Origin of the sequence: Nostoc sp., from assembly GCF_036917435.1 — a bacterium.
GTDB lineage: Bacteria > Cyanobacteriota > Cyanobacteriia > Cyanobacteriales > Nostocaceae > Nostoc.
This window is the reverse complement of sequence record NZ_JBALDM010000054.1, coordinates 1-57,671: the sequence shown is the minus strand read 5'-3', so window position 1 is coordinate 57,671 and position 57,671 is coordinate 1. Positions and strand designations below refer to the sequence as shown.

The following is a 57,671-nucleotide window of genomic DNA, read 5'->3' as shown; positions in this document are numbered from 1 at the left end:
CGGCAAGAGTGAGGTTGTAACTAGCAAAGTAAGGGCGATCGTCAAGTAAATCTTCAAAAAACTTCAGGACTTTGGGAATTTTTTGCTGTGCCTTCTTGATTTTTTCTGGATCTCCTCCAGGCAAGCCGAGTAACTGAGGTAAAAACGTGGTGGTTGCTGGCAAAAGCTCATTTACAGTTACCAGTTGTACCATGCGGGCGATCGCTAAATCCTTGGCATCTTTAGGCAACATTGCAGGTATGGGATATTTTGCCTCTAGATAGTCCAGAATTGCTAAAGATTCTACTACATTAAAACCGTCATCCACCAAAGCTGGAATGTGGTGGAAGGGGTTAATTGCCAAAAAATCTGGTTTAAATTGTTCCCCATCCAGTTTTATCTCTACCAATTCAAACTCAAGTCCTTTTTCCAGTAGAGTAATCCAGATGCGGCGTGAGTTGGGAGAAATCGGCATGTGGTAAAGTGTCAGCAAGAGAAAACCTCACAGCTTGATAATTAGGGTAAACATTGCCAATTTTAAACTTTATACTAAATTAAATTGTTCTAACAAAGTCTCGATACTAGCATTATGATCCAAAAAAGAAAATAAATGCCAGTAGCTAAGTTTCCCTTCTTTATCTAATACAAACTGGGCTGGTAAAGGCGCTCCTAGTGCTTGTCCTACTTGATAGGTACGAAACAATCGACAACTAGGATCGCTCAGTAACGGTATTTTTAAGCCTAAATCTCTCACGACAATTTGGCTCTGCCTTTCATCGGTACTAGTAATCATTAAAACTTCTATACCAAGATTTTTAAATTGTTCATAGTTCTCATTCAAAGCTTTGATATGAGGAAAACAAAATGGACAATATTGTTTTTCAGTAAAGATCCGAGTAAAGGCGAGTAATACTGGTTGCTTGCCTTTATAATAAGACAATTTTACTAAAGTTCCATTGGTAATATCTGGAAGTTGAAAATCAGGCGTTCCTACTCCCAACCTGAGTTTATTTATAGCTGGAACTGGTAAAAAATTGCGGAAGAAACGTTTATTTAATAAGCCACTAAAATCAGTTGAAGTCAACATATTTATTAACCCTGATGATTTAAATACTATTTTATGAAAAAACCACAGATAGATACAGAGGTTGACACGGTTTCATGTATATCTCTATTTATCTGTGGTTTTCATTGATTTTGCTCTCAACTCCAATAACTTGGATTAGAGTTTTGTGACGAAATTTAGACAGCAGAGAAGTAAACTTTAGACTTCACTGGATCAGGATTCATTGTCTTGTCACCAGGTTTCCAACCAGCTGGGCAAACTTCATCAGGGTGAGACTGAACATACTGAATTGCTTGTAATGTCCGCAGGGTTTCATCAACGCTGCGACCAAAAGCTAGATTGTTGATGGTAGCGTGCTGTATGATACCATCTTTATCGATGATGAACAGACCACGCAAGGCAATGCCAGCTGCTGGATCGAGAACGTTGTAAGCGGCGCTAATCTCTTTCTTGATGTCTGAGACTAGAGGATAATTCAAGTCGCCGACACCACCAGACTTCCGATCTGTTTGAATCCAAGCGAGGTGGGAGAATTCACTGTCAACGGAAGCCCCAAGGACTTCAGTGTTGATTTTCTTGAATTCTTCATGGCGATCGCTAAATGCTGTGATTTCAGTAGGACAAACAAAGGTAAAGTCTAGTGGGTAGAAAAATAGGACGACATACTTACCGCGATAATCGGAAAGTTTGATTGTCTTAAATTCCTGATCTACCACAGCAGTTGCTGAGAAATCGGGAGCTTGTTGGCCAACGCGGAGGCTTCCTTCGGTTCCGTAAGTAAGGGACATTAACCTAATTCTCCTTTATTGGTTTATTAGCGTTGGAATTCGGGTCAAGTCAAACTCGCCCATCCACGCTCTCACAGTTTAATTACGATCTGTTACGACTATATCATACTCATAACGATTTTGAGTAACCAATGCCTGATTTAGATACAAGAGAATGGTTGCTTACCAATGGCTTAGGAAGTTTTGCCAGTGGAACGATTTCTGATGTCCGCACACGCACTTATCACGGTTGGCTATTTACTGCTACAAACCCACCTTCTGGACGGACTCTGCTGTTTTCACACCTAGACGCTAGCTTAGAAGTATCGGGGGGCGTTGTAGCACTAGGGACAAATGTTTGGGGTAACGGTCAGATTGAACTGACAGGCTACCAACTGTTGCGCTGCTTTGATATTAACCCAGTTCCGAAGTGGATTTGGGGTCGGGATAACTGGCAATTAACCAGACAATTGGTGATGCCTTATGGGTTATTGGGGACTGGGGATTGGGGACTGGGGACTAAGAACGAGGAAATGGAAATAGGAAAGAATACTTCTCAATGCCCAATGCCCAATGCCCAATGCCCAATGCCCAATGCCCAATTGTCCAATCGAATTTTAATCCAATATCGCTATGACGGAAGTGAGACAGCAATTTTGCGGTTGCGACTGTTGATAGCAGAACGTGATTTTCACCACCAGCAAAGTGCTAGCTCAGGATTACAGTTCTCAGAATTGCTTGGGCAACAGCAAGTCTGTCTACAAGCAAAAAAATTGGGTAATATCGGTATACCTTGGCACTTGCGCTGGACACAAGGAAAATATCAATCAGATGCAGTTTGGTATTGGAATTATGGATTGTCTGAGGAGACAAAACGTGGATTAGGTGACAAGGAAGACCTCTATAGCCCTGGTTACTTGATAGTTACAATGCAACCAGGAGATACGGTCACTCTAGAAGCACAAGTAGGTTTTCCAGACTCGATGGCAGATGTTCTCACCTCCGACAGCTTTGCAGAAGCCGTGGAAGCAGAGCAAGATCGACTCTCCCAGATTTTTGGATGGAGTGAGGGGAGCAGAGGAGTAGGGGAGCAGGGAGCAGGGGGAGCAGGGGAGGCAGGGGAGACAAGGGGACAAGGGGACAAGGGAACAAGAAGTGAGAACTTGAAACAAGTCTTTCCCCTTGTCCCCAATTCTCCTTGTCCCCTTGTCCTCTTACCCATGCCCAATGCCCCATGCCCCATGCCCTATGCCCAATCTACAATCTGGCAAGAACTACTCAAAGCAAGCGATCGGTTTATCGTCCATCGAGCCTCAATTACAGGCCCCACAATCATTGCTGGTTATCACTGGTTTAATGAACGAGGACGCGACATATTAATTGCCTTACCTGGGTTAGCACTAGTTCCACAGCGCTTTGACCTGGCAAAAGCAGTATTACGAACTTTTGGGCATTACTGTCGCCACGGTTTGATGCCTAATGCCTTTCCTGATGTCGATGGCGAACCACTTTATAACAGCATTGATGTGGCGCTATGGTGGATTGAAACTTTAGGACTTTATTTAGAAGCTACCGAAGACTGGGAGTTTTTGGCAGAGCAATTCCCCATAGTCCAACAAATCCACAAAGCCTTTGTTGGTGGTACACGCTACAATATCCAGGTTGATGCTATTGATGGGCTAATTAGTTGGGATGCTCATGGTGTAGCTCTTACCTGGATGGATGTGGTCATTGGGGTACATCCTGTTACTCCCCGTTACGGTAAGCCAGTGGAAACCAATGCGCTATGGTATTCAGCCTTATGTTGGCTAAATCGGTGGGCAGAACGCTTAAGCCAGCTTAAATTTGGCGATCCAGTGCGTCTTACTAAACAAGCACAACGTTATGCTTTACAAGCACAAAAGGTTAAAATCTCCCTACAAAAGTTCTGGAATCCTCAACTGGGTTATTTGTACGATACTATCGAGCCAGACGATCGCCGGAATTTTCAAATTCGTCCCAATGCGGTTTTGGCGCTGTCACTCTACCACTGTGGATTTTCTGCACAGCAAGGTTGTCAGATACTAGATTTGACAACTGTCAGCTTGCTTACTCCTTATGGTCTTCGCAGCCTCGATCCAGGAGATCCCGAATACAAAGGCAGATATGAGGGAAACCAAGAGCAACGCGATCGCGCTTATCACCAAGGCACTATTTGGGGTTGGCTAATTGGGCCATATATTCGGGCTTGGCAACGTTTTTATCCACAACAATCGCTGCCTTTTGATTGGCAACCCCTGCTAGATCACTTTTTATCTGGCGCTTGTCTTGGCTCTATTTCGGAAATTTTTGATGGCGATGCACCTCATACACCCAGAGGAGCGATCGCTCAAGCTTGGTCTGTTGCCGAAGTAATCCGCCACCTACAAAAATAATCACCTAACTCATAACTTCCAGTCACCGAAACAGCACAAAAGGTCTGAGAGCAATTGTTTAAAAGTCATGGAAAAAAATATTTATTTCGTTAGGAACGTGGATTAAATAAAATCCAAAACTTCATCCTGTCTCACGATCCCTCTCCTTTATAAGGAGAGGGGTTGAGGGTGAGGTAAGCTAGGGACATAAACTGTATGTTATTTAATTCTTGTTCCTTAGCGTAGCGGCACAAAGTGCGATGGGTAGCGTATATTTAATACGTCCAAGATCAATCCCCTGTCTTGAAAAGTTTTGCTGCCTGTTACCCGGACGCGCAAACTTTTCGCTAGATTTATCTATGGGGTTACTCAGCACTTCTGAAGAGTGTGAGGCTTGCAGAAATCAAAAGACAGTTTTAAAACAAGCTCTTAACTACGAATTACGAATTATTTAAAGTGGCTCAGGTCGGAATTGAACCAACGACCTCAGGCTTATGAGTCCCGCGCTCTAACCAACTGAGCTACTGAGCCATATTTTATCAAATCACTTATTAGTATAGCATACAAATCTGCTTCATACTAGCCCATTTTGCAATTTTTTTACAGCTTTCATCCCTGTTGAATTAATAAAAAGCAAAGAGGGAGGTAAACTCCCTCAACAAAACAAGGTAACGATTTAGTTACACACAGTCAAAGAATTACACGCGATTTGGTGGTAAAAAGGCTATTGGGTTAACAGCACCCTTACCTGCTGGATGAATTTCAAAATGGCTGTGTGGGCCAGTGCTGTGACCAGTGCTGCCCATACAAGCAATTGTTTGTCCTTGACGCACCTGCTGACCAGGTTGCACCAGAATTTTACTGTTATGAGCATAGCGAGTCGTGCTGCCATCAGGATGGCGGATTTCAACGAGGTTGCCGTAACCACCGTTGTTCCAGCCAGCTTTTTCTATCGTCCCATCAGCTGAAGCAACTACTGGCGTACCAGTAGAGTTAGCAACATCAATTCCCTTGTGCGGTCTTCCCCAGCGCATACCAAAGCCAGAAGTTAGGGTGCCTTTTGCTGGCCAAATGTAAGCTAAGGTTGAAGTAGATGGAGGTGGTGTCAGTTCGTCAATAGGTCTTGGCAAATATTGATCCACTGCTGCCAAAGGTGGTATTACCTGTGGAGAAACTGTCCTTCCCCGCATCATTCCTAATGATTCAGAGGCATTTACTTTTCCAAGAGGGATTGTAACTCTTGTGGCAGATTGAGTACCAGAGGGAGTCCACTTGCTAGCAGAACCGAGATTAGGCAAGAACTCTGAGTTTACTGGTTCAGTAGGGCGTACAGCAGCATTAAATTGGGGCTTAACTGGTTGAGCGCTATAGTTAGCTCTACTAATAGGTGTAGGAACTGGAATTGGTATCGCTACACTATTTTGTCGAGCAGCAAAGTTAGGTACAATGAAATTATTGGGGGTAGAAATAGGAGTGAGCATTGCAGCATTATTACTTTCCCTAGCTGCTGGCACAACTAAGCTACCAGACTGTTGAGCGCGATATTTCTGCTGTAATCTCTGAATTTCCCCTTGCAAGCCGCGCAAACGGTCATTATTATTTACCCGTGCTACTCTATCTGTTGGTGTTTTAGGCTGCTGCATTTCGGCAAAAGCTGTTGGCACTGGCTCTTCACCACCGACACCATAAGACCTAACAGTGGTAGGGGCTACTTCTAAGTTGGTTGCACTATTCGCCTGAATCTCATTGTTCGCAATTACCCGTGTAGGGACGGCAACGCTACTGTTGTCGGCAATAGATGATGATTGGGGAGTAGGTAGATATGAGTTGGCACTACCAATGTTCATAGGGGAGGTAGCTACTTTTGGAGTTTTGCTGGACTCTACAAAAATAGGTTTACTCGCTACAGTGGGTTTACTCACTATAGTGGGTTGACTCGCTACAGTTACCTCGACTTGAGCAGCAGGAATAATTAGTTGTTGACTAATTTTCAGTTCATTGGGATTGTTGAGTCTATTTGCTTTAACTAGTTCTGAGACTGAAGTGTTGTATCTGCTGGCGATCGCTGCTAGTGTATCTCCAGGCTTAACTTCGTAGGTGGTTCGGGCCGAAGACGCAATAACTGTTGGTGTCGCTGGTACTGGTACAATTGCAGTCGTTTGATTCTTCTGTTTTAACTTCGATATCAAGTTTGCTTTGCTTGCATCGTCAGAAGTAAGCGGCTGGGCTAATGCAGTTTTCTCAACTCCAGTCGTCGGCTGCGCTAAACCAATATCAGCTTGTGATAAGTTTTCAGTCTCCCCAGACTGCAACTGTGCCAGACTTTTTCTTAACCGATTAGATTTTTCTTGTAAGCGATTCAGTGCAAACTCTTGTTGCGCCTTAAGCTGTGCATTTATTTCACTGTTGACTGCACCAGATGTTGCCACTGTTTGTGGCTGGGCATTCAATAATACATTTGTACTGCCAGCACCATTAGCACTATAGTCAGACAAATTCTTGACTGTTGGGAAACTAGTCTCAGCTAATGTGTTGCTCAATCCCTGTGCCAGTTGTGGCTTCGGGTTGGTGGAATTTTTATAACTCGCTGTTGCTGGGGAAAATGTTTGTGATGTCGGAAGTTGCAAAGACATTCCATTTGCCGCGACTTGCCATTTAGCTTCAAGCCCAGGCACTTGTGAGACTGCCGTTGGTTCCACGATGACAGGATTTTCCGGCACGCTCGCTGATGAGACTGCTTTGGACTCCAGCTTTGTGGAGGCGAATTTCACCTCAGTGTCAGGGACAGCAGGAATTGTAGAGGTTGCCTTTTGGCTGCCTACTGGCACCGCTGCTTGGGCTTGATCGCTTTGTCGAGTCACCAAAAGGCTGGTTGCTCCCATAGAGATTGCCAAGCCAATCATGGCGGCTTTTGTCCGCACCCGGCGGTTAACTTTTGGATTCATCACATTTAGCAGTTCTACCGGGGCATCATCGCTGTTAGGGTTATTGTTCAACACAGCTTTTACTCTCTTTTTTAATGCTCGTTTCAAAGACGACCTCCTATGATCACTAGCGCTTAACTGACCTCGATTTTTCTGTTGGATACTAGTCAATGACTTAGATCGCAACGAACGATAGATCGAGATCACATTCACCAGAGATGCTTACGCAAGATTAACCCGCTTCTCTGATTTAGACAAGTTTACATGGATTAGCAAAACTTAAAGTTTGCTGTGTCTACTTGTCTGAACCACTCCTAACACCACTTAGGACGTTTTACTCTTTACCATTATCCGCGCTTGTCTTGCGTCAATTGCGGGGACTAGACAAATTATTTGCCAAGTCCATAGTCGCTGCCGAGAATTCAATTGCTGCGACTTCTGGAAAAGTGATGCCCCCTACTGTAGATATCTTCAAGATATTTCTACTTCATCAGTCTTCTCAACACGAGACTTTACGTTGATTATTCCCTAAAAAACAACCGTATTAACTATTGGCTACTTTTTAGCTGCTTTCTAGCCTTCATTGAGCTATTTTAGCTCAAATACAAGATATGAAGGGATTCTAGCGTTTTTGTTCCTCATTTAAGATGCTTTGAATTCATCAAAATCTATCATTCAAATTTGGCATTATCTCAAGTTTTATATATAAATTTCTTATAATAACCTTCGTCTCTTTGTAAGTATCTTCCACTACAATTAGCGAATAAAACAAATTTTTGGTATATTATTTTACACTTTTTGCCGTAACCAAAAAAAATTGCTGCCACTATTCTCCAGTTTAGATAGATATTTTTGGATATTACAAGTAAATATACTTAGCTAGTCAAGGTAAACAACTATTGTAGATAGCCTAACTGACGACGGGTTTCAAATAAGCCAATTGCCACACTTACTGACAAGTTCAAGCTGCGAACCCCTGGTTGGCTCATGGGAATATACAAAGTAGCATCGCAATCTGACAAAATTGTTGGTGGTAAGCCCGTAGTTTCACTACCAAACAGTAGCCAATCATCAGCTTGAAATTGAAAGCTGACATAATTAAAATTTCCACGAACGGTATAACCTAAGCATCTGCCTCCCCGCTCTTGATGTACGATTTTAAAGGCTTCTAGGGATTCGTGATAGTGCAGTTTGACATAAGGCCAGTAATCCAAGCCGGCTCTTTTGAGGTACCGATCGCTAATGTCAAACCCCAAAGGCCCTACCAAATGCAACTCCGTACCTGTTGCTGCACAAGTACGAGCAATATTACCTGTATTAGGAGGAATTTGTGGGTTAACTAAAACTACCTGGGGCATTGTCCGTATAATCTACGTATTGTATAAAAGAATTTATTCTCAATGTTAAATCTACCAAAGGGTAGAGGCTATTCATAGGTTTTGTTAATAATAATCAAGCATCGTCTATAGATTAGATTTTTAAAACAATAACACAAACCCTCACAGAGCAACGCCTGAGAGGATATCTAGCTAAAATCGCTAAATATTAAGTTTTGTGTAGAAAAATTAATTGATTGTATTTTTTAGGGATCGTGTCTCCCAGAAAATCACCATTTGTTTAGAGACATGAGATGCTGACAGGAGTAGGAAAGAGGCAGAGGGCATGGGAAATTAAAGTTTCCCGCATTGATAGCAGTTTCCACAAGGTCAGCCGTAAGGATGTATCAGGTAGTATTATTAAGTAACTTATAAATTGACTAGAAGGCTCTTAGCCTCTATCAACAGACGGGTTGCCGGCGATTAAATACAAAGCAGCAGATTTATCACTACTGCTACACTAGGGAATGACCCCAAGAACCACTGAATTATGCTAAAGCGTTCTAAGTTCGAGACAACTCAGTCTCAGATTATGCAGCGTGCTGAGGAACTGATTGGTGCAGCCTCAAATCGTTATCGCATTACGGTTCAGGTGGCAAATCGTGCTAAACGTCGGCGTTATGAAGACTTTGAAAATAACGAAGATGCAATGATGAAGCCAGTGCTAAGGGCAATTATTGAAATGTCCGATGAATTGACTCAGCCAGAGATCATTGGCGAACTATAAAAACGCTACTGAGTTGAGAGTGCGACGGCTGAGTAAAAATGCAGTTTGATAGCACTCTCATTTCAAAATATCGTTCTATGAGCAAGAAAAAAATTCTACCTAGATCAATCCTCTCAAAACTCGTAACTCAGCACGGGGTAAACCATAGCTATCCGCTAAGAGTACTACTACTTGCCTTAATGGTAATGAGTGTAACTGTTTTGGGTTCAGGGGTGGATAAATCACTACATCGAAATTTATTTAGTATCCAACCTGCTTATGCTCAGAGAATCACCCCTGGCGATGTTTGGCAGCTAGTTTATCAGCAATTGCCAGATTTGCCACGGGAAAACAAGTATATCAGTAAAGAAAATGGGAAAGTTGATGAAAACAACACCCTAGCAAATCGCCTAATTAGATATCACGTTTATACCAAAGGGCGTGCCCCAATTTATCGTTTGGATTGGAAGCTGACTTTAGCTGATTACCTGGGCGCGAATGAAATTATGTATGATACTACCTATCCGGGGAATGATTCACTACGTCAAAATCCTATTGATGGCGATAAGGCTGCGATCGCACGACTAACTCGCAGTCAGAGAGATGCCTTAGTGCAAGTCTTAGTCAATATATTTAATCCTACTTCCCAAAATACCCAATCCCCCAACCCTAACACTACCCCCATTCCTAGTACATCAGCAACCCCACAATTACCCCAACGAGGAGGTGCTGAACTACTGAGATAGTGGGAAAGTTAGAAATTATGATTTGTAAAGTCATAACTCCTGTACAGACAAAGATTTTTCGCGTCTCTAATTATGGAACGTGTCATAAAAACCGGATCTGGTTGGCGTATTGGCTGGAATCCTGATGCAACTGAATTTCAAGGTTTAGTCGGTACAGATAATTGGGCAATTGAGTTAACAGAAGCCGAGTTGAATGATTTTTGTCGTCTCTTAGCACAGTTAGCAGACACCATGAAGCAACTCGCAACTGAATTAATGGAAGAGGAAAAAATTACTTGTGAAGCCGAAAGCAATTTATTATGGATGGAGGTAGAAGGTTATCCTCATGATTACACTCTCCGCTTCATCTTGAATACAGGGCGATGTGTAGAGGGTAAATGGGATGCTTCTGCTGTTCCAGGTTTATTGCAAGCTGCTGGAATGGTTAAGGTTTTTTAAAGTTGCCTCTTGATTATATTAGAGTTTTGCTATATAATAGTAATTCTGACCGGGGCGTAGCGCAGCTTGGTAGCGCGCCACTTTGGGGTAGTGGAGGTCGTGGGTTCGAATCCCGCCGCTCCGATTGATGATAAGCCATGCCTGCTACTCTTTTCAAAAGATTAGCAGGTTTTTCAATAGCTTTTCATCCCGTCTCTAGCTTCCCTCTCCTTAGAAAGGAGAGGGATTGAGGGTGAGGTAAGCGAGAGACATAAACTGTATGTTATTTAATTGCCATTCTTAAGTACCACAGTTAGTTAGTACTATTAAAATTTTTACTGCTTGTAGCCCTAAACATTTATTGCTTAATTTTGGGGGTTGTCTTTTGTCTTCTTTATATTCCCTGAACGCTTACCAAAATTACAAGAATAATTCATCCTTACTTTTTGTCAGCATCTCCTGCAATCTGAACAAGTTGATTGAGATTATCACCACTGATGTGATATGCTCCCCCAAAACCAACTACAAAACGACCTTCACTAGGAGTTAGCTGGAAAATGCGAAAGTCAGACAAGCCGCGTAAAACTTCAATAATTTGACCAAACCGCCCTTGAAATTGCTCAACAATTTGATTCCACTTGTCGGTTTCACGCTCGATCAAAGTTCCAACACAATCAAAACTCAAACGACGACGGGCAAAAATTAGATTACTCTTGGCTTCATCCTCAATAAACAAGACACTTACATGAGGATTGGCATAGAGATTTTTGGTATGAGTTGAAAGACCACTGACGTAAATGTAGATATTCTTAGAATCATCCATTACAAAGGGAGCATAACTAGCATTAGGTATTGCCTGTCCGCTCACGGTGCTAATGATTACACTCTCAAATTCTTTGGGAAATTTTTCATACTCAGCTTGAATGTCTTCAAGTTGACTCATAAGTAAATTACCGCTTAATTAGTAACAATTAGTTCTTTATTGTAACGTGCTTGAGCGATATCTACGATGGGCTGTTCACCGTCGCATGAAATGCCAAATATTTGGCTTAATGATAGCTAGTCCTAAACTTTTGATTAACGCAGGACTTACGCATTGACAAAATAGGCGGAGAATGCATGAAATAAATCAGGAAGAAAGAGGCGATCGCTAGCCATCAAAGGCATTGAAAGATAATACTGAGATTGTCTGCATTAAGGCTTACTTGCCAAACCATATTACGAATTACTTGTTATACCAAGCTTTTCGCCACTGTTGCATTTCTTTAATCTCTATCTCTTGGGCTTTAACAATTTCTTGGGCTAATTTCTTGATTGCAGGGTGCTTAAACTTACTTAAGGCATCTTGCCCCATTGTTACAGCCCCTTCGTGGTGAGGAATCATCGCATTGATAAAGCGCAAATCAAATTCAGCATCATCTGCACCTAAATCTTGACTCATCATCATAGTTTTCATTTGATCAGACGACATTTCCATCGTATGGCCCATTTGGCTGTTGTAAGCCATTGGTTTATCTCCCGCCTTGGGATACCAAGCTTGTCGCCACTGCTTCATCTGAGTGATTTCTTGGTTTTGCGATTTGATTATATTGTCTGCTAGCTTTTTGATTTCAGGACGTTTTGATTTCACCTGTGCAACATTCGCCATTTCCACAGCCCCTTGATGGTGCGGTATCATCGCGTCAATAAATCGTAAATCAAAATTAGCATCGGCTGGGCCTAAATCCATTCCCATACTGTGATTCATCATGCCACCACCGTGATTCATCATCTGCTTGTCGTTAGCATTAGTGGTGGTGGTTGCCTTTGGCACTTGGCTTTGGTTCTGGGAAGCATTACTAGCACACCCTGTCATTAACCCACCAGATGAGGCGATCGCACTAAAGGTTAACACTAAAAACCCATTCCTCAAAGATAGCAGTTGCATAAGTCTCACCTCATAGTTTCCTAATTCTATATTTACTTACTAGCTTGGCAGCCAGAAATGAAATTAGGATGAAATCTAAAGGGATCTGGTTCTTTATTTATCACTCAAAATTGTGTAAGCATCATTAACTAAGTGCATTTTTTCTTGTGCTTGTTTTAGCAGTTGCGGCTGATTTACAAACAAATCTGGATGCCATTTTTTAACTAAAGTTCGATAAGCCTGTTTTATCTCAGCCTGAGAAGCATAAGTTTGCAATCCTAAAATGCCGTAGGCGCGAGTAATCTTATCTTTTTCCGTCTGGCTTTTGGGTTGACTGGGTGCTTTGTTACTTTGAGTTGTATTTTGCTGTTTGCCAGTTTGAGAACCAGGCGATTGCATCTCTGCTTTCATCCGCGCTATTTCCTCATTGAGTTCCCAATCACGAAATTTCGCCTCAACCTCTTCTTTTCTCGGAGACGGAGAAGCTTTTGGCGGTGGAGAAACAGATTCTACCCTTGTGCCACTATTCTTTACAGTATTTTCCGGTTGTTGCTTAACAACAGGATCTTTTTCAGGGGAAATTTTAACTCTCTCTGGCTGTGGCGAATATTTTCTATTAGTATTCGTGTATTTCGGTATTTCTTTATAAGGTTGATGATTTGAGAGTATTTTGACTTTTTCTAATTCTTGTAGCAACAGATTGAAACCATTTTGTAATTGTTGTAAACTTTCGCGTTTTTTATTAATTTCTAGTGGTTCTTGGTTGAATTCAACAAAGCAAATTACTTTTTCAGATCGCCGTTCATATTCAGCCAAAATTGATAAACCTTGACTGCTAAAACTAGAAAAATAATCTTCACTTGCAGTTATACAAAGTTTAGCAACTTCCTGATGATAAGATTCCTTTGCTAATTGTTCGTCTTGTTTTTGGATATTCTTGTTTAACAAATAAGAAATGCTCCCGACGACAGCAGCACCTACTGGGCCGCCTAATAACCAACCAATGCCACCACCAACAGCTATAGAACCAGGTTCACTCAAATCATCAGTATTGTTTGGCTTTGGGGGTAGTATTACTTGTGGTTCGCTAGGAAAGGGAATTAATAAATCTTGCGGTCGTTCTTCTTGGAAAAACTCGTAAGCTTGATAGAGCCATTTTACCGCAGTTAATTGTAATTTATTCACGTCTTTTTTTAGAGTATTTGTTTGCCAATCTTTAAATTTATTTTCTGCCAATGCAACTGCCGCATCAGCTTGATATTTTGTGAGTAGCTTAGATAACGCTAGCCAATCGCGTAATTCTTCTATACTAGTAGTGAAACCTTTATAAATTAAATTAGCTGCTTTTTGTTTAATTTCAATTTTACTATTTTGTTTATCGTCAAAAGATTTTATTTCAAGAGCAATTGGGTCAATTTTAGCTTTTAATGAGAGTTGGATTTGAGAAGCGATCGCTTGCACTCTAGGCAAACGCACACTACCACGATCTGGTTGCAAAATCCCTACAATATTTTGCAAAGCTGTTTCAAAAGCTGCTAACCCGCTACTATTTGCAGCAGCAACATCACCTTTTAATCTGGCTCTTAAGGCAGGTAAAGCATCAACGCGATATAAATTACTAAAACCTGGAGGTAATTCGGCTCGAAAGCTTTCTGCAACAAACAGCAGGCGATTTTGGACTTGTTTTTGCTCGTCGGGTTCTAGCAAGTTAAGAAAATTGGCAACAAATATAACTGTTTTAATACCGCGATCTAATAGCCAATCTCGTAAGTTTTCCCGCTCACCTAAAGTCATTAACTTCCGTGCATCTAGTAATTGAATAACTAAGTCTGCACTTAAAAGTTGTTCTCTGACTAAATTATCTTGTTCATCTCTATCATTAGTTCCCGGTAAATCGAGAAATTCTACGCCTGTTTCTAGGAATGGATGCGGGCAAAAAACTTCTACAGATGCTACATCTTTTCGCATCTGTCTATTGCCATCAAGAATTGCAAATTGTTGTAAAATCTCTGTGCCACTGCGATAGACTTCTGTACCATCTACCAACATGATTCGAGTTCGCACATCAGATCCATACTTAACGGTAATCGATGCGCCGGTAGTGGGGATTAAATCAATTGGTAAGGTGCGATTTCCTAGCATGGCATTCAGTAAAGTAGACTTGCCATGATTAAAAGGGCCAAATACCGCAATGCGAAAGCTAGGATTAACTAGATGATTACAAATGGTAATTATATCTTGATGTAATTGTGATTTACGTTCTAAATTCAGTAAACCAGATGCAGATTTGAGAGAATCTGCTAAATTCTTATAACCTTCATGCTGTTGTTGCATAGTTTCTCGTTCTCAGCTTGTAGCTGGTAATGCAGATTTTTGGGGCTACTGCCTCACTCTATTATGTTTATATTGGTATAATTAAACATACAATAAAATTCTAGTTTTTAGTGAGCGATTTATCGCTCATAGCAAAGTTTATTATGACTAAAGTCCTTACTACAAACTATGATTTATTTGCATTGAGCTACTTATATTTATGGGAGGCAAAGCCTCCCTATAGGCATTTAGAAATTTTAGCTGTAGTAAGCTAATAAGTTGCTATACGCCGCCTCTATTTTTTGCAAATGAGCTATTACATCTTCCTGTAAGTTTTTTAAACGATTGAACTCACCCTCACGATTTATTTCGCGGGTTTGTTTCTGCTTGACTAAATTATCTAATTCAGATTTACGAGAGATAATATCATCGTTAATCCGCTTACTCACTTCTCTTTCATAAGAATCAAAGCACTCTTTCACGGCCTTGTCTACAACCTGAGATTGCTCGTATGCGACTTGTGGTAGATGTTTTACTAACTCTTTTTTCGCCGTTTTAACTAACTCTCTACGCGCTTGATCTGCTTGTAAAAATCCTACCCCTAAGCCTAGCAGTGCAAACCCGATTGGGCCAAGCAAAACACCTGTCACTGCTGTAATTATCCCGCCAATTCCAATTACAGTGAAGTAGTTTAACAAGATATTTTTCCAATCAAATCCAGCGCCAGCTAGTGCAAAACCAGCAAGATTTCCTTTAGACAACGATAATAATCCCATTGCCCATTTTGCCCAGCCGGGAGAATTATCTTCTTCAGCAGTATTAGTGGTATGTACTTTTACGTCTTGTCCGGTGAGCTTTTCTGTAATTTGGTCTGTGATTTGATTGTAAGATGCACCATATTGTGATGCACTACGAGAAAGTTCTTTAAAAGCTGCATTGATATCTTTTTCAGCAGTTAATGTCCAAGTAGCAGATTTATCAGTGATGTATTGCTCAAAGGCTTTTTGTAATGCGGTGTTAAATGCTTCTCGTTTCCCACTACTGAGAAAATCAAACAAATTTAATTCTGGCTGATAGCGTAAGAAGTTGTTTTCAAAGGTATTACCTAAGTTTAAAACGTAGCTGCGAAAAGATTCGGAAATTGTTCTTGCTTGAGTATCTCTGGTATTGATAATTTCTTTTTGGAATTCATCTCGAATACCTGTGAGTTTGTTAAACTCTGGTTCCACTGAATCAATCCGTTTTTTTAATTCATCTACATCTTGATCGAGTAATGGTAAGCGTCTTGCAACTGCTTCACGGGTATGATTGCAGGCAAGTCTTGCTAAGGTTCTGACTTGACGGAGTTCTGCGATCGCACGTTCTCTGGTAAGAAATGTATTAAGGGCTTCCATAAACTTCGGGAAGCCTGTCCCATCTAAATCAGCTTGGGGGTTCTTCAACCGTCGTCTGAGGGCTTGTATTGACGAAAGCTCAAATACGCGCTCGTCATAAATATTCTGACCTTCTACAGTACAATATTCTCCTAAATTCGCCTTAAATACTTGCCGTAATCTATTCTCAGATGCTTGTAATTCTTCGACATCATCAGGATCAATCAGTGATTCCCGCACCTGATCCCAAGCGTTAACTAAGAAGAAAACTGTCAATCCTCGACCTTTGATATAATTTTCTAGGTAGCGACGCTCACCCAACGTACAAGGTTGAGAAGCTCTCATCACAAACAGAATTGCGTGGCAATTATTTACATAACCTAAAGATAATTCGTTTCGTGCTTCTGTATCATTCAATCCTGGGCTATCGACAATTTCAATTCCCTTTTCTAGTATCGTTAAGGGATACTCAACTACTGCATAATCAACATCGGGAAAGGCTTGTTTTTTCTCCTGCTCTAGTTTTTTTGCTTCAGCCGGATCGATAGTATATTTATATTTAAAGTTCTGAAAATCTAGCTCTTGTGGACTTTTACCATCATTAAAATGAATAGTAACTTTCTTTTCTGGCCCATAGCGTAAAACTGTTAAAAGTGCGGTACAAGGGTTAACATCACTCGGTAATAAATTCTCACCAATTAAGGCATTAAGAAACGTACTTTTTCCCCGTTTCATATCGCCCAATACCAAAAGACGAAATACACCTTGGCGAAGGTTTTTACTAGCTACTGTAATATCTTCAATATCTCGTTCTAAACTGAGTTTTCCTGATGAAGAATCGCCAGCTAGCTCCGCTTGATTAATTGTTTCAGCCAGTTTGGTCAAACACACAGATATCTCCGATCGCACTTGAGCAACCCGCTCTAAATCTTGGATAAATCTGTCAGTTACTACCTGATTTGTCATAAATTTTATACCTTAATTAAAGATTGTTTTTTTTAGATTCCAAAAATAGTTTGTAAGACACCCATCCCAGCACACCAACAATAATAAACCCAGCCAGTACTGAGGCTATTTTCACTGCAATTAGCGCTACCACACCAAGAGCAAAAAGCTTTCCACCCAGAATTAGTTTTTTCATCCAAGGTTTCTGGGAATTTTCTGGCTGATGCTTCACAGTTTGATGAAAAGCTGCATCAGTCGCATGGATGTTAGTTTCCATTTCCCGGAGTCGCAATTCAACTTCTCGTTCGCGTAATGTACGTTCCCGGTGTTCAAGTTCTTTTTGGCGATCCCTTTCAGATGTCATCAGTGTCCATCCCGTCTAAGACAATGAAAAAATGTCAGCATTTACTTATCATTTATGCTGTATACTAACTTACGTAAATATTTAGCAACCCCAGTAAATTTACTATTTTGATTTTCATAGCCTGGTAAACTGAAGCTGGAGTTAAATACCAAAAAATGCGCTTGCTTATCGGAAATTTGTGGCGAAAACGAATGTTAGGGACTGACAAATAAAAAAACATCCCAAATTTTCTTGTGGGATGGGTGTCCTCACCCGTCCTATATTCAGGGCGGGCAGGATGCCCAACCCACAAGAGGGATAATTAATTTATTTTTTGGAAATCTCTTACTATCTCACTAAAAGAATGGGTGAGAATAAGAAATACAAGCCAGTTGCGTAGACAGCAAAACCTAGAGGAAATCATCATGTTTACATCCCCTTTAGGGAAATTAGATGTAAATCATGCGATCGCTATAAGCCAAAATTTTTATAGATAGTCACACAGGTATAGTCAAAATGGATATTAAAAATGGCTTCGTTGGCGCTATTGGCAACACACCCCTAATTCGCTTAAATAGCTTCAGTGAACAAACAGGATGTGAAATCCTCGCTAAAGCTGAATTTCTCAATCCTGGCGGTTCCGTCAAAGATCGTGCTGCACTTTACATCATCGAAGATGCCGAAAAGAAAGGTTTACTCAAACCCGGTGGTACTGTTGTAGAAGGAACTGCTGGTAATACTGGCATTGGACTGGCGCATATTTGCAACGCCAAAGGCTACAAATGCCTAATTATTATTCCCGATACCCAATCACAAGAAAAAATAGATGCACTGATAGCATTAGGCGCAGAAGTCCGTCGCGTTCCTGCTGTACCCTACAAAAACCCAAACAACTACGTCAAACTATCTGGCAGAGTCGCTGCTGAGTTAGAAAATGCTATTTGGGCGAATCAGTTTGATAACTTAGCCAACCGCCATGCCCACTACGAAACCACAGGGCCGGAAATTTGGAAACAGACAGATGGTAAAATAGATGCATGGACAGTTGCAACAGGTACTGCTGGTACTTATGCTGGTGTGGCGTTGTACTTAAAAGAACAAAATCCAGCGATTAAATGCGTTGTTGCCGATCCTCTGGGTAGCGCACTTTATAGCTATGTCAAAACTGGCGAAATCAATATAGAAGGAAATTCCATCACCGAAGGCATCGGTAATGGTCGTGTCACAGGCAATATGGAAGGCGCACCTGCTGATGATGCCATTCAAATCGATGACCAAGAAGCTTTGCGGGTAGTTTACCAATTACTGAGGAAAGATGGGCTGTTAATGGGCGGTTCAACAGGTATTAATGTTGGCGCAGCTGTCGCCCTAGCGAAGCAGTTGGGGCCAGGACATACCATTGTCACCATCTTATGTGATAGTGGTTCCCGGTATCAGTCGCGGATATTTAACCCTGAATGGCTAGCCTCAAAAGGATTTTCAGTAGATTAGTTATTGGGCATGGGGCATGGGGCATTGGGCATGGATTGCATTTCCCTCTCCTCTCCTCTGTGTCCTCTGCGTCTCTGTGGTTTGTTAAAAAATGTCAAACATAACTCAACCATCAAACTTCTCCACAATAGACCAACCTTCTTTTTCTAAATGTGTACGGGTTTGTCAAAATCGCACCTGCAAAAAGCAAGGTGCAATCAAGGTTTTAGCAGCTTTTGCGGCTTTCCCAATGCCTGATGTAACAGTAACGGCTAGCAGCTGTTTGGGACAATGTGGCAATGGGCCGATGGTGCTGATATTACCCGATATGACCTGGTATAGCAGCGTTCAACCCGATGAAGTATCTCTACTGATAGAAAATCATTTACTAGGTGGTCAAAGAGTCGAACAGATGCTCTATTATCGGTTTCATCCCCAGAAAGAAAGCTAATTAACAATATCAGGGTCTGTAATCTTGTTGACTGAAGTGAGGCATCCAATGAATATTCAACAGCTGCGTCAATCGTTAAAACAAAAGTGGCTTATTTACTACCAGCAAAATATTACCTGGCTGGTCAAAATGCGGATTTGGGGGACTTATGATGGTCTGCGCCGTCCTTTGTCGGGCTTTATTTTGGCAACACTGTCTGTTTTAGAACCCCAGTTTGATGAAATACTTGCTTTTATGCTGGATCTGAATAACGATCCAGATAAAATAGTCACCGCTTTAGGTCTTAATTTCAATCCAGATCAAGAGTTACGTTTAACAAAATCAGAGGATTCTATTGCTATCAACCAAGTTGAAAGCGAGTCGCCAGATGAGAAGCATTTTGAGGATAAACATCTATCATCGGCTGTAACTGCTAGTAAAATTGCGCTTCATTCTCTTGCCAAAACTTTAGACTCTAACTTGTTACGCGGCGATGAACTTGCGCCATCATTTACAGCTACAACTGAGGTAGTTCGCACCCGCAAACCTGAGTTGGTAGTTGCATTTGCTACTAAAATTGCTCCAGATACTCCGGTAAAAACGCCCGCTTCCGGTTTTATAAGGGAATATCAACCAATAGGATCGCACTCTGCACTGAGAATGAGCAGTGAAATGAACAGCAAGGTCAAAACTATGCCATCTGTGGCGTTAGCTATGGAGGTTAAAAGCAACGCGCCATCTGTCCGAATGCCAGTAGGCGCATTGCTTGCAATTACTACTGAGATTAACACTGACGGTAAACCAGTGCGATCGCTAGCAATTACTACTGAGTTTAAAAGCAACATCAAAAAAACGATTATTCAACCACAAGATGTTAAAAGCAAAGTCATACCAACCACTAATGCCCGTAGTCTAGCTTCTTGGGTAGATGAATTTTGTTATGGCACTAGGAATAAAGAAGAAGATATTTTGACTTGAATTACTCAGGGGTACTCATGAGAAACAAAGGGTATTTCTATGACTTCACCTTCAGTTTCTCCTACTTTAACTTTTAAGCCTATGCCACCAGCTTTGGTGCGAATGTAACCTAGTCCAAAATAACCATCAGCCGTTTCTGTATAACTGGTAAGTTTGCCGACCTTTTCATCTCCAACTGCGATCGCACTTCCAACTTCTACAGGGGCACTGAGGCGGATACCTAAAAGGTGTTGTTTTACACCTTTGTATGTATTTAACCGAGCGATGGTTTCTTGCCCAATATAGCAACCTTTAGTAAAAGAAATTGTCTGCCACAAACCAACTTCCAGAGGATTGTAATCATCTGTGAGTTCGGAATCTGGGGCTGGACGACCTTGTAGTATTCGCAAAGCATCCCAAGCGCGATCGCTCATCTCTACTGCCCCAGCTTCTAACAATTTATTCCACACCGTCGCTTTGTCAGTATAAGGGAAAGTGAAAGTGTATCCCGGTGCAGCTAATCCACTACCCACAGCAATCCGCACTCCCTCGGCGGGAGCAATGGTGTATACTTTGTGACTAGCATAAGGTTGCCCGATGAGTTCGCCAATACCCAATTTTTCTAAAACAGCGTCGCTTCCAGGGCCAATGAGGCTGAAGGTGTTGGTATATTTTGTGATATCAGATAATTCCACCTTGTCGGCAGAGAAAATATATTTATCTAGCCATTCCATGAGATATTGGCGGCGGTTGGGTGAAACTAGTAAGATTACTGCATCTTCTCTAACGTAGGCGGTTACTAAATCAATTGTTCTGGCTGTGGAGGTGACGAAAACGGTATCACAACCTTGTCCAGGCTTGAGTATTTCAAAATTATTAGTACTTTGGTTGTGTAAAAAATTGAGGCGATCGTCGCCAGCTACTTTGATGCGTCCCCAGGCGGTGCGATCGCATATTGCAACCCCAAATTTGGCGGCTTCGATAGCTGCTGCGTCTTTATCGTCGATTGTAGATGTTGGCATGGTGGTGAGAAGTTGCTCTGTTTCAATGTTGTCGCACTGGAAATCTTAGCAAATAACCGTTTCCGGCTTCAATGTAACTCCGGTTTTCTTCTAACTGAAGCGCATTGGGCAAGTCCCTGCATTCTGTTAGAAGTTAGATACTTTAAGATTAAAACAACATACTTTCAGGAGATTGGCTCAATGACATATATCTCCCAAAAAACCCTCACTACAGAAGATTTTCTGTCCCAATACCGAGAGAATACCCACTATGAATTAGCAGACGGAGAACTAATTAATATGGAACCCACTGGCCCCCACGAAACGGTGAGTGGCAAAGTTGCAACCCAAATTGGTATACAAATTGTTACACAACAACTCCCCTGGTTTATTCCTCGCACTTGTTTAATTTACCCTTTCGCGGATGCGGCCACAGTTCGTCGTCCTGATGTTGTGGTTCTTGATGAAACTATTCTTGACCGCGAACTACTTTGGGAGCGAAAACCCGTAATTACGCTGGGACGCTCAATTAAGCTGGTGGTTGAAGTTGTTAGTACTAACTGGGAAACTGACTATGCTCGTAAAGTTGAGGAGTATGCACTTTTAGGCATTGCTGAATATTGGATTGTAGATTATCGAGGGTTGGGTGGAGTCGCATTTATTGGTAAACCGAAACAACCTACTTTCACTGTCTGTCAACTAGTTGAAGACAGTTATATTTTACAACAATATCGATTAAATCAATTAATAAAATCACCACTTCTGCCCTATCTTCAACTTCGCCTAGATGATATTCTTCCTCGTTGAGTGTGCTAGTACATCGCTCACATTAACCCCATCACCATAAGGGCGATCGCAGTCTGTCAATTAGGAATTTAGCTTTGGCGAAAAATTATAGTGCGATCGCTGACATCAACCCCGTCATCAGAATCGGCATAAGTTTCAATCCCTAATAGGGATTTTAGATAATTGCAATCTCTACAGTAGCTTTAGCAGTGTCAATACCAGTCTGGTTTCAATCCCTAATAGGGATTTTAGATAATTGCAATTGAATCTGGTGCATACATTCCTGCTCGTGGTAGTACTGTTTCAATCCCTAATAGGGATTTTAGATAATTGCAATTTCATGATGATATTGCATCTAAAAAAGATAGCATTCGTTTCAATCCCTAATAGGGATTTTAGATAATTGCAATCCCGGATTTTTTAAAAGGTATTAAGCCTCCAGAAACGTTTCAATCCCTAATAGGGATTTTAGATAATTGCAATCGCATAAGATGCATCTTCATTTTTCATATGAAGATTAATGTTTCAATCCCTAATAGGGATTTTAGATAATTGCAATTGTAGCAGTACCCGTGTTCATGTTACAAATACAAGGTTTCAATCCCTAATAGGGATTTTAGATAATTGCAATAAGATGAGAAAACCGTTACACGGGCAGAGGAAACGAGTTTCAATCCCTAATAGGGATTTTAGATAATTGCAATGAAGTGTGGGTAGTCGTTAAAAATTTCGTAGGTACGTTTCAATCCCTAATAGGGATTTTAGATAATTGCAATCGTAAACCGCAAGCAAAGCGCTTCAAAAAGTGGCTGTTTCAATCCCTAATAGGGATTTTAGATAATTGCAATACTTCACTTGAATACCAAACTTTTCACCTTCTTTGTTTCAATCCCTAATAGGGATTTTAGATAATTGCAATTTGTGGCATTGCGAGGTGTTATATGTACTGAGTAAAATGTTTCAATCCCTAATAGGGATTTTAGATAATTGCAATGTCATAGCTGATAAATCAAAGTTGGTTGGAGACAAGTTTCAATCCCTAATAGGGATTTTAGATAATTGCAATTAGCAAGCATAAATTATTTCCTTCTAAACTAATCCAATTATGTTTCAATCCCTAATAGGGATTTTAGATAATTGCAATTATAATCCGATCGCTTCTAAGTTACAAAATTAACTGTTTCAATCCCTAATAGGGATTTTAGATAATTGCAATTTCCCGCTATAGCCTGGGTAGCAGGAAAATTGCTGTTTCAATCCCTAATAGGGATTTTAGATAATTGCAATATATCGCTGGCATCAAATACGGAGCCAGGGAAAGATGTTTCAATCCCTAATAGGGATTTTAGATAATTGCAATTGTAACCTTAGATTTATTAAATATTACCGAAACTTTGTTTCAATCCCTAATAGGGATTTTAGATAATTGCAATGAAGGCTGATAGCACAAATATCATTGAAGCAACAATAGTTTCAATCCCTAATAGGGATTTTAGATAATTGCAATCCGCCAATAAGATGGCAGGGCTTTTGATAGATGAGTTTCAATCCCTAATAGGGATTTTAGATAATTGCAATTTTTCTGCGGCTAACAAACTCCCAGAAGCTGCTGTTTCAATCCCTAATAGGGATTTTAGATAATTGCAATGTTTTGTTACAAAACCATGCTTAAGCTACGGTAAATCGTTTCAATCCCTAATAGGGATTTTAGATAATTGCAATGTCAAAGTATCCGCGAAAGCTCTGATTACCTTCGTTTCAATCCCTAATAGGGATTTTAGATAATTGCAATCATATTGCCAGCTTAAATGGCTATGTGAATATTTAGATAAGTTTCAATCCCTAATAGGGATTTTAGATAATTGCAATGGGCATACCGGAACCTTTGCACTTGATGCAAGCGTTTCAATCCCTAATAGGGATTTTAGATAATTGCAATGCAGCAATGGAATACTCAAAAGATACTAATCCGTTTCAATCCCTAATAGGGATTTTAGATAATTGCAATGGTTAGTCCACCAGCGTTTAGATTCCCTGGGTTGAGTTTCAATCCCTAATAGGGATTTTAGATAATTGCAATGATTTAAAGCAACTAGTAAACTCAGCATATTAACGTTTCAATCCCTAATAGGGATTTTAGATAATTGCAATAAGTAGGATGTGCTAGCCAGTGCAAAATCACCTTGTTTCAATCCCTAATAGGGATTTTAGATAATTGCAATCCTTACTTTGTATGGCAAGATTCAAAAACACTTAGTTTCAATCCCTAATAGGGATTTTAGATAATTGCAATCGCTGGCTTCTGAAAGTATTGCCTTATTTGGTTTTCAAGGTTCGGTTGCGCGAATAGACAAAGCATAACATGAGGAGTTGTAATTTGGCTAGAGGCAAATGGCTGAAAGCTAGTCTCCATAAGGTGCGCGGATGGTTTAGAAATGCGATCGCTCTCAAGCTCTTGCACATAGGACAATTCAGCCATTTTTCTAGTCCCCCCTTATCCAACACCTACCTATCCGCGCAATTAGCGAAAAAACTAATGAGATCGGAAAGCTGTTTACTTTATAGATATCCTACTGGATTGAGTTACCTAACTTTAAGGCGATGCTTCGGTTGGGCTACGCCTACCCAATACCAACACCTCATGACTAATTTTATTTGGTAACGTCTTCAAAGTCTGTTATTGCACAAGCAAATTCCCTAAAAGCTGTTTTAATCAAAACCTCTTTCGTTCCCCTTTCTAGGGAAGAATTGCGTATGAGGTCTGTTAATTCTATGAATAACAGAGAAAACATAAAACGATCTTGACGGTCAACTTGCTTTAAGCAAGAGGATATAAACTGATAAAGCTCTGTTTTTCTAGGTTTGGTTTGTTCTTCCCATATTTGTAACCCAAGCCGGAAGGTTCTTAAGCGGATTTCGTTGCTATTGAAAGACGCATCTTTGTAGCGGACTGATACGCGCTGGGGTATTTCCATGAGTTTTAGCTATATATATTCAATGTAAAGTAATTATTCACTTATATTTTGCCTCAACCGGAAAAATCTGATATTTTGCACCATTTCCAATAACCACCGTAGGTTAGAAACGAATGACTGGCGTGGAATATATACAGAATGCTTTGAGATATTATCTCGTCAAGAGTATCTGATTTGGTGTAGTTATCCAGAATTTTCCATCTATAAACTCTTTTAGATATTAGACCGAAAATACCCGTATAAATACCGAATTTTGGTTTTAAACACCTGACTTTAAGTATATTCCTTGGTGATATTCAAGATTTTTCCATGTAATATCCGAATCAGGACATTATACGTAAATTTTCTAGATATTACTCTATGGAAAAATATTCAAATAACCTACTAGAAAGGGTACAGAAGAAAATTCGGCTTCAGCATCATTGTTACCAAACAGAAAAAAGCTACATTGACTTGATTAGGCGTTACATCTGTTTTCACAATCAGCGCTATGCCAAAGATATGGTGAGTGTGCAAATAAGAGCCTTATTAAGACATTTAGCTGTAAAAAAAACGTCGCTGCATCAATTCAAAGTCAAGTATTAAAGAGCCTCGCATTATTATGAGATACAAACCCCATCAACACAAGCCGTTGAGATGGATTGCATTATTTCTAGTTGGAACATTTCTGCAATTATTGTTTTACATCCCGACACCAGTCTTATCCCAAAATTCTAATAGCTGTAGCAATATTACAGCCCCGCTTACCCCTGAAGAACAAACTTACGCTCGTGGTGCTTGGCAGTATTTTGTCAAAAATTATCAGCCAGCAACAGGATTTACCAATTCTACTGGGGGTTATCCTTCTGGTACACTCTGGGATATGGGTAATTATTTAATGGCGTTGAATGCTGCACGCTGGTTGAATATTACTGACCAAGCAGACTTTGATACCCGCATCAACAAGTTTTTGACGACTCTCAACAGCCTGAAGTTATTTGAGGATACTTTGCCCAATAAAGTCTATAACGCAGCCAATGCACAAATGGTTGATTATGGCAACAATCCCGTTGAACGGGGTCTTGGTTGGTCTGCTTTGGATGTTGGGCGAATCCTGGCGGCATTTGATGTTATCCGCACCTGTCATCCACAATATAATGATTGGCTCAAAGGAATTGTAGCAAAGTGGCAAGTGGCGCGATCGCTAAAAGATGGAGAACTTTTTGGCGCTACTGTTCTCCCAGACAACAAAACGTTACTGGTACAAGAAGGACGACTCGGCTATGAAGAATATGGCGCTAGAGGTTATGGACTCTGGGGTTTCTCTGCACCCAAGGCTATTTCTTTAGAACCGTTTAAGTTAGTCGAAATTAATGGTGTCCAAATTCCCGTTGATACCCGTGACTTTCAAAGCACTAACGCTAATAATTATGTTGTTAGTGAGTCTTATATCCTTGATGGGATTGAATTTGGTTTACAAGGTGAGTTAGCTGATTTTGCTGCCAGGGTTTTAGATGTCCAAAAACGGCGTTACGATAGCACAGGCCAGTTAACTGCTGTCACAGAAGATAATATAGATCAAGCGCCTTATTTTCTCTACAACACCGTCTACGCCAACGGTGCAAACTGGGCAACTATCACGGATGCTAATCAACCTTATCCCCAGTTTCGCAGCATCAGCACCAAAGCGGCTTTTGGCTGGCGTTATCTTTTTCCAGATAATGCTTATGCTCAAAAAGTTTTTGATGCAGTCAACGATCTCCGCAGTCCTGATGATAGTGGTTACTATGCTGGGATATATGAAGAATCAAAACAGCCTAATAAAACTTTGACAGGTAATACTAATGGGCTGATTTTGGAGATTTTATACTACAAAGCTAAGGGAAATCACCCTTTAATTTCTTCTGGTTCTGCAAGTGTGTCTACTGGCAAACCCAGTGAAAATGCTTCTCCTGCAACACCCTCAACTCAACCGAATTCTCCTGTTAAGACACCGATCGCAACCCCTGCGGATACTTCTAAACCTATAGAAGTGGCTGTTGCACCTATTCCACCAGTGAATAGTCCCGAATCATCATCTAACCTCAAACTAGATCGACCCTTGACGGTGATTGAACGGCGTTATGCAGAGGCGGCTTGGCGATACTTTCAAGCGAATTATCACTCTAAAAATGGGCTAATTGACGATCGCAGTGATTTCAAAGGTGCAACCCTCTGGGGACTAGGAGATTATCTTGCAGGACTCCATGCAGCGCGATCGCTCGATATAATTACCCCCAAGGAATTTGATCAGCGCACCCGACATCTTTTAGGAGCATTGATAAAGTTACCATTATTTGCTAGAGAATTGCCGAGTCGGGGTTATGATACGCGATCGCTGCAATCAATAGATTATGGTGGAAATGCAATTGCAGAAGGGAACGGCTGGTCAGCTTTAGATTTAGGTAGAATGCTGGCAGCGCTTTATAACTTAAAAACCTCTCATCCAGAATACACGGCTGCGGTAGATAAAATTGTGCTGGATTGGTCATACTTGCGTGTGGTGCGCGAGGGTATTCTTTCTAGTGCTACCGTTACCAAAGAGCAAGATGGGCGATCGCTTACCCGCGTCAACCCCGAAACCCGCTTGGGATATGAAGAATATGCAGCCCGTGCTTTTCAATTATGGGGCTTTAATGTTGAAAATTCTGCGGTTGGTGGTGAATATCAAACTGCCTTAGTAGAGGGAGTGAAAGTGCCAATTCAACGCCACCGCACAGATACCAACTCAAAAGTTAACCAATACACAGTTAGCAATCCTTTCCTACTCTATGCGCTGGAGTTTGGATTAGATCCACAAATGCGATCGCTCTTTGAGCCAATTTTCCAGGCGCAAGCTGAACGTTACCGTCGCACCGGCACGCTCACAGCCTCAGCTACCACCTCGATCGATCGCAAGCCTTACACTGTCCACAGCACAATTACAGGCAAAGGTGAGCCTTGGGTAGCTTTAGCAGATAATGGGCAAACTGTACCAAAGGGTCGATTGGTAAGTACAGCAGTCGCTTTTGCCTATCATGCCCTACTTCCAGAAAATAAGTATAGTCAAGAGTTACTGCAAGGAACGACTGATTTATATAATCCATCAGCCGGATTTTATGAGGGCTTCTATGAAACCACGGGTAAAACCGCAGTTGGTTTCACCAGTAGCACCAACAGTATAATTTTGCAATCCTTGCTGTACAAGGTGATGAATCAACAACCTTTAATTCGTCCGACTAATAACATGAAATCTCCCTGGTGGCAAGAAGTTAGTAAAGGAAATTCTGGGCGAGGTTTACCCAACATTGCCAAACAACAAACCAAGTTAATTTCTGATAGTTCTGGAAGTTACTGGATTTCAGATAGCCAAAAAACTCCGCTAGTAACTGGTACAACAGTCACAAAATAAGTTGAAACGCAATTTACTTTAAGCCCAACCCTTTAAGAGTTGGGCTTTCACGCCGACTTTCTGTAATTACCAAGTCGTGTTTGTTATTAATCAGTTGTATTTGGGAATACTTGTACATGATGCAGTAGCTTTCACCAGCAACAGACATCTAGATTAAAAATCTCTGTTTATTCGTTCAAATCTATGGACAAGGTACGGCTGGCGCTGATGATGCTAATTTTACTAGGAAGCGTCTTTGCGAATAAAAATCTGGCAGTTGCTGATGCCTCAAAACAACTCGAAAACCTGAAATTAAAGCAAGTTCGCAACCAAATAGCTTCCAAGACTCCTGTACTACTGGGACTATATGCCCCAGATTATCTAGGAAATCAAAGTACAATTGACAGCCAATTACGTCAAGTCGATCAATGGGTTGGTAAGCGCCATTCTATTGCTGGATTGTTCTTGGATATCGAGGACTCAAATCCTGCCTACAACGTTCCAATTTCCCTAGAACAACTGAAAAACAACGGATACACAGCTTTTATTAATCTCAAATCCACTCGTTCAGCAGCAGAGATTGCTAGGGGAGATGTAGATAGTTCTCTACAAAAAGTAGCGAAAGCCTACGCTGATTGGGTAAATAAAGGAGAGGGTCGGATAGCGTTTATCGCGCCGTTGCAAGAGATGAACATTCCTGGAGAAGCATACAGCCAAGACCCGCAGAACTTCAAGTTAGCTTATCAACGCATCCAAAAGATATTTAAAGAGGCTGGTGTATCTTCACAAGCAATACGTTGGGTATTTGCACCTAATGGTTGGAGTCAAAACAATGAACATCGTTTTGAAAACTACTATCCTGGGGACAAGTCGGTAGATGTTGTTGCCTTTAGTTCGTACAACTGGGGGTATTGTAGTAATTCTTCTTGGAAACACTGGAATACTCCGAAAGAAGTTTTTGAACCATATATCAAGCGGATGAAGGTTATGGCTGGCAGTAAACCGATTTTCATCGCTCAAACAGCTAGTACAAGTAATACGCAAAATGGTTTACAAAACAGTGCCAAAGACCAATGGTTACGAGACTCTTATACTCAGCTAGCTGGGATGGGTGTAAGAGCCATCCTTTATTTCAATATTAATAAAGAATGTGATTGGGCAATTAACAGTAATAGCGGTAAATCTGCTGGTTATAAAGAAGCGGTAAGTAATCCGGCTTTCGGCTATTTATCGCCTACTGAGTTGGCAAAAAAAATTTAAATGGCAACAAGCGGCATCAAAAGCATGATTTTGCAATCAGTTTTGTACGCAACGACAAATCAACAACCCCTGCTTTGTCCAATTACGGCGACGTGGCAATGCTCTCCTACGCCATCTACGATTATTGCTGCCCCTGATAACTTTAACTCAGATGTTCAAACACCATCGTCACAAACCGTTCCAGAACCGAATGTTCCCACAGTTACGCCACTACCGCTAAAACCAAAACCGACACCAACAGCTACACCAGAAAAACCTGTTATTCCTTCGCCAACAACTTCTTTACCACGATTGACTGAAGAAGCGGATCAAATTGCTGCTAAACGGGCTTGGAAATATTTTGAGCGTAACTGGAATCCCCAAACAGGTTTAGTAAATTCGGTAGACAACTTACCGTGGACAACTTGGTGGGATCAGGGTAGCGCCTTATTGGGAATTCATGCGGCTTATCAGTTAGGGTTATTGCCGAAAGATGTTTTTCAAAAGCGGATGAACACATTGCTAGAGACGTTGGAAAAACTACCGCTACCAGCAACAGGTTTACCCAACAAAGCTTATAGCACCCGGACTGTCCAAATGCGCCAACTCAATGACACCCCAGATCCCAAAGGTAGAAGTGGTTGGTCAGTTTTAGATATGGCGCGATTTTTATTAGGATTGCATGTTATGCGATCGCATTATCCAGAATATAGCGATTCGCCTAAGGGCGACAGCTTTGCTTCACGCATTAATCACATCGTTGCTCGCTGGAATCTATCGAAACTTGTCAAAGATGGTTGGTTAAATGGTGCTATCCCCAGAGCAGGTAAACTTCTCGAAGTGCAGGAAGGGCGATTAGGCTACGAGCAATATGCTGCCGAGAGTTTAAAGCTTTGGGGTATTCAAGCTACTAATGCTCTCTCTAATCCACCAGTCAAGACGGTTCAAGTGGATGGCATTACTCTCCAAGTCGATCAACGGAATCTCAAAAGCTCTGGGGCTACTAACTACCTAACGAACGATCCTTATTTACTCTGGGGTTTAGAAATGGGTTGGAATGATGCTGTCAAATCTCAAGTGCAAAATCTTTTCAAAGTACAGTTACAACGATTTAAGCGCACTGGAATTTTAACTGCTGTAAATGAAGATTCCTTAGATCGTCCCCCTTACTTTCTGTATTACAGCGTCTACTCCAATGGTCAATCTTGGCAAGCCGTTAACACTAGCGGAAAAGCCTATCCCCAATTGCGGTTTGTTAGTACGAAAGCAGCATTTTCTTGGTTTGCGCTCATGCCAGATGACCCTTACACGAAAAGGCTACGAGACTTTGCTCAAAATTTATCCGATAAAAATCGCGGCTATTTTTCAGGACGATATGAAAATTCCCGACTAGGTGTTAATGCTTCAGTTGACATTAATACAAATGCGATCGTTTTAGAAAGTTTGCTTTACCAAGCCAGAGGCAGACATCCACTTGTACTTGAAGCCAAGAGCCAGGGGGAGGCAGCAGAAATAAAGAAAATTATTAACAACTTCTAACTCCCAATTCAGAATTTTTTACCAATTACTAGTACTAAAATGACTTCAGTTTCTATTAGCGATAATTCCTCAAATTTTTCTGGTAACAGTCGCTCATCACTCAAAAAAAGAACGCTGTTATTTCGTTATCTAGCAGAAATAAATTTAATTTTTGGCATCTGGTATTTACAATGGCGGATCACCAATTCCGTCAATTTTGATGCGCTGTGGATCTCTATTCCTTTGCTGATGGCAGAAATTTATAGCTATTTCGGCGGTGTGATGTTTGTGATTGGGTTATGGCGACCTTTAGAGCGACAAGTTAAGTCTCTCGACCAGATGAACCCACCTCTACCGAGATCCGACTGGCCAACAGTGGATGTCTTTGTGACTTGCTACAACGAGCCGCCGGAAATTGTCGAAGAAACTGTCAAAGCTGCTCTTGCAATGGATTATCCGCCAATAAAGTTACGTGTTTATGTGCTGGATGATGGTAACTCGGCTGATATGCGAGCGATGACAGAAAGATTGTGTATTGAGGATTTGCAGTCACCACAATTACAGCTAGAAGCGGAACGGATTGATGCAGAACATTCTTGTTTGTTGGAGCGCTTAAAGCAACTAGAAAATCTGACACCTAATACTCAAGCTGCCGAACAATGGCTGCAAGCGTCATCAGAATCAGTAGTTAATGAGCCTGCGGTTGGATTTGTGCAAAGTTTGCGATCGCTTATTCTTTGGCTAACACCAGAAGATTATACTATTAACTATTCTCCTGTAAAGACGTTACGCGATCGCCTAACTACCGAACAGAAAGCCTTAGAAGAAGCGATCCGCAAGAAAGAACTAGAACTAGTTGAACTCGCTCGTTTTCGCTACATTGCTCGTCCCAAACCAGCTGGTGTACCCCATCACGCTAAAGCTGGGAACCTCAATTACGCGATTTTTTCTGGAGAAACTTCAGGACAGTTTATTCTTACCCTAGATGCTGACCATATTCCCAAGCCACAATTTCTCAAGCGAGTTCTGCCTTATTTCTTTATCTATAATCTTTTCATAGGGAAATACGAACAAAATCAAATTGCTTTTGTCCAGACACCCCAAGATTTTTACAATATTCCTACGGGCGATCCCTTTGGACATCGAGCAAATTTATTTTATGGGCCACTTCAGCAAGGCAAAGATGGCATGAATGCCGCTTTTTATACAGGCACAAATGCGATTCTGAGGCGTGAAGCACTTATTAGTGTTGGACTACAACATTTTGCTGATGAGTTTGTCAAAGATGAAAAACGTTTAGATGAATTTCAATTAATTGGTGGTCTATCCAGCAACAGTATTACAGAAGATATGAATACAGCAATGCGTCTACATAGTGCTGGCTGGAAATCTATTTATCACCGTGAACTTTTAGCAGAAGGTTTAGCACCAGATGACTTAAAATCTACCTTAAAACAGCGACTACGCTGGGCACAAGGTACTATCCAAGTCTTACTGAGAGAAAGTCCATTCACAAAAGCAGGGCTAACATTTTGGCAAAGATTGCATTACTTCAAGACAATGTATAGCTATTTTTGTGGTTTTTCTACTCTTGTTTTTCTTTGTTGCCCAATCATCTATTTCTTCACAGACATCGTTCCAGTTAAAAGCTACGGGTATGATTTTGCCATCCACTTTTTCCCCGTTTTTATTATCAATCGTTTGACTGCTATGACTGCTACTTGGGGCATTCCTGCTAGAGAAATTTGGCGATCCGAACAATACACGATCTCTTTATTCCCCTTATTTATTCAAGCCATATTAACCGTATTTTTTGGGAGTCATCTCAAATTTCAAGTAACACCTAAGCTGAGGCAATCTGGAATGTATATCCAACTAGTTTGGCCTCAATTAATTATCTTTATCCTGACTATTCTAGGAATGTTATGGAGCCTTTACAAATTTACAATTGGTAATCTAAATAATCCTTGGCTTCACCTAATAAATGGTGCATGGGCTATCTATAACTTGTTACTTTTGTGGGCTATTATCCGTGCATCTGTTTGGCAGCCTCCAAAAGAAGTCTAAGAGGGTGTTTGAAAAGTTATACGGTGTGATTTTTTACCCCTCTTAATCCCCCCATGTAAAGGGGGGAAACAATAAAATCAAGTTCCCTCCCCTTGTAAAGGGGGGAAACAATAAAATCAAGTTCCCTCCCCTTTATAAGGGGAGGGTTAGGGTGGGGTAAAAATATTTGATACATCAATCACGACTTTTAAAACATCCTCAAAGAGGGACACAGGGAAAATGAAAATAACTGTAGAGACACGATTAATCGCGTCTCTACTCCTAACTCTTAATTCCTAACTCCTAATTCATAACTCCTAACTCAAAAGAAAACAGCAATGAACATTGATTCACACTCAAACAACTTTGCAGGGCGAACTGTTTTAACAATTTATGCTCACGCTGATGATGAAGTTCTACCTGCTGCTGGCACTCTCAGCCTGATGTCTAAGGCAGGGTGGAATATTCGTTGCTTAATTTTGACAGATGGCAGTCTTTCCAGTTCATCTATTAAGGGTACACGTCATCAAGAAGCAGATGCAGCAGGTAAAATCATCGGTGCAACTTACGAGTTTTATGCACTTGAGGAGTACAATTTTTCAACCCAAGCAGTAATTAAAGTTACTGAAGAAGCTATTGGGCGTTGGCAACCGGATATTATTATTACTCATGCACCACAACCTGAAAAATATGGACATAGAGATCATGAAGTGTGTGCGATCGCAGTTTCTAATGTTGCCACGCGCAAAAATATAACTTTATGGTATTCAGCCCCACCTGTTTTTTTACGTGGTTTTGAACCCAACTTTTTTGTGGATATTACTTCTGTAATTGAAGAAAAAGTTGCAGCTATCGGTTGTTATGAGTCAGAAATGAATAAAGCATTTATGCAACTTGATGCCATACTAGTTTTATCTCGTTTCTGGGCACGAGAATTAGGTCAGAAAGATGGCTATTTTGAAGCTTTTGAAATTTCTCGTCAATGTGTAGATGCTAGTTTTTTTACTGCAATAGCTAATAATCGACAAGCAATTCAACATAGTTGATTGCATAATAATCACAAAAATACTGCTATCTGTCTTGCAGTTTACCTGATGTCAGTGCCAAAATATAAATACATCTTTCTCAAGCAAATAATAGGACAAAACAATGAGTTTAAGTGTGAAAATACTAGAATTATCTGGGATTTTAGATGGTATTAGAGGTAATGAACTGCGTCGTGAAGTAAGCGATGCTCTAGCAAACGGAACTGAGATTTTATTGATTGATATGAAAGGAGTAAACTTTATCGATAGCTCTGGTTTAGGTGCTTTAGTATCAGCAATGCAAATGACGCGAAATGCTAATGCTAAACTCTTTGTTTGTTCCATTAGCGCTCAAGTCAGGATGTTGTTTGAACTGACTAAAATGGATAGAATTTTTCAAACCTTTGCAGATCAAGATGAATTCAATAGCCAAATATTGGCAACGCAATAGGCTGTCAGATAATACAAAATTTGGATGTGTATATTTGGCTATACTAACCAAAGTTAACTTTTACCAAAGATAAGTCATCATCAAGATTATTTTGAGAATTTAAGGTGAAAATGTTCTCTAATAGTTGATTTAAATTACAGGTATCTTCCCAGCTATATTTAGTTAGCAAGTCAATGAAAGCATCAATTCCCCAAATTTCGCCATTTGACTGATTAATTTCATAAACACCATCACTAAAAATGTATAAAGTGGTGTTATCTTCGATCTCCAAAACAGCATCCTCAAATTGAACATCGGGTAAAAAACCAATTGGTAAATCTAAAGAATTTAGCTGTTTAACTTGGATGCCTGTTTTAGAGGTCTTAGATAAGAGTAAAGCTGGTGGATGTCCGGCGTTAGCATAAATAAGTTGACGTTTAGGGCGGTGATAAACTCCATACCAGATTGTGAAGTATTTATCACCGTGCTTCGTCATTTGGAAAGCGTGATTGAGTGCTTTTAGGACTTCACTGGGTTGACAAAAGTTAGTGTTTGGGAGAGATTGCGATCGCAAAACATTCAACACCGATACCGATAGAAGGGCTGAACCCACCCCATGACCTGATACATCTAACAAATAAATTGCCAAATTATCTTCGTCGATCCAATGATGGTCGAAGCAATCACCCCCTAGCTGTGCCGACGGAATAAACAGATTTTCTGTAGTTACTGATCCTACAAGCGGTGAGGGTAGAAGCGATCGCACATAATCAGCAGCCTCAGCTAATTCTGCTTCCAAAATTTGCTTTTGCGTTTGTAAATCTTGATTTAGTGTCTGCAAAACTTCTTTTTGACTTTGTAAATCCTGATTTAGCTGGTGTAACCTGAGTCCTGCTCTTACCCGTGCTTTCAATTCATTCATCTCTATTGGTTTAGAGATAAACTCATCTGCTCCAGCGTCAAGTCCCCTAACTCGATCTTCTTCTTCTCCTTTAGCTGCTCCCCTAGCCGTCAATAGAATAAAAAAAGTAGTTGCCAACTCTGGATTTGCTCTAATTCGACGACATACTTCTAACCCATCTACCTGGGACATCATCCAGTCACAGATAATCAGAGCCGGACGTAGTAATTGTGCTTGTGCAATTCCTTCCTCTCCACCTTTGGCGATACTGGTATCATAACCCTGATTTTGGAGGGTTCTTTTCAGTACTGTTCGCACTATAGGGTCATCATCAATAACTAAAATTTTCAACATAAATTAAAGTTTACTAAGTAAAATCAAAAGGAAGTAATAGCTCTAATTCAACTTATATGCAATTTAGTTTGAAATGTATAGTGAAAATACTCAAATTAAATAAATTAGTTACCGAATATGATCGTTTCAAAATATTTTCTTGGTTAAGAAGTGAAAAATACAATTTGTCTAAAAGTCAACACAGACCTTACAGCCTCGCCTCAAGTTTTATCTTGGTTCGAGCAGATGAATCAACCGCCTATTGCCGATAAACAAATTTGGTGGCAATGTCAAACACTGATGATAGAAGGTTTTACAAACATTGTTGAACACGCTCACAGAAATTTGCCTATTGAAACTCCTATTGAAATAGAAGCTGTGCGGTTAAATGAATATATAGAAATTCGCATTTGGTCTAAAGGTGAACCCTTTGACTTAGAGCAGCAATTGCAACAAACATCTGAATTTGAGGACAATGAGCAAGAGCGTGGGCGGGGTTTAAAAATTATGTCTGCTATAGCTGACAAATTGAGTTATGAGCCGACAGTAGATAATCGTTACTGTTTATTTATTAGTAAATCTTACTAAAGTTACGGCAGTAGTTAGGAGTCATTCAATTTTAGATTTAGCGGAGTTAGGAGTTATGATTAAAAATCTTTTGATGCGTTTCACAAAATCTTCTAACTCTGAAATTAAGTTACTAGTACCTCGACGCTCTTGATGGTAAGCTAGTTGTTCTAGTTTTTCTCCCGCCAGATGCATTGTTATAGCTCCAATATTGGCACTAGCACCTTTAATTTGATGGGCTTCTTGCTCTATTTGCCCAAAATCATGAGATGCGATCGCTATTTTAATTACTTCTAGACGAGGTTGAATATCTTCAATAAATATTTGCAATAATTCCAATTCAAATTCAGGGTTATTTTCTGAGAGTTGATGCAAGCGTTCCCAATCAATTGGAAGGTCATCCGAATCTACATCTGTTGTAGAAACTGTCTGATCTTTGGCATCTATTTCTTCTAGTCTGAATATCACACTTGCCCAATGCTGTAGTGCCGCAGCCAATTTTTCTTTCATTACTGGCTTGCTCAAATAGTCATCCATTCCAGCATCTAGACACATTTGTTTATCTTCTTTCATCGCATTAGCTGTCATCGCAATTACTACAGGACGACGACCACTGAGAAATCTGCTTTCTTGCCAACGATGAATTTCTTTTGTGGTTTCTAAGCCGTCGAGGACTGGCATTTGGTAATCCATCAGAATTAAATCGTAGGGGATTTTTTCTAATAGTTGTAAAGCTTCTTTGCCATTATTAGCAACATCAGCGCTATAACCCAGGCTTTGGAGTTGCTTCAAGGCTATTACCTGGTTCACATGATTATCCTCAGTTAAGAGAATTCTTAATTTAGGTAAATCAGAAACACGATAATCACAGTTATTTTCACAATTTATTACTGGTAACTCCTGGATGGGTGCAACGACTTGCGCCTCTGCTGACTCCTCTGGAATGATACAAGCGGCAATCGTAAAGTAAAATGTACTACCTATACTGAGTTCACTTTCAACCCAGATTTTGCCACCCATTAACTCGCAAAGTTGCTTGCAAATGGCAAGACCTAAGCCAGTACCGCCATACTGTCGAGTAGTGGAGGAGTTGACTTGACTGAAGGCTTTAAATAAACGTTCAACGCGATCGCGGGGAATCCCGATGCCTGTATCTTTAATACTAAACTGAATCTCGTCAGTATTTGCAGCAGAAGAATGATTAATATCCCTATTCTTGTGGATTATAACTGAAACTTCTATGTTTCCAGTTTCGGTAAACTTAATCGCATTACTGAGTAAATTAATCAAGATTTGGCGTAGTCGGGTGATATCCCCCACAATCGTAGTCGGAAATTTAAGAGTATCTAAAAATGTGAGTTTTAAACCTTTTTCTCTAGATTGAGGCGTAAGCAAATAAAAAGCCTCATTAATGCAACTTTGCAAAATAAAAGGTTCCTCTTCTAGTTCCAAGTTGCCAGATTGTATTTTAGAGAAGTCAAGAAAATCGTTAGTGATTTTGAGTAAGGAATTTCCACTGCTGTAAATGATTTCAACAAAGTTTTGCTGTTCAACACTCAATCCACAATCTAGTAACAAACTGGCCATACCAATTACCGATGCGATCGGAGTCCGAACCTCATGGCTAATCATTGCTAAGAATTCCTGTTTAGCAAGTTCTGCTTGTTTCCGTTCAGTCATGTCTCGCAAAATGTAGACATAACCTTGGAAATGCTCAATTTCTGTCTTCACAATTGAGTATGAAAAAGCTACAGGAATTTTCTTACTACTTTTGGTATAACAAACAGTTTCTATCTCTTGGATTAAAGGATTTATGTCTTGATTTTGGAAAATATCAATACTTTCAGTATTTTCTATTTCTAATTTATAGCTATTGACTTCTCTAAGAATTTTGGTGATAGGTTGACCGATGAGTTCTGTTTCGTCATATTCTAACAATACTTGTGCAGCCGGATTTAGTTTTTTTATCTTTCCTGACAGCGTTGTTACTAACAATGCATCTGGCATTGATGTCACAATTTGATCGATATATTGTTTAGAAGCTTTTAAGTTGCGTAACAAAAGATTTGCTTCATTTGCGCCTTGAAACAAAGATTGCTCAAGAACCATCCTTTCTGTTGAGTCTTCCACAAGAATGATGAATGGATTGCTAGAAGAATTTTCTTGTATATTCTTAGTAATACAAATATCAATATATAAAGGAGAAGGTGGATATTGGGAGCGCATAATTCCCTTTAATTCAAAGTTATCTTTCTCCCCTTGTCGAATTGCATCAAAAACATCTTCAAGTCCCTCTAATTCTGGAAAGGCAATCCGAACATCCTCACCTTGCTTGACTTCATCAGGAATGTTGGCAAAATGATTTAGTCCCAGAGATATCTCTACAACCTTCAAGTTTTCGTCAATTATCAAATATTCAATCCGACATACAGATAATATCTTTGTCAACAATGAGTTCATTTTACTAAATTAAACGAGTCGCTAAAGTTTGAAATATCTCATCAACATTATTGCCAGTTTTAGCTGAGGTTATATATGTGTCTAATATATTAGTTAAATCGTTAAATTGATACATTTGGCGGATCTTTTCTAAATATTCGGCTGCAATCATATCTGATTTGTTGAGTGCGACAACAATATAGCTTTTAGGATTAACAGCTAAAAAAGTTTGAATATGCTCCCGGATATGATTGAGCGTTTCCGGTTGTGTCACATCACCAACTATCACAGCACCTTTAGAACCTTGAAAATAGTTTTGAGCAACTGCCTTAAATTTATTGCTACCTTCAATATCCCAAATTAGTAACTGTAAGTTTTGACCGTTATCCAGGTCTTTAGAAGAAAGATTCATTAATTTACGAGAAATTTTGACTCCGACAGTAGAAAGATATTCATCACTAAATTGAGATTCTACAAATTGGCGAATTAGACTTGTTTTACCAACACCAAAATCACCAAATAAGCAGATTTTTTTAGATATTGTAGACATGTTTTTAAAAATAAGTAGTGTTGTATATACCAAATATATTTTAAAGTTAAAATTCTTTGTTTATCGCTTCTATAACTACACAACGGCTTAACCATAAGGGGTGAGTTGCATCAATTCCTGGTGGTAAATTTGTCCTAGCAATTACTTCTAGACGAGATGGCACGATACCTAAATTAATAAGTGCTTGTTGTACAACTTTTGCTCGCGTCAGTGCTAATTTTTGAGATTTGTTTGTACCAGTACGGTTATAACTATAACCAATAATTTTTAAATGTTGATTTGGATGCTGATTGAGGAAAAATTTCACCTGTTGTACCTTGTACCCTAAATTTGCCTTGATTAAATCCGCCGAGTCGGGTTGAAAGTAAAATCGAACTTCAATTTGCAGAGGTTGCACTTGTACCGCACTAGATACAAATTTTACGCCTGGAATTTGCTCAAATGCATGAGTAATAATCTGAGCATCTGCAATCCGCTTGACATTACCTTCGATAACTACTTTACCAGCATTATATTGAGCGGAAATGCCTGTACCATCCGTCTGATTTAAAACTGCTGTGACTCGTTTGACTTCAGCAGCAGCTAATACAGGATCTGCTGGTAGTTCTACTAATAAAATTTGATTGTCAATCAACCAATTAGGGGAGGTTACTTTAACAATTTGCTCGGCTTTCTGGCGAAGAAGTTGATTAGGTAATAGTCCTTTTAATTTTAATTTATTGTCTTCTACCTGCACGGTGAGCCGATATACGGCTAGTTCTGGAACAGAAGTTAGAGCCAACGAAGTTTTATTTTCAATAGAACGGATCGCTACACTATGGTGTTGCCAAATACCCCAAGGAACGAAAATTGTGCTAATAATGGTTAAGCCTAATATCAGTAACGGTGATAATTGATTGCTTTTCTTTTTTTGCTGAATATCTGTACCTTTAAGTTCTTCTAAAACTGTATGAATCTCAGCCGGGATTGTATCAGGATCTCCGTCAAATTTTTCAATTAAATCACCATGATTCTTTACAATTTTTCTAAAGGTTCGCCGCATTTGCAAAATAAATTTTTTGCTCATTTCTCCTTGCACAACGATCGCTAAATAACAGTATCCGGCAACTTCTAAAATTATTTTGGATGTACCGTATTGAATTGCGTCTAATTCTGTCACGCTTCCAGATTCATTGATGCAATCATTGGCAAAGCTGCGAATTGCCGTGAGCATTCCTGCTACCATGTCAGCTTCTAGTTGTTGTCCATCAGAACGCTGAATGTCTGAGATAACTAAACCAGATGTTTTATGAATCAAGAAAATAGCTTTAATTGTAAATGGTAGAGCTTCTTTAAGAATTAATTCTGCTTCGGAAACTCCCTGTAATTTGGCACTAATTTTACGTTTTATCCCTTCAACGCTAAGGGTTTCTTCAACTTGTCGGTTAATGGCACGGATTGTCTCTGCCATATATTTGGCTATGGTACTACCAATAATTGGGTAGAGTGCATCCACAACAATATTCTGTTCAATTTCAATTTGCTTTTTTATGGCTCGTCCCATTGCAGGAGCGATCGCATCTGAAACTTCTTCTGGAGCAACAATAATCTGCTGAGTAATCGCCAGGGGAATAGCAGGTGCGATCGCAGAACTCATGCTACTTCTATCCTGTTCAGTGCGACTGCGGATAGTATGATCGATAATTGGGGCTATTATCTGTACAAATTCTTCTCTAGACTCTACAATTTTCAGTCTTAAAAGCTCAGAAATACACGGAAGGAGTAGATTTATTAGCTCTTTAGGATCGTAAATTTGATGCTCTAATTTTAATAATTTTTCTTCCAGTTTGGCTATAATATTGTTTGTTTCTGCTAAATCAGATCCAACTAATATATCTTTTAATTTTTGGAATGCATCTTCTGAGTTGTCTATATTTTCCTCAAAAATTGCAACGATTTCAATGTTTTTTTCTAATTCTTCTCCGACAACTTTCGCTGAATTAGATGCATTTTGACGATAATTAAAAGCCGACTCTAAATAAGCTTCACATACTTCCATTGTCACTGGAGTAAGTTCCCATGCTCCAACTTCTGTTGTAATAGTTGTAATATACTGATTACTAAGATCGATTTCGGATGGAAATGAAGAAACAGATTGCTCAGGTGGTTCGATAATGTTGAGTTCAACGAGTAGATGCAATAAATTTTCAAGCTGTACAGCTTCTTCTGGCTTAAACTCAACAGATTGAGAAATCAAATTTTTCACCTGAGTCATATTAGTAATTCTTGTCTTTAAATGTGCTGATTTAGGAGACGTGATTGATCGCGTCTTTATAAAAGGTGGGAGACGCGATAAATCGCATCTCTCTCCCTTATTTCCCTTTGCCTCCTGAGTTTATTGAAAGCGGCGGGAAACTCCATCCCCTTGCGGGTGGAGAGGGATAGCCGCCCCGCCAATTGAGGCATTGGCCATTGGCATTGGGCATTGGGCATTAGAGGCTCTTGCCCATCCCCCATGCCCCATTCCCCATGCCCAAAAACTCCATCCCCCTTGTGGGTGGAGTTTTTCATTAGGAATGTAATTCTGCGGTGCTGTTAGAGTGAGTTAACACTTTTGACAACTTTGTAGTTTCTAGAAGTGGTACAGCAGTATAGTTGTCGTTGCGTTCATCGGCTGCTTCTCGCAACTTAGGAATAAATTCAGTTTCTTTTAGACGCATTCCCAAGGCAAACAAAGTTTCAGCCATATCGTCTTTAGAAACTTTAGTATCTGTTAACTGCGAGAAGCGCCGATCTATCTCTTCTAAAATCAGATCCCGTAACGCTGTGACATCATCTTGTAAATGGACTTTAGTTTGAAATATTTCATCTCGAATGGAGGTAGTTTGGTTATCTAATGTTTCATCAAGGGACTGAACACTGCTAGAGAACTTTTTATTGAGTCTATCAACCTGTTGCCGTAAGTCAAGAGTTTCTTCTTGAGTTGTCAGGTTGAGTGACTTCAGCTTTTTATCCAACGTCTCAAATCCTGATTTTAGTTCAGCCGAAAAGTTGGATTTGAGTTGTTCGACATGCGATCGCATTTGTTGTTGCAGTAGAGATATGTCTGACTCCAGCTTGTTAAATCGATTTTCGTACTCTCTTACCTGCGTTCCCAAAATAATATCGCGGATTTGATCGATATTACCAAGCCGTTCTCGTACATCGTCTTTACTCATCTGACTCATCAGAAAACCTCACTTTTCGGGAATTTATTGGGGATAGGAGGTATGGATTTAACTGGCATTTAGGCTAAATATTCTCAGCATCAGATGCAGCTAACTCACCGAACCTACTTTTAGTACATCAAAGTTATTATTCCCAATTATTCATAATTTCTATCTTAAAAAGAATAAATGAGTAATGATAAGTAGTCGGACACAATTAAATTCATTGGTGGAGATAGGGAACAGGTTACAGGTTAAAGGTTACAGGACAAAACTTGTGTAATTAATTCTGTCTGATTACTTAAATGTAGAATAAGTATTTTTCATGCCTACTACTAAAAAACTATCATTTTTAATTTGTTAATAAATATTATTGATTTTTCAGATTTTGGAGTTATGATCTTTACACTCCAAAAATTCTTGGATGCGTTTTACAAACTCTTCTAATTCCAAGATTAAGTTACCAGTACCTCGACGTTCTTGATTGGATGCTAGTTGTTCTAGTTTTTCTGCTGCCAGATGCATGGCTGTAGCTCCAATATTGGCACTAGCACCTTTAATTTGATGGGCTTCTTGACCTATTTGCCCAAAATCATGAGTTGCGATCGCTATTTTAATTACCTCTAGCCGAAGCTGCATATCTTCAACAAATATTTGCAGTATTTCTAATTCAAATTCTAGGTTGTTTTCTGAGAGTTGATGCAAGCGTTCCCAATCAATTGGGAGGTTAACTGTACCTGCATCTGTTATAGAAAGTTTCTGTTCTAAGGCATATATTTCTTTTGCCTCGAATATCACACTTCCCCAACGCTGTAGTGCCGCAGCCAATTTCTCTTTCATTACTGGCTTGCTCAAATAGTCGTCCATTCCTGCATCTAGACACATTTGTTGATCTTCTTTCATCGCATTAGCTGTCATGGCAATTACTATAGGACGACGACTGCTGACAAAGTTGCTTTCTTGCCAACGATGAATTTCTTTTGTAGTTTCTAAACCGTCGAGAACTGGCATTTGGCAATCCATCAGAATTAAATCGTAGGGAATTTTTTCTAATAACTGCAAAACTTCTTTACCATTACCAGCGACATCAGCGCTATAACCCAGGCTTTGAAGTTGTTTCAAGGCTACTTTCTGATTCACCAGATTATCTTCAGCTAAGAGAATTCTTAATTTATGGGAGTCATGGGAGCCAGGAGAATTATATTTGCTGTTGTTTTCGTTATTTTTCAGTTTTAAATCCTCACTCGTGTTAACAAAGCGGGGCGCAGCCCATTCTGAATTCTGAATTTTGACTTCTATCTCCTCTTGTATCTGTGCTCCTAAAATAGTCATGATGGTATCCAGGAGTCTAGACGGCTTAACAGGTTTGACTAAATAAGCGGCAAATCCTATTTTTAGCGCTCGTTGGATTTCATCGCGTTGATTAGTAGAGGTAAGCATAATCAAAGGTAGACTAGCGATCGCTGAGTTTGCCTTAATTTGTTCTCCTAAAGTCATGCCATCTATTTCTGGCATCTGCATATCAATCACAGCAATGTGATATGGATTTTTTTGCTTTACAGCCTCCTCAATAGCAATGAGTGCAATAGCAGCCGAAGCAGCCTGATCTACCACCATTCCCCAAGGAGTAGCTTGATGGTGGATAATTTTGCGGTTAGTAGTGTTATCATCCACCACTAACAAGCGTCGATTTAGCAAAAGTTCGCGATCGCCCTTAGCTTTGGCAAAGCCATCACTTTGTAAGGAAATCGGGTGAAGTTGCTGGGCAAAAGTTACTTCAAACCAAAATTTAGATCCTTGTCCCAACCGACTTTCTACGCCAATTTCTCCTCCCATCAAGCTGATGAGTTGCTTGCAGATGGCTAATCCTAAGCCTGTACCGCCATACTTACGGGTGATGGAAGCATCTACTTGGGTAAATGGCATAAAAAGTTTGCATTGGTCTTCAGGAGTAATCCCAAGACCGGTATCTGTAATAGCAAAATGAATGGTGGCTGTATTAGAAGAAAGCGATCGCAATTCCGCCTTTAATATTACCTCCCCATTGCTGGTAAACTTGATCGCATTGCTGATCAGGTTCATCAAAATTTGCCGCAGGCGGCCAGCATCGCCTTGGAGTTGGGTGGGGACGTTGGGATATATTAACGCTGCAATTTCTAATCCCTTATTATGGGCTGGGGGAGCCAATAATTCCAATACCTCTTCGACACAGGTAGATAAGTTAAAATCTAGAGTTTCGAGTGCCATTTCCCCAGCTTCAAGCTTGGATAGATCCAAAATTTCGTTGATGAGGGTTAAAAGAGCATCTCCACTAATGCGAATTGTTTCGATAAAATCCTGTTGTTCCGAGTTTAGGGGAGTGTCTAACATTAAGCCTGTCATCCCCAACACAGCATTCATCGGAGTCCGAATTTCATGACTCATGTTCGCTAAAAAGGCACTTTTGGTTCTAGAAGCTAATTCAGCTTGTTGGCGGGCAACTTCAAGTTCTTTTCGCTGTTGAGTTTCTGCATATAACATTTGGGCTTGGGCTAAGGCAATACCGACTTGATCGGCTATTTGTCGTAAAAGATGAGTTTCAAAGCTAGACCATTGGCGAGAACTGCCGCATTGATGGACAATCAGCAAACCGCAGAGTTCTTCTTTAACAAGAATGGGTATAACCAAATTGGATTTAACCCCAAATTGTTCTAATAACTCTATATGCCTTTTTTGGATTTCCACTATATCTAAGTCAGCAAGCTCTAGATTCCGTTTTTGACGATACTGCTGTAAATAGTGCTGCTGTGTATATTCCGCTTGAAAGTAAGCATCAGTGAGCTTTTTTTCTTTAATTGCCAGCCAACCAGAAACTACTGCCTCAACCACAGTACTTCCAGATCCATCTGTCAAGGGTTGATAAATCAAAACTCGATCGCTATGGAGAATTTTTTGGACTTCGGTAACGCTGATTTGGAGAATTTCTTTGATTTGCAGAGACTGACGAATCTTCAGAGTGATTTCAGTAAATAGTTGCGATCGCAAATTTTGGCGTTGGAGTTCTTCTTCTGCCTGCTTGCGCTCAATAAACTGCCCTACTTGCTCACCAATAGAATTCATCACTTTTGCCAAATCTGGGTCAGGTTGCTGAATTTCATGGCTAAAGCAGGTAATGACACCAAGAATATTTTTACCACTATGGATCGGAAAACCAAAAGCTCCATGCAGTTCTGCTTGAGCAGCAATTTGAGAACGGATAAAATCGTTATCTGTAACTACATCAACGATCCAAACAGGTTCACCACTAGCCCAAACACGACCAGGCAGACCAATTCCTCGTTCAAAGGTGGTCTGCTGACTGAAGATTTCAAATTCTTGGATTTCGTCAGATACTTTATACCAAGATGTTAGAAAGTGCAGTATATTTACTTGTTTATCTACCATCCAAATTTCACTTAAATCCCATGCCAAACTCTCGCAGATTCCTTGCAAAATTTGGGGCATGGCTTCGCTAATTGTAGTTGACTCTGCTAAGACGCGGGTTGTAGAATACTGGGCTTTGAGATGCTGTTCTGCTCGTTTGCGTAAGCAAAGCTCCTCGGAGGCATCGCTAATGTCAATACCTGTGCCAATGATGTATTTAACGCTGCCGTCTTCGTCTTGCAAAATAGCGTTAGCCCATGAAATCAACCGCCGAGTGCCATCCTTTGCTACCCAATAGTTTTCATATTCTCTCGGTGTTTCACCAGTTCGCAACTGTTCAAAAACTGCTTTAACCGGTTCTACCTCTTCAGGAATTAGAAACAAGTTCCAGAAATGCCTTCCTCTCACCTCATCAAATGAGTAACCAGTTGTTTGTTCACAAGCTTGATTGAAGCGAATAATTTGCCCTTGTGTGTCAACAACTATTACCAAAGCGCTGGCTGTATCAAGGACTGCTGAGATAAAGTTGCGTTCTTGGTTCAGTGTTTCCTCTGCTAATTTCCGTTCTTTTACTTCACGATAAATGAAGTAGTAGACTATGGCCAGAATCAGAAAACTTAGGGAAATAGCGATCGCCTGCATCAAAATAGTATTGCGGGCACTGGTTTTTGTGATTGTTAACTGCTGCTGAAGCTCGTGCCTCTCCTCGTTTTTCATCTCACGAATGATATTGCGAATATCACTCATTAAGTTATTTCCCTGATTTGCATTTATTACTTCTAATGCAGCATCTAACCCGATATTCTGACGCAAGTCGATAGTTTTTTTGAGTTCTTTCAGCTTTAGTACTATTAGGGATTCAAGGGTATAAAGTTGACTCAGTTGTTGAGGAGCATCTAGGGTTAATTTTCTTAGCTGCTTAATTTCTGGAGGAAGATTAGTAAGTGCTGTCTGATATGGTTTTAGATATCCCGGATTTCCGGTAAGTATATAACCGCGTTGTCCGGTTTCAGCATCCTTGATATTAGACAGCAGTTCTTGCAAGCTGTTGATTGTTAATTGAGTATTGTTCAACCCTTTGCTCGTATCAATCAACACTTCTGTACTCTGATACGAGAGCGTGGCAATCAGAACTAAAATTGCTAACGCCAGCCCAAACCCGGCGGCAACTTTTTTGAAAAATTGTTTGCTTGCCTTCTGTGTCTGTTTGTGACTATGACTCGCCAATACCAAACTTGCTAAGTTGCGCCGCATTTCTAGTTGTTTGATTACCTGGCGACCAATGATTCGTAACGCTTCAACTTGTTCTGGCAAAAGGTTTCTTGCTACACGGTCAATTACACAAAGCGTTCCTAATGCATATCCTTCAGGGTTAGTTAGCGGTACACCAGCATAAAACCGAACATTTGGATCGGAGGTAACTAACGGGTTTGTCGCAAATCTTTCGTCAAGTGTTGCATCAGGCACAATAAAAACTTCAGATTGCAGAATGGCATGGGCGCAGAATGCCACATCTCGCGGTGTTTCGAGGGCATCTATACCAACCTTGGATTTGAACCACTGGCGATCGCTATCAACTAAACTAATTAAGGCAATAGGAGTTCCACAAATATATGAGGCTAGACGGGTGAGATCGTCAAAGGCAGCTTCCGAGCGAGTATCAAGAACCTTATACTCCAAAAGAGATTCGATTCGCTGTTTTTCATTATCAGGTAATGGTGCTTTCATTCTTAAGCCTTATCCCATTTTGGATTTTGGATTTTAGATTTTGGATTGGGAATTGCCTTAGTGCATCTAGCTAGATGTGAATTCATCTGTCGTAATCATTTTTCAACTTGGCATTATCTACGGCTAAAGTTGTTGTTACAGAATTACGAATTACGAACTAAAACTTTACCCGCAACTGTCCTGCCAAGGAATTACCACCGTAGGTACTTCCCCCAGTTTCTTGATTGCGGACATTACTAAAGGTATAGCCAAGGTCTGCCTCTACACTGGGTGAAAACTTTACCGTACAGCGCGTTTGATAGGTATTGGCATTGTCAAATTTTCCGTTAAGTCGCTGCTGTCCTAAGTTAGCAGCGAGACGACAGCGTAAGAAATTAGCAACATCTCCTTCCCAACCCACCTCAGCGTTGTAAACTAGAAAATCTGATGGGGAAAAATAGCCACTTGTGCGTTCTAAATTGCGATCGAAACTCCAAGTGAATAAGTTAGCTGCCAGAGAAAACTGTCCAAACTTGCGCTCTAGCCTACTAAATGATTGCACCTCGGAATTACCATCGTTGTAACTACCCAAACGCAATGATGAAAACAAGCTAGTTTTACGGTTAATCTGCCAGTATAAATCAGGCCCAAATCGCCAAGCAGTAATTTGATTTTCTAAAGTTCGAGCATTAGATTTATAAGGCCCTTGTTCTAAATTACCTGATAGTGACACTACCGATAGCAATTGACCTGATGACGAAACTCGCGGTGGCACAATGGGAACCTCCACCTTGGCATTGAGATTAATAGCTGTAGGTAAACGATTGAAGATATCGACTCCGGCTGCTGTTTGCAGAGTAACTTGCCCAATTTTCCCTTGCCATCCAACTTGCAAGGGAAAATTCGTAATTGATTCCACACCGCGTTGCTCAAAAAAGTTAAAACCTGTCTTGAAAAATATTTTATTGCCATTCCTCAATCGAAACTGAGCCGTTGGTTCAAAAAAGAAATTGGTTTGCCCAAAGTTATCTGTGTCATAGCGATAGTCTGTATCAATGCTTTCCAAAACGGCATCCGGCGTTTTGGGTTTGGTGGAAGGTGTTGGTGGACTAGAATTCTGCGGTGGTTTAGGTATGACTGGCGGTATTTGCAAATCAGGATTGAAGTTTTCGGGGGCTGCCATCAAAATAGGTGTTGGTTCAGGATTTACTTTGGTGGTTCCCTCGGTGAATCCTGAAGGTGATTTCCAGGTCTGATGTGTTTGGGCAGCTTGTAACTTAGCTTCTGAGAATGTGCAAATACCGACGCTACAGATTACTCCTAATTGAACCTGTAGGCATCCCCAAATTAACCTAGTGTAAGAACTGTGTCGAGAAATAAAGAGATATACTATAAAGTCATTTACCATCGGTCACTACTTATAGTTGTAAATAAAAACTCGCTACCAAAAAGTTTCTGGCAGCTAGCTGATGTATTCGGCTTGGGATTATGATGCCCAAAATATATGCTTGTTAAGACATAGCAAAGGAAAAAGGCTTGCTTTTATAGGTATAAGGCTGTCCCCTGAATGCCTAATTAGTATTGTTTGCGAGTAAGTACAGCGTATTGCAGGTAAATGAAGTACACGGGTAGGGGCACAACATGTTATGCCCCTACGATGATCTGTACCTCACGCCTGTTGCAATCTGCTGTAAGTCTGCGGAAAAAATTTAATGTATATGAAGAAATATAAATTGTGAGTAGAAGTAAGGTGTGTTTTGTCGTGAGTTAACGCACCTTGAATTGAAAACCGAGGTCTTTGCCCGCGCTAGTTTAAGCGAGCGATCTCGGAAAAGTAAAAGGGAAAAGTGTAGGGGTTTAAATTCATCCCTTACCTTTTCCCTTTAACCGGAAGTATTGCTTTTAGTCCTATCGGCAAGTCAAAATAGCAGATTTATGAGATTTGGCAGGATATTCTGGTGAATAGTTACTGTGATTTTGACGAACTGCCAACTGTCATTCTTGAGTCTGCTGTTCCCATTTCAAAGTTTTCAGAGTTGTGAACCTCAAGAGTTCGGAGCAATTCTCGAATTACATCTGTTGCTGGTCTTCCTGTCAAAGCACAATACTGTTCAAGTTTCTTCATTTCCTCGGTTGTCAGATTTACTGTTAGTCGTTTAACAGCCCATTTTTTGTTCATAATTGTCTTTTGTCTTTAAAGTGTTGCTTTGTGCCGAAATCACCAAGTCATTAAAATTACTCCCGCAGTGCATAACCTACACCACGGATTGTATGAATCACACGTTTTTCATTATTCTCTTCCAATTTGAGTCGGAGATAACGAATATATACTTCAATGATATTAGAATCACCCATAAAATCGTAACCCCAAACTTTCTCTAAAATTTGATCTCTAGTAAACACCTGACGGGGATGTGAGAGGAGATATTCTAATAAGTCAAACTCTTTTGCTGTTAACTCAATGCTTCGTTTTTCCCGAAAAACTTCACGAGTGCGGCGATTTAAGCTTAAACCTTCAAATTGCAACAAATCTTCTTCTGTTTCTTGCGTGCGGCGCAGATGAGCGCGAATTCTAGCTAGAAGTTCCTCTATGCTAAAGGGCTTAACTACATAATCATCGGCTCCTGCATCTAAACCTGCGACGCGATCGCTCACTTCATCTTTTGCTGTCAGTAAAATCACTGGTACTGTACTACCCGTTGCTCGCAAACGGCGACAAATTTCTAAACCTGTTAAACCTGGTAACATCCAATCCACGATCGCTAAATCTGGCGATGAATCTCGCGCCAGAGTTAGACCAGCAATACCATCATGGGCTACACTTACTTTGTATCCTTCACTACTAAGCTCTAATTCGATAAATCGCGCCAGTTTGACTTCATCTTCCACCAAAAGAATATGTACTGTCATAAGTTTGTGTATTGGTTTATGGTGCAATTTTGAACTACCCACACTTCCCTAATCAGATAGAACTGCTATATGTAGGTAAACTTATTGTAAATGTACTCCCTTCCCCTAACTTCGACTGCACACTGACACTACCTCCCATACCTTCTATAAGTGTCTTGACAATAGATAAACCCAAACCACAACCCCCAGTAGTATGAGAACGTGATTCATCTACACGGTAAAATCTCTCAAATATCCGTGCTTGGTGTTGTAAAGGAATGCCATAACCTTTGTCACAAACTTCAACAATTGCCTGCTCTTGAATTTGATTTAATTTCAAAACTATGGGTGTATCAGCTTCAGAATATTTAATGGCATTATCAATCAAATTCAATAATACTTGTTTGAGACGGTTATAGTCTGCTTTCACTTCAATTCGATCGAGTTTTGAATCGATTTGAATTATGCGATCGCTATATTTTTTTGCCATTATGACTACTTCTTCAACCAAATCATTCAGCACGTAAGATTTCATTTGAAAATATAAGTAACCATTATCGGCTCGGGCTAAATCAAGTAAATCTTGTAGCAGACGGATAGTGCGTTCAGCTTCCGATGCCGCAGTTTCTAAAGCTTCTTGTTGGGTTGGGGTTAAGTTATTTTGCCTTCGCAAGACACTTTGTAAGTAACCATGTACAATGGTTAAAGGCGTACGTAATTCGTGAGAAACATTACTCACAAATTCTCGTTCTTGCTGCCAAGATTGGGATAACCGAGATAAAAGCATGGTTAAAGTTTGAGCTAATTCTTTAACTTCGCTGGGTGCATTATCAACAGATAGCTGTGATTGTCCTAAATCTTCAGCCGAAATGACAGAAGCCATTTGATTTAGCTGGCGAAGAGGTTGCAGAGAACGTTTGATGTAAAACGCGATCGCAGCAGTTAAAATAATAATTGCCAAAATAGTAGTAATACCTAAATTCTGCACCATTGCCACAAACATTTTTTGTTCGTGGGTAATATCCTTGACTACAAATAACTCACCGAGTACCTTACCTTGAACTTGCACAGAAGTACTACATAAAACAAAATAGCTTTGGTTTATTTTATAAATTTGTGGTTTAATCGGCATCTTAGTCAGGGACATTAACTCAGCTACAGTAGGAGCAGATAATAAATTTAAAGTGGCAGATTTTACTATAATTTTATTATCAGGATTTTTTAACCATAACAATATATTAGTATTTGCCAAATTATTAATAGACTTTTGCAACCCAGTTTCAGGTTGCATCATTTCACTATAAATTTGTATATCTTGCGGCAAACGCTTGGCAATTTGTTCTATATTATATTTATGACTATCAACTAATATTTGCTGCATTTTCCAACTAATCCATGTAGCAAGGCTACCTAATATCAAAGCTGAAAATGTAGCAATACCAATCGTGAGGCGTGACTGTAATGAAAATGGGTCTATATTTATCCAAATTTTTCTGATTTGCTTCACTATTATGATTACTTTTTAGATGTTAAATAAGGTTATATTAATAAAATCAGACTGCTAAATATAAAGTTATTATCAACAACTACATCTTTAGTTATAGATGATTTTAACTTACCTTTCTTGCATACTTACAGTGAAAAGTGCAGCCATTCCAAAAACATCGTAAAATTTTTTATTTCATCTATTTTTAAACTTTGCAACTTATTCTCTAAGCATAAGTTAATTTACTAGTAGTTAAATTAATTTCAGATGAGAATTACCTGAAATTTTCTACTTATTGATTTGTGAAGGTTTTGGTTGAGTAATTAAGTAAGTGGGTCAAATTAAATATAAAACCTCACCCTGTCTCCGACTTCCCTCTCCTTACCAAAGAATTGGGTCTAAAGCCCCGTGCTTCACGCAATGCTTTAAAGTAATGAGTAAGGAGTAATGAGTGGATGAAAAATGGGTATTTGCTTATTAATTATTACTTATTACTCATTACTTTAAAGCATTGCGCCTTTAGGTCGGTGAGGATGTCAATAAGGAGAGGGATTGAGGGTGAGGTTTGATCTTATATTTAATTACGCCTACCTACTTACCGCAGCTATAGAAGCGATAAAACAGGCGACAACGCAAGAGGAAATAAGGTTAACTGACTATTTGAATATTTTCATAGTTAACAACTATACATCAGATTTTTGATGAAGTGCGAATTACTTGATATCTCAATATTGATAAGTAAATTGGTGGGGAAATTTATAAGTATGTAACTAGAAGTTAATCAAAGCTATTGAAGTTAAATTGAACATGTTGTGTATTATGATTTCCTTTTTCTGAATATTTTGCTGAAATTTGGCTGGGGTGACAGGTAAGTAGTCAATAGTTATTCCCCGCATCAACTCTCTGTTGCCAACCAAGCACGCAAAACCTCTGCGACTGTCCACGCTTGGGCAATACATCCGCGTGCAGTCATCGGGGCATCACCATCAAAAATTTCGCTGAGACTACCAAGACCGTATGCTGTGAGATGATTAGCCATTGGTTCTAAAAATTGACGAGCTTGTTCAGGATTTTTGTAGACGCGCAGGTGTGCTAAGACGAACGGCCCCAACAACCAACCCCAAACTGTCCCCTGGTGATAAGCTCCATCGCGTTGATACTGATTTCCTCCGTATTTACCCTTGTATTGGGGATGGTCGAGGGCTAGCGATCGCAACCCATAAGAAGTTACCAGCGATCGCCCGCAAACTTCCACCACACTCCTTTGCTGGGCAGGTGTGAGCGGGCTTTCTGGTAATGAAACAGCAAATATTTGGTTAGGACGCAACGACGCATCATCACCATCAGGACTGTCTAAAACGTCATAACAATAACCTGTCTCTTCATTCCAGAAGCGAGAAAATCTATACTTCGCCCGGTCTGCCATTGCCTCATATTCTTGGTGTGGTTTACCAAGGTGACGGGCAAACTTAGCCATTGTCCGTAAAGCATTATACCAGAGGGCATTAACTTCAATCGGTTTACCAATTCGGGGCGTAACTACCCAATCGTCAACTTTGGCATCCATCCAAGTCAGTTGTAGACCTGCAACACCTGCAAAAAGTAAACCATCCGCCGGATCGAGATGAATGTTGTAGCGTGTACCGCGACAGTGCCAATTGATGATGTCTGCAAGTATTGGAAAGAGTTCAGCAAGCAAATTATCATCATCCGTAGCGCTGTAATATGCGCGGACTGCTTCAAAATACCAGAGAGTGGCATCAACAGTATTATATTCTGGTTGATCGCCCACATCGGGAAAGCGATTCGGCAGCATTCCTTGGTCTACGTATCTGGCAAAGGTGCGAAGAATTGAACGTGCTACCTCTGGGCGACCAGTCGAAATTGTCAACCCAGGTAGACTAATCATGGTGTCGCGTCCCCAGTCGCTAAACCAGTGATAACCAGCAATGATAGTTTTGCCGTTGGGTTCTTCTGGCATTGGACGGTCAACAATAAACTGGTCAGCAGCTAATATTAGTTGCTTAATCCAGATAGGTGATTCCTTAGTATCGAGGGGTAGGTTACTATTCCAAAATCCCGTTAGCTTTTGCTCTTGAGCGCGACGTAACTTAAGTGCAACTTCGGCATTGAAATTTGTTTGCTTTTCTGTACTGGCTACAAATGCGATCGCTTCCCCAGGAATCAGTGTAACCTCAAAAGTCGCAGCGTGGAGATGGTCTTCTCTATCTCTCAATCCCCGATAGCGTTCAACAGCCAAGTCAAAGCCATAATACCAATCATCAGCAACAGATGCACTACCGCGATCGCTCAGTAGATAGACTGGTACAGCACCCGAATAAGCAGTTACACAAATCCCCTGTTCCACTTCCTCAACAGACATCTTCCAGCCATTGCTTTGGGTGTCGCTGTGATAGTCACGGTAGTTCACCATTGCTTTAAGCGTCAACTTGAGAGGTTGTGTAGCCCGACGCAGAGTATATTGAACATAAGTTGTGTTAACACCTTGTTGCATCCACACCCGTTTTTCTAACAAGGCATCGGCAACAGCAAAACGCCATAAGGGAATTGTCCCTTCCAGAGAAAAATGTTCAATATTTTGATAACCGTGGGGGCTAACAGTCCCATCTGCCCAACGATTGGTGTCTAGAGAATAAGAGCGATTGTCATACAGGACACTTTCATCTAGTTTTGTCAGCAGTAAAGTACGACCTAAAGGTGGTTTCAATGCTGCTACCAGTAGTCCGTGATAGCGACGCGTCAATAAACCAGCCACAGTTCCAGAAGCGTAACCACCAATACCGTTAGTAACTAACCATTCCCGTGACTCTGCCGTGTCAAGATTGCCGCAGATTTCCCGCCCAAATTCTATAGACATAACTCAAAACTTTTCCTTGGGAGCAATATTTGGATTATCGATTATCAATCCTCTAGTCTGCTGAGAATGGTATTAAGAGTTCTAAAATCTTAACTGGCGATCGCGCTTAAATAAAATCTTTTACCTTAAGTAACATTAAACACTAGTATCTTTGGTAAGACATTTCTGTAAGTAGAAGCTAAAATGCCTCTAAACGATTTTTTAACGTTATTACCCTCAAGTAAGTAGGGATGGCAAACGATGATATTTCTCGACAAGCGTGAGGTACACCGGTAGGGGCACAGCAATGCTGTGCCCTTACACCAAGCGATATAATTTTGTACCGCATCTGAATGGGAACCGCGATCGCACCTCTGAGACTTTCCAGTACTATTATTTGGTGTCTAACTGCGATCGTTTGTAGTTATATTAGCTTATACCTGCAAAGATGCAGCAGACGGCTGAATAATTTCCAGACCATATTTTGAAGCAGCCGCCAACACTTTCTTTTTCCATATCTGCGGGACTAAAGCTAGGTAATTGCATTCTCTATGAAATAATCAGTTTGTTGTATGTAGAATCTTTCTCTCGAAATAGAACAGCTTATTTTTGAAATTATTTTCATAACCCATGTAATAAGTATCCATGAGCAAAACTAGTGATGACAAAATATTGTTGCACAACCAAACTTGGCAACGTGAGCGGCAAATCATAATACGTTTGTCTTCTTTAAACTATCGAACTGGCGAACTGGGTAGCTATTTGCATAATATTGCCTGCGGAGTCAGCGAACTTATTGAAGTTGATTGGACAGTTGTTACCTTTTGCCAAGAAGGGTTTGAAACTGTTCTAGCTAGTAATCTCGAAATGGGCGAGGGGGAACATGTTTATTCACTACATGGTTTACTAACTGGTACTGTTATCCAAATGGGTCAATCATTAGCTGTGAAAGACGCTCAAAAAAACCCAGAGTATGGAAAGGCTCCAGAAGGTTATTGTGCATATTTAGGGATACCATTGCGAACTGCTGAAAATAAGGTTATTGGTACTATCTGTTCATTTAGTCACGAACCACGTGATTTTACAAAAGAAGACATCCAAATTGTGGAATTATTTGCTGAACGAGCTGCAACAGCAATTGACAACTATCATCTTTATCAACAACAGTGCAAATTTAATCATATTTTGGAAGCTGAGGTAGAAAAACGTACCATAGAATTACAAACAACCCAAGCCAAGCTTTTAGAACAAGAGCGACTAGCAGCTATTGGTGAATTTGCTGCCATGATTGTGCATGAAATTCGTAATCCCTTAACTACAATGATTATGGGATTAAAGTATTTCCGAAAAACTGTTTTAACTGAATCTGCTCAAGAAAGATTAGTGTTGGCATTGAGCGAAGCTAGTCGTCTAGAGCGTTTGCTAAGTGAAATTTTGCTCTATGCCAAACCCCAAGAATTGCAGCTTTGTGAATTAGATATAAATGAACTAATTTACGAATTACTCGAATGCATTCATGAAATGCCAGAAGCTCTAGAACGACAAATCGAATTTATTCCGGTGTTACCTACGGTAAAAGTTTTAGGGGAAAAAGACAAACTTAAACAAGTATTTATCAACATTATTCGTAATGCTTGCGAGGCAGTTGCACCAGGAGATATTGTTAAGTGGAAAGTACATTGTTCCAATGTAAATAAAATCTCTATTAGTGTCCACAATGGCGGTGAGCCAATTCCATCAGAAGTTCTCACCAAGATTTTTCAGCCATTTTTCTCTACAAAACCTGGTGGCACTGGGCTAGGACTTGCTATTACCAAACGCATCATCAATGCTCATAATGGAGAACTGTTAATATCTTCTGACCTCTTAACAGGTACTATCGTGAGTGTTCAATTACCTATAGTTACTTTTCAAAGATTTGATTGATATTAAGTACTTCTTCTGCTACGGTAATTCTAATTTTGGATTAAGTAAGTGGGTCAAATTAAATATAAAACCTGATCCTGCCTCCGGCTTCCCTCTCCTTACTAAGGAGAGGGATTGAGGGTGAGGTTTGATCTTATATTTAATTACGCCTACCTACTTATGATATACAGCATTACATCACTTCGTCAGAAAAATACATAAATGGAACAATATCAACTCAGTCCAAAAAACTGGTCACAAGCAACTTACATTAAAGCTTTAAAAAAAGCAGCCCACGCACATCTAGGTCAGAAAATACCAGGTTCAGAAATACCTTACCTTATGCACTTAAATCTTGTGAGCATGGAAGTAATTGCAGCGCTAAGTGTGGAAACCGAACATGACGGAAATCTTGCTATTCAATGTGCTATTTTGCATGACACAATTGAAGATACTAATACAACATTTGAGGATATAAAAACCGAATTTGGTGAATCAGTAGCTAATGGTGTACTTGCACTGACAAAAGACGAAAGTTTAGCAAAGCATCTGCAAATGGCAGATAGTTTAAAAAGGATAAAAGAGCAACCACAAGAAATATGGATGGTGAAATTAGCAGATAGAATCACCAATCTACAAGCACCACCACATTATTGGACTCAAGACAAAATTATTCGATATCGAGAAGAAGGTATTCAGATTTACGAAGTTTTACAGGATGCAAGTCCGTTTCTTGCATCTCGCTTGGCAAAGTTAATTGAAGATTACAAAGCGTTTATCAATTAAATAGCCTTTTGTGAGTTAAATCACACTAGTCAATCAAGTACTACAATAACATTACAGCAGATTGCAACTTGGTGAGGTACAGATCATCGTAGGGGCACAACATGTTGTGCCCCTACCCGTGTACTTCATTTACCTGCAATACGCT

41 protein-coding genes, 2 tRNA genes, 2 pseudogenes and 1 CRISPR repeat array (1 of these 46 running past the window's edge) are annotated in these 57,671 nt (G+C 40.1%); of the genes and pseudogenes, 19 read left to right on the top strand and 26 right to left on the bottom strand.

The window, feature by feature from the left end:
• The 3 genes from V7K98_RS26445 to V7K98_RS26435 all read right to left on the bottom strand — a co-directional run.
• Positions 1-472 carry the 5' portion of a glutathione S-transferase family protein gene (locus V7K98_RS26445; RefSeq protein WP_335027366.1) on the bottom strand. The gene continues 182 nt to the left of window position 1, outside the view, so only the first 472 of its 654 coding nucleotides appear in the window; it begins with the start codon at positions 470-472; its stop codon lies beyond the left edge, outside the window.
• 51 nt (positions 473-523) lie between these two features.
• Positions 524-1,066 carry a peroxiredoxin family protein gene (locus tag V7K98_RS26440; RefSeq protein WP_335027364.1) on the bottom strand — a complete coding sequence of 181 codons (543 nt, stop codon included), beginning with the start codon at positions 1,064-1,066 and terminating at the stop codon, positions 524-526.
• Positions 1,067-1,221: 155 nt separating this feature from the next.
• Complete coding sequence (locus V7K98_RS26435) at positions 1,222-1,833, bottom strand: peroxiredoxin (protein WP_335027362.1); 612 nt, start codon at positions 1,831-1,833, stop codon at positions 1,222-1,224.
• A gap of 131 nt (positions 1,834-1,964) precedes the next feature.
• Here V7K98_RS26435 and V7K98_RS26430 point away from each other — a divergent pair, with 131 nt between their 5' ends.
• Positions 1,965-4,226, top strand: a complete 2,262-nt coding sequence (locus tag V7K98_RS26430; RefSeq protein WP_335027360.1) for an amylo-alpha-1,6-glucosidase — start codon at positions 1,965-1,967, stop codon at positions 4,224-4,226.
• A gap of 436 nt (positions 4,227-4,662) precedes the next feature.
• Here the strand turns inward: V7K98_RS26430 and V7K98_RS26425 are convergent.
• The 3 genes from V7K98_RS26425 to V7K98_RS26415 all read right to left on the bottom strand — a co-directional run bounded on the left by V7K98_RS26425 (position 4,663) and on the right by V7K98_RS26415 (position 8,487).
• Positions 4,663-4,736, bottom strand: a tRNA-Met gene (locus V7K98_RS26425).
• Positions 4,737-4,903: 167 nt separating this feature from the next.
• Entirely contained in the window at positions 4,904-7,237 is a 2,334-nt protein-coding gene (locus tag V7K98_RS26420) for a peptidoglycan DD-metalloendopeptidase family protein (protein WP_335027358.1), read from the bottom strand.
• Between the two features lie 788 nt (positions 7,238-8,025).
• Positions 8,026-8,487: a tRNA (cytidine(34)-2'-O)-methyltransferase gene (locus V7K98_RS26415; protein ID WP_335027356.1), complete on the bottom strand. Its 462-nt coding sequence runs from the start codon at positions 8,485-8,487 to the stop codon at positions 8,026-8,028.
• A gap of 508 nt (positions 8,488-8,995) precedes the next feature.
• Here V7K98_RS26415 and V7K98_RS26410 point away from each other — a divergent pair.
• From V7K98_RS26410 to V7K98_RS26395, 4 genes are all read left to right on the top strand, one after another.
• Entirely contained in the window at positions 8,996-9,232 is a 237-nt protein-coding gene (locus V7K98_RS26410) for a DNA-directed RNA polymerase subunit omega (protein WP_335027354.1), read from the top strand.
• Positions 9,233-9,417: 185 nt separating this feature from the next.
• On the top strand, positions 9,418-9,957 hold the full coding sequence (locus V7K98_RS26405) for a hypothetical protein (protein WP_335027352.1): 540 nt from the start codon (positions 9,418-9,420) through the stop codon (positions 9,955-9,957).
• 72 nt (positions 9,958-10,029) lie between these two features.
• On the top strand, positions 10,030-10,395 hold the full coding sequence (locus V7K98_RS26400) for a DUF1818 family protein (protein WP_335027350.1): 366 nt from the start codon (positions 10,030-10,032) through the stop codon (positions 10,393-10,395).
• Between the two features lie 50 nt (positions 10,396-10,445).
• Positions 10,446-10,519: transfer RNA gene (locus tag V7K98_RS26395), tRNA-Pro, on the top strand.
• A gap of 294 nt (positions 10,520-10,813) precedes the next feature.
• Here V7K98_RS26395 and V7K98_RS26390 read toward each other — a convergent pair.
• From V7K98_RS26390 to V7K98_RS26370, 5 genes are all read right to left on the bottom strand, one after another.
• A complete protein-coding gene (locus V7K98_RS26390; RefSeq protein WP_335027348.1) occupies positions 10,814-11,317 on the bottom strand; it encodes a HugZ family pyridoxamine 5'-phosphate oxidase in 504 nt (167 codons plus the stop codon).
• Positions 11,318-11,599: 282 nt separating this feature from the next.
• Complete coding sequence (locus tag V7K98_RS26385; RefSeq protein ID WP_335027346.1) at positions 11,600-12,301, bottom strand: DUF305 domain-containing protein; 702 nt, start codon at positions 12,299-12,301, stop codon at positions 11,600-11,602.
• Between the two features lie 93 nt (positions 12,302-12,394).
• Complete coding sequence (locus tag V7K98_RS26380; protein ID WP_335027344.1) at positions 12,395-14,614, bottom strand: dynamin family protein; 2,220 nt, start codon at positions 14,612-14,614, stop codon at positions 12,395-12,397.
• A 236-nt stretch (positions 14,615-14,850) separates the two neighbouring features.
• Entirely contained in the window at positions 14,851-16,932 is a 2,082-nt protein-coding gene (locus tag V7K98_RS26375; RefSeq protein WP_335027342.1) for a dynamin family protein, read from the bottom strand.
• A gap of 16 nt (positions 16,933-16,948) precedes the next feature.
• Entirely contained in the window at positions 16,949-17,275 is a 327-nt protein-coding gene (locus tag V7K98_RS26370) for a DUF3040 domain-containing protein (protein ID WP_335027341.1), read from the bottom strand.
• Between the two features lie 495 nt (positions 17,276-17,770).
• Here V7K98_RS26370 and V7K98_RS26365 point away from each other — a divergent pair, with 495 nt between their 5' ends.
• From V7K98_RS26365 to V7K98_RS26355, 3 genes are all read left to right on the top strand, one after another.
• Positions 17,771-18,745 (top strand): cysteine synthase A, encoded by a 975-nt coding sequence (locus V7K98_RS26365; protein ID WP_335027339.1) that lies wholly within the window; start codon positions 17,771-17,773, stop codon positions 18,743-18,745.
• Positions 18,746-18,836: 91 nt separating this feature from the next.
• The gene (locus tag V7K98_RS26360; RefSeq protein ID WP_335027337.1) at positions 18,837-19,175 is read left to right on the top strand and encodes a (2Fe-2S) ferredoxin domain-containing protein; all 339 of its coding nucleotides are present in this window, start codon (positions 18,837-18,839) and stop codon (positions 19,173-19,175) included.
• A gap of 48 nt (positions 19,176-19,223) precedes the next feature.
• A complete protein-coding gene (locus V7K98_RS26355; protein ID WP_335027335.1) occupies positions 19,224-20,132 on the top strand; it encodes a DUF5331 domain-containing protein in 909 nt (302 codons plus the stop codon).
• Positions 20,133-20,137: 5 nt separating this feature from the next.
• Here V7K98_RS26355 and ygfZ read toward each other — a convergent pair whose 3' ends face one another.
• Positions 20,138-21,133, bottom strand: coding sequence for a CAF17-like 4Fe-4S cluster assembly/insertion protein YgfZ (ygfZ, locus tag V7K98_RS26350; protein WP_335027333.1), 996 nt, complete (start codon positions 21,131-21,133; stop codon positions 20,138-20,140).
• Positions 21,134-21,313: 180 nt separating this feature from the next.
• Between ygfZ and V7K98_RS26345 the strand changes: the two genes are divergently transcribed.
• Positions 21,314-21,919: a Uma2 family endonuclease gene (locus V7K98_RS26345; RefSeq protein ID WP_335027331.1), complete on the top strand. Its 606-nt coding sequence runs from the start codon at positions 21,314-21,316 to the stop codon at positions 21,917-21,919.
• Positions 21,920-22,051: 132 nt separating this feature from the next.
• A CRISPR array of direct repeats spans positions 22,052-24,191; the repeat unit is 37 nt; unit sequence GTTTCAATCCCTAATAGGGATTTTAGATAATTGCAAT.
• Positions 24,192-24,549: 358 nt separating this feature from the next.
• Here V7K98_RS26345 and V7K98_RS26340 read toward each other — a convergent pair.
• Positions 24,550-24,873: a hypothetical protein gene (locus V7K98_RS26340; protein WP_335027329.1), complete on the bottom strand. Its 324-nt coding sequence runs from the start codon at positions 24,871-24,873 to the stop codon at positions 24,550-24,552.
• Between the two features lie 360 nt (positions 24,874-25,233).
• On the opposite strand from V7K98_RS26340, the gene V7K98_RS29005 reads away from it, so the two are divergent.
• The 7 genes from V7K98_RS29005 to V7K98_RS26310 all read left to right on the top strand — a co-directional run bounded on the left by V7K98_RS29005 (position 25,234) and on the right by V7K98_RS26310 (position 34,540).
• On the top strand, positions 25,234-25,458 hold the full coding sequence (locus V7K98_RS29005) for a phage integrase N-terminal SAM-like domain-containing protein (RefSeq protein WP_442940445.1): 225 nt from the start codon (positions 25,234-25,236) through the stop codon (positions 25,456-25,458).
• 16 nt (positions 25,459-25,474) lie between these two features.
• Positions 25,475-28,282, top strand: a complete 2,808-nt coding sequence (locus V7K98_RS26335) for a DUF3131 domain-containing protein (protein ID WP_335027327.1) — start codon at positions 25,475-25,477, stop codon at positions 28,280-28,282.
• Positions 28,283-28,465: 183 nt separating this feature from the next.
• The gene (locus V7K98_RS26330) at positions 28,466-29,521 is read left to right on the top strand and encodes a hypothetical protein (protein ID WP_335027325.1); all 1,056 of its coding nucleotides are present in this window, start codon (positions 28,466-28,468) and stop codon (positions 29,519-29,521) included.
• Positions 29,522-31,039 carry a DUF3131 domain-containing protein gene (locus V7K98_RS26325; protein WP_335027323.1) on the top strand — a complete coding sequence of 506 codons (1,518 nt, stop codon included), beginning with the start codon at positions 29,522-29,524 and terminating at the stop codon, positions 31,037-31,039.
• Between the two features lie 39 nt (positions 31,040-31,078).
• Positions 31,079-33,085, top strand: coding sequence for a glycosyltransferase (locus V7K98_RS26320; RefSeq protein ID WP_335027321.1), 2,007 nt, complete (start codon positions 31,079-31,081; stop codon positions 33,083-33,085).
• 317 nt (positions 33,086-33,402) lie between these two features.
• Positions 33,403-34,110 carry a PIG-L deacetylase family protein gene (locus V7K98_RS26315; RefSeq protein WP_335027318.1) on the top strand — a complete coding sequence of 236 codons (708 nt, stop codon included), beginning with the start codon at positions 33,403-33,405 and terminating at the stop codon, positions 34,108-34,110.
• A 103-nt stretch (positions 34,111-34,213) separates the two neighbouring features.
• Complete coding sequence (locus V7K98_RS26310) at positions 34,214-34,540, top strand: STAS domain-containing protein (protein WP_265271162.1); 327 nt, start codon at positions 34,214-34,216, stop codon at positions 34,538-34,540.
• Between the two features lie 43 nt (positions 34,541-34,583).
• Here V7K98_RS26310 and V7K98_RS26305 read toward each other — a convergent pair whose 3' ends face one another.
• Positions 34,584-35,774: a SpoIIE family protein phosphatase gene (locus V7K98_RS26305; protein WP_335027314.1), complete on the bottom strand. Its 1,191-nt coding sequence runs from the start codon at positions 35,772-35,774 to the stop codon at positions 34,584-34,586.
• Positions 35,775-35,924: 150 nt separating this feature from the next.
• Here V7K98_RS26305 and V7K98_RS26300 point away from each other — a divergent pair, with 150 nt between their 5' ends.
• On the top strand, positions 35,925-36,341 hold the full coding sequence (locus tag V7K98_RS26300; RefSeq protein WP_335027312.1) for an ATP-binding protein: 417 nt from the start codon (positions 35,925-35,927) through the stop codon (positions 36,339-36,341).
• Positions 36,342-36,362: 21 nt separating this feature from the next.
• Here V7K98_RS26300 and V7K98_RS29000 read toward each other — a convergent pair.
• The 12 genes and pseudogenes from V7K98_RS29000 to V7K98_RS26245 form a co-directional block, all read right to left on the bottom strand.
• A pseudogene (locus V7K98_RS29000) lies at positions 36,363-37,616 on the bottom strand (ATP-binding protein); the annotation flags it as partial.
• A gap of 171 nt (positions 37,617-37,787) precedes the next feature.
• A pseudogene (locus tag V7K98_RS28995) lies at positions 37,788-38,429 on the bottom strand (histidine kinase dimerization/phospho-acceptor domain-containing protein); the annotation flags it as partial.
• Positions 38,430-38,784: 355 nt separating this feature from the next.
• Positions 38,785-39,309 (bottom strand): Rab family GTPase, encoded by a 525-nt coding sequence (locus V7K98_RS26290; protein ID WP_335027308.1) that lies wholly within the window; start codon positions 39,307-39,309, stop codon positions 38,785-38,787.
• Between the two features lie 46 nt (positions 39,310-39,355).
• A complete protein-coding gene (locus tag V7K98_RS26285; RefSeq protein ID WP_335027306.1) occupies positions 39,356-41,563 on the bottom strand; it encodes an OmpA family protein in 2,208 nt (735 codons plus the stop codon).
• A 120-nt stretch (positions 41,564-41,683) separates the two neighbouring features.
• The gene (locus V7K98_RS26280; protein ID WP_335027304.1) at positions 41,684-41,812 is read right to left on the bottom strand and encodes a hypothetical protein; all 129 of its coding nucleotides are present in this window, start codon (positions 41,810-41,812) and stop codon (positions 41,684-41,686) included.
• Between the two features lie 46 nt (positions 41,813-41,858).
• Complete coding sequence (locus tag V7K98_RS26275) at positions 41,859-42,515, bottom strand: hypothetical protein (RefSeq protein WP_335027302.1); 657 nt, start codon at positions 42,513-42,515, stop codon at positions 41,859-41,861.
• 360 nt (positions 42,516-42,875) lie between these two features.
• Positions 42,876-47,624, bottom strand: a complete 4,749-nt coding sequence (locus V7K98_RS26270) for a response regulator (RefSeq protein WP_335027300.1) — start codon at positions 47,622-47,624, stop codon at positions 42,876-42,878.
• 157 nt (positions 47,625-47,781) lie between these two features.
• Positions 47,782-49,011 (bottom strand): hypothetical protein, encoded by a 1,230-nt coding sequence (locus V7K98_RS26265; RefSeq protein ID WP_335027298.1) that lies wholly within the window; start codon positions 49,009-49,011, stop codon positions 47,782-47,784.
• A gap of 558 nt (positions 49,012-49,569) precedes the next feature.
• Complete coding sequence (locus tag V7K98_RS26260; protein WP_335027296.1) at positions 49,570-49,782, bottom strand: CopG family transcriptional regulator; 213 nt, start codon at positions 49,780-49,782, stop codon at positions 49,570-49,572.
• Between the two features lie 56 nt (positions 49,783-49,838).
• On the bottom strand, positions 49,839-50,513 hold the full coding sequence (locus V7K98_RS26255) for a response regulator transcription factor (RefSeq protein WP_335027294.1): 675 nt from the start codon (positions 50,511-50,513) through the stop codon (positions 49,839-49,841).
• A gap of 52 nt (positions 50,514-50,565) precedes the next feature.
• Complete coding sequence (locus tag V7K98_RS26250) at positions 50,566-51,999, bottom strand: sensor histidine kinase (RefSeq protein ID WP_335027292.1); 1,434 nt, start codon at positions 51,997-51,999, stop codon at positions 50,566-50,568.
• An 874-nt stretch (positions 52,000-52,873) separates the two neighbouring features.
• Positions 52,874-54,856 carry an amylo-alpha-1,6-glucosidase gene (locus tag V7K98_RS26245; protein WP_335027290.1) on the bottom strand — a complete coding sequence of 661 codons (1,983 nt, stop codon included), beginning with the start codon at positions 54,854-54,856 and terminating at the stop codon, positions 52,874-52,876.
• A 624-nt stretch (positions 54,857-55,480) separates the two neighbouring features.
• Here V7K98_RS26245 and V7K98_RS26240 point away from each other — a divergent pair.
• Complete coding sequence (locus V7K98_RS26240) at positions 55,481-56,761, top strand: GAF domain-containing sensor histidine kinase (RefSeq protein ID WP_335027288.1); 1,281 nt, start codon at positions 55,481-55,483, stop codon at positions 56,759-56,761.
• 201 nt (positions 56,762-56,962) lie between these two features.
• Positions 56,963-57,526, top strand: a complete 564-nt coding sequence (locus V7K98_RS26235) for an HD domain-containing protein (protein ID WP_335027286.1) — start codon at positions 56,963-56,965, stop codon at positions 57,524-57,526.
• The last annotated feature ends 145 nt before the right edge of the window (positions 57,527-57,671 follow it).

Coding starts and splice junctions, on each gene's coding strand:
- V7K98_RS26325 (WP_335027323.1), top strand. CDS start 29,522: ATGGCAACAAGCGGCATCAAAAGCATGATTTTGCAATCAGTTTTGTAC.
- V7K98_RS26275 (WP_335027302.1), bottom strand. CDS start 42,515: ATGAGTCAGATGAGTAAAGACGATGTACGAGAACGGCTTGGTAATATC.
- V7K98_RS26410 (WP_335027354.1), top strand. CDS start 8,996: ATGCTAAAGCGTTCTAAGTTCGAGACAACTCAGTCTCAGATTATGCAG.
- V7K98_RS26265 (WP_335027298.1), bottom strand. CDS start 49,011: ATGGTAAATGACTTTATAGTATATCTCTTTATTTCTCGACACAGTTCT.
- V7K98_RS26370 (WP_335027341.1), bottom strand. CDS start 17,275: ATGACATCTGAAAGGGATCGCCAAAAAGAACTTGAACACCGGGAACGT.
- V7K98_RS26320 (WP_335027321.1), top strand. CDS start 31,079: ATGACTTCAGTTTCTATTAGCGATAATTCCTCAAATTTTTCTGGTAAC.
- V7K98_RS26280 (WP_335027304.1), bottom strand. CDS start 41,812: ATGGGGCATGGGGGATGGGCAAGAGCCTCTAATGCCCAATGCCCAATG.
- V7K98_RS26340 (WP_335027329.1), bottom strand. CDS start 24,873: ATGGAAATACCCCAGCGCGTATCAGTCCGCTACAAAGATGCGTCTTTC.
- V7K98_RS26380 (WP_335027344.1), bottom strand. CDS start 14,614: ATGCAACAACAGCATGAAGGTTATAAGAATTTAGCAGATTCTCTCAAA.
- V7K98_RS26360 (WP_335027337.1), top strand. CDS start 18,837: ATGTCAAACATAACTCAACCATCAAACTTCTCCACAATAGACCAACCT.
- V7K98_RS26305 (WP_335027314.1), bottom strand. CDS start 35,774: ATGTTGAAAATTTTAGTTATTGATGATGACCCTATAGTGCGAACAGTA.
- V7K98_RS26270 (WP_335027300.1), bottom strand. CDS start 47,624: ATGAAAGCACCATTACCTGATAATGAAAAACAGCGAATCGAATCTCTT.
- V7K98_RS26440 (WP_335027364.1), bottom strand. CDS start 1,066: ATGTTGACTTCAACTGATTTTAGTGGCTTATTAAATAAACGTTTCTTC.
- V7K98_RS26390 (WP_335027348.1), bottom strand. CDS start 11,317: ATGAGTCAACTTGAAGACATTCAAGCTGAGTATGAAAAATTTCCCAAA.
- V7K98_RS26245 (WP_335027290.1), bottom strand. CDS start 54,856: ATGTCTATAGAATTTGGGCGGGAAATCTGCGGCAATCTTGACACGGCA.
- ygfZ (WP_335027333.1), bottom strand. CDS start 21,133: ATGCCAACATCTACAATCGACGATAAAGACGCAGCAGCTATCGAAGCC.
- V7K98_RS26290 (WP_335027308.1), bottom strand. CDS start 39,309: ATGTCTACAATATCTAAAAAAATCTGCTTATTTGGTGATTTTGGTGTT.
- V7K98_RS26315 (WP_335027318.1), top strand. CDS start 33,403: ATGAACATTGATTCACACTCAAACAACTTTGCAGGGCGAACTGTTTTA.
- V7K98_RS26385 (WP_335027346.1), bottom strand. CDS start 12,301: ATGCAACTGCTATCTTTGAGGAATGGGTTTTTAGTGTTAACCTTTAGT.
- V7K98_RS26415 (WP_335027356.1), bottom strand. CDS start 8,487: ATGCCCCAGGTAGTTTTAGTTAACCCACAAATTCCTCCTAATACAGGT.
- V7K98_RS26255 (WP_335027294.1), bottom strand. CDS start 50,513: ATGACAGTACATATTCTTTTGGTGGAAGATGAAGTCAAACTGGCGCGA.
- V7K98_RS26285 (WP_335027306.1), bottom strand. CDS start 41,563: ATGACTCAGGTGAAAAATTTGATTTCTCAATCTGTTGAGTTTAAGCCA.
- V7K98_RS26335 (WP_335027327.1), top strand. CDS start 25,475: ATGAGATACAAACCCCATCAACACAAGCCGTTGAGATGGATTGCATTA.
- V7K98_RS26375 (WP_335027342.1), bottom strand. CDS start 16,932: ATGACAAATCAGGTAGTAACTGACAGATTTATCCAAGATTTAGAGCGG.
- V7K98_RS26430 (WP_335027360.1), top strand. CDS start 1,965: ATGCCTGATTTAGATACAAGAGAATGGTTGCTTACCAATGGCTTAGGA.
- V7K98_RS26330 (WP_335027325.1), top strand. CDS start 28,466: ATGGACAAGGTACGGCTGGCGCTGATGATGCTAATTTTACTAGGAAGC.
- V7K98_RS26240 (WP_335027288.1), top strand. CDS start 55,481: ATGAGCAAAACTAGTGATGACAAAATATTGTTGCACAACCAAACTTGG.
- V7K98_RS26405 (WP_335027352.1), top strand. CDS start 9,418: ATGAGTGTAACTGTTTTGGGTTCAGGGGTGGATAAATCACTACATCGA.
- V7K98_RS29005 (WP_442940445.1), top strand. CDS start 25,234: ATGGAAAAATATTCAAATAACCTACTAGAAAGGGTACAGAAGAAAATT.
- V7K98_RS26260 (WP_335027296.1), bottom strand. CDS start 49,782: ATGAACAAAAAATGGGCTGTTAAACGACTAACAGTAAATCTGACAACC.
- V7K98_RS26435 (WP_335027362.1), bottom strand. CDS start 1,833: ATGTCCCTTACTTACGGAACCGAAGGAAGCCTCCGCGTTGGCCAACAA.
- V7K98_RS26235 (WP_335027286.1), top strand. CDS start 56,963: ATGGAACAATATCAACTCAGTCCAAAAAACTGGTCACAAGCAACTTAC.
- V7K98_RS26355 (WP_335027335.1), top strand. CDS start 19,224: ATGAATATTCAACAGCTGCGTCAATCGTTAAAACAAAAGTGGCTTATT.
- V7K98_RS26365 (WP_335027339.1), top strand. CDS start 17,771: ATGGATATTAAAAATGGCTTCGTTGGCGCTATTGGCAACACACCCCTA.
- V7K98_RS26310 (WP_265271162.1), top strand. CDS start 34,214: ATGAGTTTAAGTGTGAAAATACTAGAATTATCTGGGATTTTAGATGGT.
- V7K98_RS26400 (WP_335027350.1), top strand. CDS start 10,030: ATGGAACGTGTCATAAAAACCGGATCTGGTTGGCGTATTGGCTGGAAT.
- V7K98_RS26345 (WP_335027331.1), top strand. CDS start 21,314: ATGACATATATCTCCCAAAAAACCCTCACTACAGAAGATTTTCTGTCC.